This is a genomic window from Streptomyces endophyticus (genome assembly GCF_035798155.1).
GTDB lineage: Bacteria > Actinomycetota > Actinomycetes > Streptomycetales > Streptomycetaceae > Streptomyces > Streptomyces endophyticus.
The window spans coordinates 1-50,754 of sequence record NZ_JAOZYC010000174.1 but is presented as its reverse complement, the minus strand read 5'-3'; the positions used below and the strand labels follow the sequence as shown (position 1 = coordinate 50,754).

Here is a 50,754-nt window from a genome sequence, read left to right as displayed (position 1 = left end):
CACGGCACCGGACTCTCCGTGTCGCTGTCGACGACCGGCGCCGTGTAGAGCCCGTGCACCTTGCTCGCCGCGGCGACGTACGTCGTGACCAGCCAGGGCGGCGACGACGGGGGCGGCGGCGCGGCGGGCCCGGTCGCCGAGGGCACCAAGTCGGCGGCCACACCGTCGGCTTCGGAGTCCGGCGGTAGCGCACCGACACGCAGCGCGGATGACACCCCGAGCGCTTCCGCGAGCGACACCCCCTCCCCCGCCTGTGCGCACATCGAGGGCGGCAAGTCCAACTGCCGCGTGTGGCGCTCCGCCACCTCGTACGACTCCGCACACCGCCCCGTCGGCACGGTCCACCCCGGCACCAACTACTTCTACTGCCAGGTCGAGCGCACGCAGCGGGAGACGTACGGGAAGTGGACGAACGTGTGGTGGGCGAAGACCGATGACGACAGCGGAAACGCCGGTGTGTTCGTCAGCGATGTCTATCTGACCGGCGGGAAGAACGATCAGCCCGTGCCGGGTCTGGCGGTGTGTTGAGGGTTCGGCGGACTCCGCTGCGCGCCTCTGCGCAGCGGAGTCCGCGCTCCTCTATCGGGCATCCCCATTGGTCATAGAATCGCCGTGTGACGAACGACGATTCCGCATTCGCAGCACTGGGCGCACTGACCGATCCCGTACGCCGTCGCCTCTATCGATACGTCGCCGCTCAACCCGACGACGTAGGGCGTGACGCGGCGGCGGAGGCGGCCGGTGTCTCCCGGTCGCTGGCCGCGTTCCACTTGGACAAGCTGGTCGAGGCGGGGTTGTTGACCGCGTCGTCGCGGCGGTTGTCCGGGCGCACCGGCCCGGGCGCGGGGCGGCCGGCGAAGGTGTACCGGCGCGCCGAGGTCGAGCACGCCGTGTCCCTGCCGCCCCGGTCCTACGGCTCCGTCGGCCACCTGCTCGCCTCGACCGTGGAGAACGCTGGCCTGGACCGTGAGTTGCAGGAGGCGGCGCGGGCCGCGGGCGCGGCACATCCGGACGTGGACGACGACGACCTGGTCGACGTGCTGACCGAGCGCGGCTATCAGCCCTTCTGGGACGAGGGGACGCTGCGCCTTCGCAACTGCCCCTTCCACGCGCTGTCCGAGGAGTTCCCCGCCCTGATCTGCGGGATGAATCTCGCGCTGCTGGAGGGGATTGCGCCTGCGACGTGGTCGCCGGTCATGGATCCGCGCCCGGGAGGATGCTGCGTGGCGCTCTCTCGGAGTTCCGGCTGATCTCCCTGTCGGTTCGCCCCGCAGTTTCTAAAACAAATGAGCGTTGACTATAGAAGCGGGCTCGGCCATGCTGAGCCCATGACTGGCTTTCACCTGGCACAGGTCAACATCGGCCGCCTCGTCGCGCCGCTGACCGGACCCGAGCTCGCCGACTTCGTCGCACAGCTCCCCGAGATCAACGCGCTCGCCGACGGCAGCCCCGGATTCGTCTGGCGCATGGTCGACGACGCGGGCGAGGACGCGACCGGCTTCCGTCCCGACAGCGCCGACGACATGATCCTGATCAACTGCTCGGTCTGGGAGTCGGTCGAGGCGCTGCGGGCGTTCACGTACCACAGCGACCACCTGCGCGTGCTGAGCCGCCGCCGCGAGTGGTTCCAGCGCATGGCCGAGGCGCACCAGGCCCTGTGGTGGGTGCCGGCCGGGCATCGCCCGAGCGCCGCCGAGGCGATGGAGCGGGTCGCGCTGGTCCGTGAACACGGGCCGGGGCCCGAGGCGTTCACCTTCCGCACCCCCTACCCGGCACCGGCGGCGACCGTCGGCCGGTGACATGCCCCGCGCGGAGCCCGTTCCCTAACCCCGTCCGCCCCCGGCGCGGACGGGGTTAGGGCCCTGGTTCGCGGGATCTCAGCCCGGCACCTCCGTCAGCATCCGCCACCCCGGCGCGTAGCGTCCGTGGAGGACGAGGGACGCGGCGCCCACCGCACCGGCCGTCTCGCCGATCAGGCTCGGTTCCACCGTGACTCCGCCCAGCGCGCGGGCCACCGACGTCGTGTTGACGGCCTTGTCGATCTCCTCGCCCAACACCTGTTCCACTCCGACGAGCGCCTCGCCGCCCAGCACCACGCGGCTCACGTCGAGCAGCGCCACGGCCCCGCGCACCGCCTGCCCCATCCGGCGTCCCGCAAGGCGCACCACGTCACAGGCCGCCTCGTCCCCCGCGCCCACCGCGCGCCGCAGCAGCCTCCAGTCGGCGCGCACCGCGTCGGGGGCGCCGCTGAGTTCCATGCGCCGTGCGGCGGCGGCGCCGTGCCGGGTGAAGAGGTCCTCGACCAGGGCGGCGGGGTTGCAGTACGGGCCGAGGCAACCGTTGCTTCCGCAGTCGCAGCGGCGGCTGCCGGGCTCGGTCTGGGCGTGGCCGATCTCGCCCGCGTTCCCCGAATCACCGCGCAGGACATGGTTTCCCAGCATGACCCCCGCCCCGATCCCCGCCCCCATGTACAGGAACAGGAAGCCGTCCGCGCGTTCCTCGCCGCCGATCCAGCGTTCGCCGATCGCCGCGGCCGTCGCATCGTTGTCCATCGCGACCGGCATACCGGTGGCTTGCGCGAACATGTCAAGCAGGGGCACGCGCCGCCAGCCGTCGAAGTTCGGCGGGTCCACGACCGCGCCCGCCTCCGCGTCGATGGGGCCCGGCGCCGCGATTCCCAGGCCCAGCAGCCGACTTCGGTCGATCGCGGCGCGCTCGGGCAGCCGTAGCGCCGCACGCGCCACCCGGTCGACCACCTCGGTCGGATCGCTCGGCCGTGGCAGCGCGAAGCGGCGGCTGAGCAGCACCGATCCGGCGAGGTCCACCAGGACGATCACCGCGGCGTCCGGGTCGAGGTGCACCCCGAGTGCGTAGGCGCCGTCGGCGCGCGGGGTGAGCAGGGTGCGGCGTTTGCCACCACTGGAGGGCGCGTGTCCGGACTCGGCGATCAGACCCTCGTCGAGCAGGCGGCGCACCACATTCGACACCGTCTGATTGGTGAGCCCGGTCAGCGGGCCCAACTCGACGCGGCTCACCGGCCCTTTGGTGCGGATGGCGGCCAGGACGACCGCCTGGTTGTAGCCGCCGACCCTGGGCAGGTTGGTGCCGCTGCGCGCCATGGTGTTCCCTCCTTCGGGCAAGCCCGTCGCGGCGGTCTCACCAACTCGTGTCCAGCGCACCGGGTTTCGGCGTCGAGATTATGCAGCAACCGTTGACTTAGTCCATCCATTGGATTTAGGTAATCGCAACGCATCACGCACCAGGCATCACGCACCACGCGCAACACGCCCGCACTGTCGGTGGCTTCCGCATCGCCACTCGACCGGTGTACCGCAACACCTCTGGCACCGCCTGCAGTTGAGCGCCCGCCGCTGGGCGCAGAGCCGCCATCTCCTGGAGGAACCCCTTGCGCAAGAAACTCTTCGCCGCCCTCGCGGTCACCATCGCGACAACGTTGTCCGCAACCGCTTGTGGTGGATCCGGATCCTCCGCCGGCGGCGACTCGATCAAGGTCGTCTACTGGCAGCACCTGGACCAGAACGACCACAAGCAGCAGAAGTTCCTCGCCTCGATGAAGACGGCGTTCGAGAAGGCCCACCCGGGCAAGAAGGTCCAGATCGTTCCGGTCACGGCCTCAGAGAACGACTACTACACGAAGATCCAGCTGATGATGCGCTCGCCCTCGACCGCGCCCGACCTGGTCTACGAGGACACCGCGCTGATCAACTCCGACATCGCCAGCGGCTACCTCAAGCCGCTCGACGACTACGTGTCCAAGTGGTCGGACTGGGGCAAGTTCGCGAAGGCCGCCAAGGCCGCCGTCTCCTCCCCCACCGACGGCAAGACGTACGCCGTCCCGGACGACACCGACACGCGCGGCCTCTGGTACAACCAGAAGCTGCTGAAGAAGGCGGGCATCAAGACGCCCTGGCAGCCGAAGAGTTGGCAGGACCTCCTCGACACCGCGCGCACGCTGAAGAAGAAGCTGCCGGGTGTCATCCCGATGAACCTCTACACCGGCCAGGCCGGCGGCGAGCAGTCCACCATGCAGGGCATGGAGATGCTGCTGTACGGGACCGCCGGCGCCGGTGACTCCCTGTACGACGCCAAGAAGAAGAAGTGGATCGTCGGCTCGCAGGGCTTCAAGGACGCGCTGAAGTTCGTGCACACCGTCTACGACGAGGACCTGGGCCTCGACAAGTCCACCGCGCTCGGCCCCAACGCGGGCACCGAGGTCGGCACGAAGCTGCTCCCGAAGAGCAAGCTCGCCATCAACATCGACGGCTCGTGGATGGCCAACAACTGGCTGAAGACCGGACCGAGCCCGTGGCCCGACTGGTCGAAGACGATGAAGTCCGCCGCGATGCCCACCCAGAACGGCCAGGCGCCCGGCAAGGTCAGCATGTCGGGCGGCTGGGCCTGGTCGATCCCGTCGAAGGCCAAGAACCCCGATCTGGCCTGGCAGTTCACCAAGGCGATCAAGAACAGGGAAAACTCGGTGAAGTGGAACATCATCGAGTCCACCACCGCCGTGCGCACGGACGTGGCCGCCGACCCGAAGTACCTGGGCGCCACACCGACCAACAAGTTCTTCACCGACCTCGTGAAGTACACCCACTTCCGCCCGGCGCTGCCGAAGTACCCGCAGGTCTCCAATGCCATCACCAAGGCCATGGAGTCCGTGACCACCGGGCAGGCCTCGGTGGGCGAGGCCGCCAAGACCTATGACCAGGACGTGGCCACGGCCGTCGGCCCGGACGCCACCGCCAAGGGCGCCCGATGAAGACCGCCGTCGCCACTGCCGGTTCCACCGCCTCCGGTGGGCGCGCGGCCGGGCGCACCGCCGCTGGTCGCTCACTGCTGCGCGGCATGCCACTGCTGCCGTCGGTCGTCCTGCTGGCCGTGTTCCTGGCCGGACCGATCCTGTACTGCGTCTACGACGCGTTCACCGACGCCCAGTTGACCGGCGCCGCCGAGACGAACTTCGTCGGCCTGGACAACTTCACGCGGGCGCTGAACGACCCGGACTTCCTCAACGCCCTGTGGCTGACCCTGGTGTTCGTCGTCGGCTCCGCCGTCATCGGGCAGAACACCCTCGGCCTGAGCCTCGCGGTGCTGGCCGAGAAGGCCACCAAGCCGCTGCGCACGCTCACCAACGGTGTCGTGATCGCCGCCTGGGTGCTGCCCGAGGTGGTCGCCGGGTACCTGATGTACGCGTTCTTCTACAAGCAGGGCTCGCTCAACGACGTCCTCGGCTTCCTGGGCCTGCCGCAGCAGAACTGGCTGTACACCCTGCCGATCCTCGCGGTGTGCCTCGCCAATGTGTGGCGCGGCACCGCCTTCTCGATGATGGTGTACTCCGCCGCGCTCAACGAGGTGCCGCGCGAGCTGGTGGAGGCCGCCGAGATGGACGGCGCGAGTGTGTGGCACCGGCTGTGGCACGTGACGCTGCCGGTGATCCGCCGCACCATCATGACCAACCTGATGCTGATCACCCTGCAGACGCTCTCCGTCTTCGGGCTGATCTACGCCATGACGCGCGGCGGTCCTGGCAACAAGAGCCAGACCCTGCCGGTGTTCATGTACCAGCAGGCCTTCCAGAACAGCATGATCGGCTACGGCACGGCGATCGCGCTGGTGCTGCTGGTCGTGGGCGCGCTGTTCTCCGTCGTGTATCTGAAGCTGCTCAAGGTGGAGGAGGACTGATGGCCACCACCGACCTGCTGCCCGCCGCCGACACCGGCCGCGCCGACGGCGGCGCCCGCCCCGTTCCCGCGACGGGCACGGCACGCCGCCGGATCCGTCCCGGACGCATCGCCGTCAATGTCGTCCTGCTGGTGATCAGCCTGCTGTTCGTGCTGCCGCTGGTGTGGATGGTGTTCGCGGCGTTCAGCTCGACGGCCAGCTTCGAGCTGAGCGTGCCCACGCCGCCGACGCTGGACAACTTCCACGCGATCCTGAACGCCGAGACGACGTACCGGCCGCTGCTCAACGGGCTGCTGCTGTGCGGCGGGGCGACCCTGCTGTGCGTGGTCGCGTCGATCCTGGCCGCGTATCCGCTCTCGCGCTACCGCTCCCGGCTGCGCCGCCCGTTCCTGTACACCGTGCTGTTCACCACCGGGCTGCCCATCACCGCCGTGATGATCCCCGTGTACAGCATGTTCGTGCAGGTCGAGCTGATCGACTCGATGTTCGCGACGATGCTGTTCCTCGCGGCGTCGGCGCTGCCGATCGGGATCTGGCTGATGAAGAACTTCATGGACGGGGTGCCCATCGTCCTGGAGGAGGCCGCGCGGATCGACGGCGCGAACGCCATGCAGTCGCTGGGCCGCGTGGTGCTGCCGCTGATGTGGCCGGGTGTCACCGTCGTCACCGTGTTCACCTTCATCAGCATGTGGGGCAACTTCTTCGTGCCGTTCGTGCTGCTCCTGTCACCGGAGAAGCTGCCGGCGTCGGTGAGTGTGTTCACGTTCCTCAGCGCCCATGACCAGACGCAGTACGGGCAACTGGCCGCGTTCTCCCTGGTGTACACGCTGCCCGTGGTGATGCTGTACCTGCTGCTGACCCGCAAGCTGGGCGGCGGCTTCGCCCTCGGCGGTGCCCTCAAGGGCTGAGTCCGCACCCCGCCCCCGGGAGGGGCCAACCCCCCTCCCGTGCAGTCCTGTTCCACGCTCTTCGAAAGGTGTTCTGTGCACTCCGACCGCGACATCGTCCAGCACCGCCTGCGGCGCGTCCTCGACGAACGCATCCGGCCCGCCGTCCACGCCACCTCCGTCCCCCTGGAGATCGGCATCTGGCAGGTGCCGGGCGAGCCCGTCCCGGTGGCCGAGGGTCTCGCCGCCGAGTACCGGCCCACCGAGGTGGGTGCGTCCTGGGGTCCCGCCTGGACCACCAACTGGTTCAAGGTCAGCGGCCGCGTCCCCGAGGAGTGGGCAGGCCGGCGCGTGGAGGCCGTCGTCGACCTCGGCTTCGGCACCACCGAGCCGGGCTTCTCCGCCGAGGGACTGGCGTACCGGCCCGACGGCACGGCCGTGAAGGCGCTCAACCCGCGCAACACCTGGCTGCCGGTGGCCGAACAGGCCGTCGGGGGCGAGGAGTTCGTCTGCTACGTCGAGGCCGCCGCGAACCCGCTCGTCATGCACTCGGGGCCCGAGGACCGCACCTTCGCGATCACACCGCTCGGCGGTCGCGCCCTATGGCTGGACGAGGAGGGTGCCTCGGGCGGTGAGCCGATCTACCGACTGCGCCGCATCGACCTGGCCGTCTTCGACGCGGAGGTCTACGACCTCGTCCACGACATGGAGGTCCTCGACCAGCTGATGCGGGAGCTGCCCGAGCAGGCGCCGCGCCGCTGGCAGATCCTGCGGGCGCTGTCCTCGGCGCTGGATGCCGTGGACCTTCAGGACATCGGCGGCACCGCGGCCGCCGCCCGCGCGATCCTCGCCCCGGCCCTGGCCTCGTCGGCCGCGGACGGCGAGCACCGCATCTCGGCGATCGGGCACGCCCACATCGACACGGCCTGGCTGTGGCCGCTGCGCGAGACCGTGCGCAAGGTCGCGCGCACCGTCTCCAATGTCACCCAACTGATGGACGAATACCCGGAGTTCCGCTTCGTGATGTCCCAGGCGCAGCAGCTTGCCTGGCTCAAGGAGCACCGTCCCGAGGTGTACGAGCGGGCCCAGGAGAAGGCGAAGACGGGCCAGTTCGTGCCGACGGGCAGCCTGTGGGTGGAGCCGGACACCAACATCACCGGTGGTGAGGCGCTGGCCCGTCAGTTCATCCACGGCAAGCGGTTCTATCTCGACGAGTTCGGTGTCGAGACCGAGGACATGTGGCTGCCGGACACGTTCGGCTACAACGCGGCGATGCCGCAGCTGATGAAGCTGGCCGGGGTGCGCTGGTTCCTCACGCAGAAGATCTCGTGGAACACCACGAACAAGTTCCCCCACCACACGTTCTGGTGGGAGGGCATCGACGGCACCCGCATCTTCAGCCACTTCCCGCCCATCGACACGTACAACAGTGACCTGTCCGGCGCCGAGGTCGCGCACAGTGTGCGCAACTTCCAGGACAAGGGCGCGGCCAACCGCTCGCTCGCCCCGTTCGGGTACGGCGACGGCGGTGGCGGCCCCACCCGGGAGATGCTGGCGCGGGCCGAGCGGCTTGCGGACCTGGAGGGTTCGGCGCGGGTCGAGATCGAGAAGCCGGGCGACTTCTTCGCCAAGGCCCTTGAGGACTACCCGGACGCGCCGGTGTGGGTGGGCGAGCTGTACCTGGAGTTCCACCGCGGCACGCTGACCAGTCAGATCGCGACCAAGCAGGGGAACCGGCGCAGCGAACACCTGTTGCGCGAGGCCGAGTTGTGGGCGGCGACCGCGGCGCTGCGCACGGGGGCGGCCTACCCGTACGAGGCGATCGACCGGCTGTGGAAGACGGTGCTGCTGCACCAGTTCCACGACATCCTGCCGGGTACGTCGATCGCCTGGGTGCACCGGGAGGCGGAGGAGACGTACCGTCAGGTGGCGGCCGAGCTGGGCGAGTTGATCGCCTCGGCGCAGGCCGCGCTGGCGGGACCGGCATCCGACGACGGCTCGCGGGTCGTCTTCAACGCCGCTCCGCACGCCCGCGCGGGCGCTGCCGCTCTGGGCACGACGGTGCGCCGCGAGCCGGCGGCGGTCACGGTCGAGGCGCGGCCGCTGGACGGCGGATTCGTCCTGGACAACGGCCTGGTCCGCATCGTGATCGACGAGCGAGGCCTGGTCACCTCCGCGTACGACATCGAGGGCGGGCGCGAGGCGCTGCCGCCGGGCGCGGTGGCCAACCTGCTCCAGCTGCACCAGGACTTCCCGAACCAGTGGGACGCCTGGGACCTGGACGCCTTCTACCGCAACACCGTCACGGACCTGACGGCGGCGGAGTCGGTGACCGTCGTGGACGGTGGTGTGCGCGTCGTGCGCGCCTTCGGTGACTCGCGTATCGAGCAGACCCTCGCGCTGGCACCGGGGAGCCGCCGCCTGGACGTGGACACGGTCCTCGACTGGCACGAGACGGAGAAGCTGCTCAAGGCGGCGTTCCCGCTGGACGTGCGGGCCGGGCACTCCACGGCGCAGGTGCCGTTCGGGCACGTCGAGCGGCCCACGCACACCAACACCAGCTGGGACGCGGCCAAGTTCGAGGTGTGCGCGCACCGCTTCCTGCATGTCGGTGAGCGGGGCTGGGGCGCGGCGCTGGTCAACGACTCGACGTACGGGCACGACGTCACGCGTGATGTACGCGAGGACGGTGGCACCACCACGACGGTCCGGCTGTCCCTGGCCCGCGCGCCGCGCTTCCCCGACCCGGACACCGACCAGGGCACGCACCGGCTGCGCTACGCCCTGCTGATCGGCGCGGACGTCGACGACGCGATCCGTGAGGGCTACCACCTCAATCTGCCCGAGCGCACGGTGTCCGGCTCGGCGGAGGTGGCACCGCTGGTGGCCGTCGACAACCCCGCCGTGGTGGTCGAGGCGGTCAAGCTCGCCGACGACCGCTCGGGCGACGTCGTGGTCCGCCTGTACGAGTCCCAGGGCGCCCGCGCCACCGCCCTCCTCTCCCCCGGCTTCCGTCTCGCCTCTGCGACGGCCACGGACCTGCTGGAGCGCCCGCGCGCGGCCGACGAGCCCGCGTGCGAGGTCACGGACGACGGGGTGCGGCTGCGGCTCCGGCCGTTCCAGATCCTGACGGTGCGGTTGGCGGCCGTAGGGGGCTGAGTACGCGGAATGTGAGGATGGGCCCCGCGAACTGCCCGCGGGGCCCATCCTCATCCGCGCGTGCGATTTCAGACGGCAACTTCCGCGTCATCCACTGGATGGTCAGCGGGAGTTGGAGGTACTCCGTCACGACCGCAAACGGAGCACGGGCCGATTGCTCCAACTACTTTGCGCCCAGCTCTTTCTAACGGTGTAAACGCTGTGTTGTTATGTCGATCTCACCGAGCCCCTCCAGGGAGACAACGATGTCAAAGGTGCCCGAGGAGCGACCCCTTCACAACGTGCAGGGCGGCTCCGTTCCCCGCCCCGAGTACCCTCGCCCCAGCTTCGTCCGCGAGGACTGGCTCAACCTCAACGGCACCTGGCAGTTCGCCTTCGATCCGGGCGACAGTGGCCTCGAACGCGGCCTGGTGCAATGCGAGTTGCCCGATCGGATCACGGTCCCGTTCTGCCCGGAGTCGCAGCTGTCCGGCATCGGCGACACGGACTTCCACCATGCCGTCTGGTACCGGCGCACCGTGCGGATCCCCGAGGAGTGGCAGGGCCGGCGTCCCATGCTGCACTTCGGCGCCGTGGACCACGACGCGACAGTGTGGGTCAACGGACGGGAAGTCGCCCGGCACAGCGGCGGGTTCACCTCTTTCAGCGCTGAAATCGGCGACGTGGTGCGACCGGGCGACGACGCGGTCATCGTCGTACGAGCGCGGGACTCGAAGGAGGGTCCGCAGGCCCGTGGCAAGCAGTCCGACCAGTACGCCAACTACAGCTGTCTCTACACCCGCACCACCGGCATCTGGCAGACCGTCTGGCTCGAACCCGTCGCCGCCACTCATCTGCGGCGCCCGCGCATCACCCCGGATCTCGCGGCCGGCTGCTTCCACCTCGAAGTACCGCTGGCCGGCGGCCGCGCCCATCACCAGGTGCGCGCCCGGCTCACCGACGCGCAGGGCACGGTGGCCGAGGCCGTCGTGCCCGCGCACCTCGATCTCGCTCCCCGGCTGGTGCTGACGGTGCCGACCGAACGCCGCCGCCCCTGGTCGCCGCACGACCCGCACCTGTACGAGATCCATCTGGAGGTCGTGGACGGCTCCGGGGCAGTCGTCGACAGCGCCCGCTGTTCGGCGGGGCTGCGTTCGGTGTCCATCGACGGCAAGCGCGTCCTCCTCAACGGCGAGCCTGTCTTCCAGCGCCTCGTCCTCGATCAGGGCTGGTACCCGGACGGTCTGCTGACCGCCCCGGACGACGCCGCCCTCGTGCGCGACATCGAGCTGGCGCAGGCCGCCGGGTTCAACGGCGCCCGACTGCACCAGAAGGTCTTCGAAGAGCGCTTCCTGTACCACGCCGATCGCCTCGGCTATCTGGTGTGGGGCGAGTTCGCCGACTGGGGTGCGAGCGTCGGGCCTCTGAGCGGCGACAACCAGCAGCAGACCGTCGGCTTCGTCGCCCAGTGGCTGGAGGCACTGGACCGCGACTACTCCCACCCTTCAATCATCGGCTGGTGTGCCCTCAACGAAACCCGGCAGGAGCTCCACGACCGCACCAGCACCCTCGACGTCGCGACCCGTGCGATGTTCCTCGCCGCCAAGGCCGCCGACACCTCGCGCCCGGTCCTCGACACCTCCGGCTACTCCCACCGCGTCCCGGAGACGGACATCTACGACTCGCACTGCTACGAGCAGGACCCCGCCAGGTTCAGGGAGTTGATGGCCGGCCTCGACAAGAACATCCCCTTCGTGAACCCTCACGACGTGCCCGGCGCCCCCGAGCACTCGGTGCCGTACGCCGGACAGCCCTATTTCTGCAGCGAGTTCGGCGGCATCTGGTGGAACGCCGAGGAGGCCGAAGCCGGCGGCGCCGACCGCGACGAGTCGTGGGGTTACGGCGAGCGCCCCCGCGACGAGGAGGAGTTCCACACTCGCTTCGCGGCGCTGGCCGGAGTGCTTCTCGACGACCCGGACATGTTCGGCTACTGCTACACGCAGCTCACGGACGTGTTCCAGGAGCAGAACGGCATCTACCGCTTCGACCGTTCCGTCAAGCTCGACGTCGAGCGGGTACGTCGTGCACAGCAGCGCCCCGCCGCCTACGAGACCGTCACGGAAGGGGAGGCGTGATGGCACTGCCTCGCAGAGACCTGCTGCGCGGCGCCGGATTCGCCGGCGCGGCCGCCGCGCTCGCCCCGGTGCTCAGCGCCTGCGGCTCGATCGCCACCGCGTCCTCCGGTGCCATCCAGTACTGGAACCCGTTCACGGGCGGCGACGGCGGACTCATGAAGCAGATGGTCGACCACGTCGAGCGGGCCACCCCGGACCTGAAGGTCACCACGACCGTGCTGGAGTGGGGCACCTCCTACTACACCAAGCTCGCGATGGCTTCGGCCGGCGGACGCGCCCCGGACGTGGCAGTCATGCACGTGTCGCGGCTCGCGGGCTACGCACCCGGCGGGCTTCTCGATCCATGGGACATGGACCTGCTACGGGAGTTCGGGGTGAGCGGCGACACCCTCAACCCGGATGTCTTCCGGCGTGGGCAGTACCAGGGCGAGCAGTACGCACTGCCGCTCGACACCCACCCGTTCATCGTCTTCTACGACACCGAACTGATGGACAAGGCCGGTCTGGTCGACAGCGACGGCACCCTGCTGCCGTTCGGCGGACCCGACGGCTATCTGGAGGCAGCCAGAAAGCTCCGGTCGGTCAACAAGAAGAACGGCGGGCTCGGCCCGACCTACGGCCACGTCAACGATCTCGCTCAGAACTGGCGCATGTTCTGGGGGCTGTTCAAGCAGATGGGGGCGGAGTTCGACCTGTCCGGCACGAAGCCCCGCGTCGACCGGGACGCCGCCGTGAAGGTCGTCCACTTCATGCAGCAACTGGTCGCTCCGCAGTGCCGCACCATGGACCCGGCCACGTCGGTGGGTTCCTTCGCCTCCCGCAAGGCGCCGCTGATCTTCACCGGCGAGTGGGACTCCGCCGCCTTCAGCCAGATCAAGGGGCTCGAACTGGGTGCCGCGCCGTTCCCGCAGATCTTCGACAAGCCGGCGGGCTGGGCCGACAGCCACATGTTCGTGCTGCCGCACCAGAAGAACCCGGACCCGGAACATCGGCGCGCCACGCACCGGCTGGTCGCCCAACTGCTCAAGGCCGGCCAGACCTGGGCCCAGGCCGGGCACATTCCGGCTTACCTCCCGGTGGTCAACTCCCCCAAGTACCGCCGGATGGAGCCCCAGTCCCAGTACGCGGCCGCGGCGAAGACCCCGGCCCTCGACCCGCCCGCGTGGTTCATGGGCGCCGGGGCCGATGTGCAGATCCAGCTGTGCCAGGCGATGCAGACCGCCCTGGTGGGCGCCGCCTCCCCGGCCACCGCCGTCGACAAGATGATCTCGGCCCTGAACTTCTACGTCTCCAAGCCGAAGCCCGCCTGATCCGCACGAGAGGACCCATTGTCATGAGTACATGGCAGAACCGCGGGGGCAGGCAGGCTCGCCTCTCCCTGGAGGGCCGCGTCTCCGGACCACTCTTCGTGGCCCCGTTCCTGCTGGTCTTCGGTCTCTTCCTGGTGGTCCCTTTGGTGTGGGGCCTGTGGATGAGCTTCACCAACTCCAGCCTCACGGGCCGAGGTGACTCATCGTTCGTCGGCTTCGCCAACTACGGCGAGGCTCTCACCGATCCCAAGATGTGGGAGACGATCGGCCACACCGTACTGTTCACGGCACTGTCGACGGTCCCGCTGGTCCTTTTCGCACTGGTCATGGCGCTACTGGTGCACATCGGGCTGCCCGGCCAGTGGCTGTGGCGGCTTTCCTTCTTCGCGCCGTACCTGCTCACCAGCGCCGTGGTCTGGCAGGTCGGGCTGCTGATCTTCCAGACGGACTCCGGCATGCTCAACACCATGCTCAAGGCCGTCGGCCTGGACGGGATCGGCTGGCTGGTGGAGGAGAAGTGGGCGATGTGGTCGGTCGCCCTCATCACCGTGTGGTGGACCGTCGGCTTCAACTTCCTGCTCTATCTGGCCGCTCTGCAGTCCGTGCCGGACGAGCTGTACGAGGCGGCCGCGATCGACGGCGCAGGCGCCTGGCGCCGCATGTGGGCGATCACGCTGCCCCAACTGCGGCGCACCACCGTGCTGATCACAGTGCTGCAGGTCCTCGCCTCGCTGAAGGTGTTCGATCAGATCTACATGCTCACCAAGGGCGGCCCCGACGGCTCCACCCGCCCGATCCTCGAGTACATCTTCGACTCCGGATTCACCGGTTACCGGCTCGGCTACGCCGCCGCCATGTCGTACATCTTCTTCGCTCTGCTGCTCATCCTCTCCATCGGCCAGCTGAAGTTCTTCTCGCGCAGGGAGGCGTGACGATGACTGCCGACACCCTGACCCGACCGAAGACGCGGCGCACCGGCCCGGTCGAGACCCGCTCCCGCAGACGGCACAGCACCAAGCCGCAGCAGGTACTCGGTTCCGGCGTCGGTGCCAAGGTGGGAGCAGCGATCGCCCTCGCCGTGATGGCCTTGCTGTGGCTCGCGCCGATCGCCTGGGTTCTGGTGATCTCCTTCAAGACGGAGCCGGACGCGGCGGCGCCCGGCGACGGCTGGATACCGGCGCACGGCTTCACCGGCGCCGCCTACGGCAAGATCTTCGCCCAGGGCAAGCTTCCGGTCTGGGCCCTGAACAGCCTGTTCGTCGCGGCGGCGGTCACCGCATTGACGGTGGCCGTGTCCGCGCTCGCCGCCTATGGGTTCTCGCGCACACTGTTCCGGGGCCGCAAGCTGCTGTTCGCGGCGACGATCGCCTCGATCATGGTGCCGCCGCAGATCCTGATCGTGCCGCTGTTCCGCGAGATGCTCTCGCTGAACCTCGTGGACACGTACGCGGGCATGATCCTTCCGCAGGTCGTGGCGCCGCCGATGGTGTACATCCTCAAGAAGTTCTTCGACGCCGTTCCGCGCGAATTGGAGGAGGCGGCTCGGCTCGACGGCGCGAGCAACGCACGGGTGTTCCTGAGCGTGGTGCTGCCGTTGTCACGACCGATCCTCTCGGCTGTGGCGATCTTCGTGTTCATCGGCGCGTGGAACAACTTCCTGTGGCCGTTCCTCAGTACCAGCGACCAGTCACTGATGACGCTACCGGTGGGACTGGCAACGGTGAAGGACTCCTACAACCTGCAGTACGCCCAGCTCGCGGCGTCCGGCCTGCTGGCATCGATCCCGCTGATCCTGATCTTCATGATCTTCCAACGGCAGATGGTCCGGTCCGTGGCGACGACGGGGCTCGGCGGACAGTGACAGATCCCTTCGTGCGGCCTCCCCACCTGACAACCACATGACGAACGACGGTCGTACAACCACCAGGAGGACCACTCCACATGTACCAAAACCAGCAGGCGCACGGCCGCCGCGGCATGCTCAAGGCCTCGGCGACCGTGGTCGGCGCGGCGCTCACCGGATCGCTCGCCGCGACGGGCACTGCCGCCGCGGACGCGCCCGAACGGTTTCCGCGTGGGCCCGCGACGTTCCCCATGGGGCCGTTCACCAAGAGTGAGGCGAATCCGATTCTGCGGCCGGAGCCGTCGCACGAGTGGGAGTCGGCGTATCTGTACAACCCCTGCGCCCTGGTGGTGGGTGGCAGGATCGCGTTGCTGTACCGGGCGCAGAACAAGGCGAAGAGGTCCAGCATCGGGCTCGGAGCGACGACGGCGTCACGTTCCGGCGCAGGGCCGAGCCGGTGCTCACGCCGAGCGAGCCGTACGAGCTGCCCGGCGGGTGTGAGGATCCGCGGGTGGTGCACGTCGGTGACACCTTCTACATGACGTACACCGGCTACGACGGGACGAGCGCGCTGCTGTGCCTGGCGACGTCGAAGGACCTGGTGCACTGGGAGAAGCACGGGCCGCTGTTCCCCGAGTTGCACGACCCGATCCATGGTGACAAGCCGTGGAACAAGTCAGGGGCCATCCTCAGTACGCCCATCGACGGCACGTACTGGATGTACTTCGGTGAGTCCCATGTGTTCTGGGCCCGGTCGAAGGATCTGATCCACTGGGAGACCGTCGGGAACGACGATCCGGTGGCGAAGCCCGTGCACCCCTGGGAGGGGTCCCTGATCGAGCCCGGTCCGCCGCCGCTGCGCACTGACGACGGACACATCCTGCTCGTCTACAACGCCCGCTCGGACGGCAAGGGCGGGTACACCAAGGGCCAGTACTCCACCGGGCAGCTCCTCATCGACCCGGCGGACCCGACCAAGGCGGTGGCCCGCCTCGAGCGGCCGTTCCTCGTGCCGACCTCGGCCGACGAACAGGACGGCCAGGTCAATCACGTGGTTTTCACCGAGGGCTTGGTGCGGTTCCGCGACGCCTGGTTCCTGTACTACGGCATGGCGGATTCGGTGCTCGGAGTCGCGGTGTGGCGGCCCGGGCCCGCGGGCTGAGCGTGTCGCACTCTTCACGCGGCCTCGCGGCCGGCCTGTCTGGTCGACTTCGTTTCCCGGCTGCTCTGCTCGTCACCGTGGACGAGGCGGAGATGACGCAATCGATGATGTCCCGACCCAGTGCGGGACACTCCGTCCATGCGGTCCTCTATGCGGTCCATGCCGAGCAGGAGCAGTGCCATGGTCGGCAGGAGCAAAAGAGCCACGATCAGCATCGGTGGCTTCCTTTCCTCGACTTCTCACTTTTCGCCTGCCCCGTGCATGAACGCGCATGAGCGTGATGATGTGATGATTCCGTAACGCTATGGATTGCCGCTGATATTGCCATCTGGGCGATTTTCGGGGACGGGTGGACCGACCTCCGGCCCGCGCACCGCGTGTTGGTGTGCGGGCCGGAGGCCGGTCAGGGTCGGTCAGTGCGTCGTGCCGAGTTCCGCGTCCTCCATTCGGGACTCCTCGCGCGCCTCCTCGATGTTCTCCAGCACGCGCTCGCGCGGGAGCCGCACACGTAGCGCCAGCAGGTAGACGAGTGCGGTCAGTGCGAGGTTGGCGACGAAGCCCCAGCCGAGGCCGATCCAGCCGAGGCCGCCGTCGTAGTCGCCGATCCAGCTGATCACGGCGAGGCCGACGAGCCACGGCAGCACCCAGCTCGCGCCCGCCCTCCAGTCCAGCCGCGGGGCGCGCCCCTTGTCGATCACCTGGAGGACCGCGAGGACGACGAAGCCGATGCAGATGGTGAGGAACAGCTTGTAGTTGGTGTTCCAGCCCGCCCAGTACACGATCAGGTTCGCCGAGTAGAGGCCGAGGAACGGGATGATGTCACCGCCGGGGATCCTGTACGGCCTTTCGTGCTCCGGGATCTGACGGCGCATCACGGCGAGGACGAGCGGCCCGGACCCGAAGGACAGGACGGTGGCCGAGGTGATGAAGCCGACCAGTTCCTGCCAGCTCGGGAAGGGCAGGAAGACGATCAGCCCGAGGACGAAGGTCACGGCCAGGCTGACCAGCGGCGCCCCCTTGGGCGTGGTCCTGGCCAGCCCTGCGGGCGCGTTGCGGTTGCGGGCCATGGCGTAGGAGATGCGGGCCGTGACGGTGGTGTAGATGAGGCCGGTGTCGGCCGGCGAGATCACCGCGTCCACGTAGAGGATGTAGGCCAGCCAACCCAGGCCGATGGCGCTGGAGATGGCGGCGAGCGGGCCGAAGTCGTTGGCGAAGGCCAGGTTGAGCCAGCCGTGCGAGTGCTGGAGGTCGCTCTCGGGGACCGCGCCGAGGAAGGCGACTTCGAGGAGTACGTAGATCAGGCCGGTGAGCAGGACGGAGCCGATGACGGCGAACGGGACGTTGCGCCGCGGATTGTCGGTCTCGCCCGCGAGTTCCACGCCTTGGCGAAAGCCCAGAAAGGAGAAGGTGATGCCTGCGGTGGAGATGGCCGTGAAGATGCCTTTCGCTCCGCCGGGGGCGAAGCCTCCGTACTCGGCGGCTCCGAGGTTGTGCGCGTGGAATGCGGTCACGAAGAACGCCACCACCACCAGGGCGATGGCCAGCAGTTTCCACCAGACGAGGACATTGTTGACGCGGGCGAACCAGCGGATTCCGTAGTAGTTCAGCAGCACGAAGAACGCCATGGCGACGACCGCGACGGCATAGCCGAGTGTGGTCAGGGTGTAGGCGCCGTTCGCCTCGTGGAAATCGGTGAAGTGCGCCCACTTCGTGGCGTATTGCAGGGCGCCCTCGACCTCGATGGGGGCCACCGTCGCGGCGGCGATCCAGGTGATCCAGCCCATGGTGTAGCTGGCGAAGGAGCCGAAGGAGAGGTGCGGGAAGCGCACCACTCCCCCGGACACCGGGAACATGGTTCCCAGTTCGGCGAAGCACAGCCCGATGAGGAGAATCATCACGGCGGCTATCGCCCACGAGAATATGGAAGCGGGCCCGGCGATCTTCGCCGCGTTCAACGCGCCGAAGAGCCAGCCGGACCCGATGATGGATCCCACGCCCGCGAAAAGCAGGCTGATGCGACCCATGTCTCTGCGTAGCGCTGTTCGTTGCTCCGAGGACTTCCCCGAAGACTCAGTCAGCGTGGCCATCACCACATCCGTCCCTGATCTGCGGCCCACTCTTTCGAGGTCGCTCGCTTGATCTGCTACTGGGCGGCCGTCTGCCCTGCCGGTCGAGATCCATGCAGCATGAATCTAGATTTGCCAAATGATGGGCAGGGCAAGGGTGTTGATTGATGTGGTGATGGCCGGGCGTCAGCTGTCCTTGGTGGCGGTCACGTCCTTGCTCACAGTCGCGGGGGTGTCCTGCTGCGTCGGTACCGAGCCCGGCTCCTCGCCGTTCAGCACCCGCTTCGCGGTGACCCGGTCGAGGGCCCCCTCCCAGCGTGACACCGCGAACACCGCGACACAGTTGCCGAGGAGGTTGGTGGCCACCCGCATCGAGTCCATGATCCGGTCGACGCCGAGCAGCAGCGCCACCGCGGCGGCCGGGATGACGCCGAGGGCGGAGGCGGTCGCGGACAGCGCGAGGAACGCCGAACCGGGCACGCCCGCCATGCCCTTGCTCGTGAGCATCAACACCAGGACGACGGTGACCTGTTGACCGAGGCTCAGGTCGACACCGATGGCCTGGGCGATGAAGAGGGTGCCGATGGAGAGGTAGATGGAGGCGCCGTCGAGGTTGAAGGAGTACCCCGTGGGCAGGACGAGGCCGACCGCGTCGTCCCGGCAGCCCGCCGCGCGCAGCTTCTGCATCATCCGCGGCATCACGGTCTCACTGGAGCCGGTGCCGAGAGCGAGCAGCAGTTCCTCGCGGGTGTAGCGGACGAACTTCCACAGGCTCAGCCCGGTGACCGCCTTGAGGGCGAGGCCGAGCAGCACGAGGAAGGCCAGGGCGACGCCGTAGCAGACGGCGATCAGCTTCCCGTACGTCGACATCGCGCCCACGCCGTATTCGCCGACGAGGTGGGCGGTGGCTCCGAAGACCGCGAGCGGGGCGAGCTTCATGATGTAGCCGACGATGGTGAACACGACGTCCTGAGCCTGCTCGATGAACGGCAGGATCTGTGGGACCTTGCTCTGGCCGAGGTGCAGCAGCGCGGCGCCCACGAGGCAGGCCAGGACGAGGACTTGGAGCAGGGAGTTCTCGGCGAAGGCGCCGACGGCGCTGTCCGGCAGGGACTCCAGGACGAACTGGGCGGTGGAGGGGAGATGCCCGCCGCCGGTCTGCTCGTCGACCGCGCCCTTGTCGAGGGTGGCCGGGTCGACGTTCATGCCGGCGCCGGGTGCCAGTATGTTGCCGGCGAGCAGCCCGATGACGAGGGCGACGGTGGTGGCGACCTCGAACCAGATCAGCGCCTTCACGCCGATCCGGCCGAAGGCCTTCAGGTCGCCGGCCTTGGTGATGCCCGCGACGACGACGCAGAACACCAGGGGGGCGATCATCGACTTGATGAGCCGGACGAAGCCGTCCCCGAGGGGCTGCAGGGCCGATCCGGCCTCCGGCCACAGGCTTCCCACGAGGACGCCGAGCAGCAGGGCGAGCAGTACTTGAGCGAAGAGACTGGTGCGCAGGAGACGGCCTGCGCGGCGTGCGATGTTTCCGTTGGCGTGCGCCATGGGGCACTCCTACATGGGCGGACATTCTGCATAGCGGAAGATCAATTCCGCGATGCATCACTATCGTTGACGCCCAACCGGCACGGAAGACCCCGGATCGTTCCAGTTGTAGATCTTGGAGATTGCTCCCGAACCCACGTGCGAATGGCCTGCTCAAGCGCCGCTCAAGCGCCGCTCAACTGGCCTTTCGCAGGCTGATGTACGGCTCGAACGCGTCCAGGAGCAGTTCCCGCATCCGCGCCGCGTCCATGTCGCCCGTTCCCGCGAGTGCCTGGATCGCCAGGCCGTCGACGAGTCCCGTGAAGCGGGCGGCCAGCGCCTCCGCGTCGACGCCCTCGGCCATGCCCTCACGCTGACAGGTGCGCACCAGGTCCAGGACGACGCCGCGCCAGCGGGCGTGGACACCGCGCTGACCGTCCCGCAGGCTCGGATCGAGGATCGCCTCGTTCCACGACTGCACCCACACCGACCACTCGTCGGCGTCCTCCTCCGTGGTCGTCAGCTGCACCTCGATCAGGCGGCGCAGCTTCTCGACGGTGCTGTGGGCGGTCTCGAACTCGGCTTCCAGGCGGGCGTGGAAGCGGTCCGCGTAGAAGACGAGCGCGGCACGAAGGGCGTCGTCCTTCGTCGGGAAGTGGTAGTGCACCGTGCCGGTGCTGGTGCCGCAGGCCTCGGCGATGTCCGCGACGCGCACCTTGTGGAAGCCGCGACGGGCGATGAGCCGGGCCGTGGCCTCCAGGATCTGCGTGCGGCGCAGTTCGGCGTCCACGGCGTCGGCGCGCCTGCGGGTGCCCTGCTCGCCGTTCGCGCCGTCCCGCGGCGCGGGTGGCCGGCCGACACCGGTCTGCAGATAGCGCTGCGACACCCTGCCGACCTGGGCGATGGCCGCGATCTCGACGTCCCGCAGCCGCCGGTTGCCGCGCAGCGCCTTGGAGAGGGCGGTGGGGTCCATGCCGACACGGTCGGCGAACTCCCGCTGGCTCATGGGTGCGGAGAGGACGACCTCGCGGGCCCGCTCGACGAGCGTCGCCCCGCCCTCACTGTCGGGGCCCATACGGTGTCAGCCCGCCTGCGCCGAGAGTGCCGTGATGACTTCGTCGGCCGCCCGGTACCCCGAGGAGAGGGCGCCGTCGATGTAGCCGTTCCACACACTGGCCGTCTCCGTACCGGCCCAGTGCAGCGTCCCGGTGGGTGTTCGCCAGCCGTGGCGTGCGTAGCCGGTCCAGCCGCCGGGGGTGGCGTAGGCCTCGTATCCGCCGCGTGCGTACGGGTCCTGGGACCAGTTCTTCTCGGTGTAGTCGCGGGGGCGGGCCGCTCCGTCGCCGACGACACGGGCGAGGCTCGCGAGGGCGGCCGCGCGGCGGTCGGCGTCGTCGAGGCGGCTCCAGTCGGTGAGCCGGTCGCCGTAGACGAAGCCGACGAGCACACCGTGCGCGGCGTCCGCGGGCGAGTTGTCGAAGACGACGCCGAGCGGCCCGTCGTCGTAGAGGGTGGCGATGCCGGACAGGCCCGCCGCGCGCCAGAACGGGGTGTCGTACACCGCGTGGACCTTGGCGACGCGCCCCATCGGGCTGTGCGAGAGCCAGCCCTCCCTGCTGACCGGCAGGGCCGGGGCGAAGGAGAGGGCGCGCACCGCGGTGGGCGGGAGCGCGACGACCGCCCGCCGGGCCACGTACACGGTGTCGGCGGTGTGCACGCGTACGCCGTCGGCGTCGTGCTCGATGCGGTGGGCCGCGGCGTCGAGGCGGATCCGCTCGCCGAGCAGTGCGGCGACCGCTCGGGCGGGTCCCGCGGCGCCGGTGACGAAGCGGCTGTCCTGGGCGCAGCCGCCGGTCTCCATGAGTTGCTCCCAGCCGCCCGCCGCGGCGACGTAGAAGAGCACGTGGAACAGGGAGATCTCGTACGGCTCCGCGCACCACACGCCCTGGACGGCGAGGGCGAGTCGGCGCAGTGCGTCCGGGTCGTCGGTGTGCGCGCGGAAGTAGGACTGCGCGGTCTGCGCGTCCCACTCGACGAAGCCGGGGGTGTGCCACGGTTCGGTGGTGTCCACGGTGCGGGCGAGTGTGTCCAGGGTTTCGGTGATGTGTGTGTACGCGGTGATGCCGGGCCCGTCGGCGGGCGCCGCCCCGAGGTAGGGAACGGCGGCGCCGTCGTGCCACACCTCGATGTGCTTGCCGCTCTCCCAGGTCGGGAAGGTGCCGCAGCCGAAGCGGGTGGCGAGGGCGTGCAGCCGGATCTGGGTGGGGCCGATCCACTGGCCTCCGTGGTCGAGGCGCACACCACTGTCACGGGACTCGGTGAGGACGCGGCCGCCGACCCGGTCCGCCGCGTCAAGGAGCGTGAAGTCGACGCCGTGGTCGTGGAGTTGGAGCGCCGCGGCGAGACCCGCGTAGCCGCCGCCGACGATGACGACCTCGGTCTCGACCAGGTCCTTTTCGGTTCGTTCCCACATGACGGGAGAGCATGTCGCAACACTGATCACTCAGTCAATGTTGCGATGCGTGCACTCCGGGCTAGATGCGCGTACTCCGGGCTATACGGCCACCTCCGCCGCTCCCTGGGGTGCCTGCGGTGGCGATGCGTCCTCCGGGTAGATCATCCGGTCCGGGATCCGGTGCGGTTCGCGGCGGGCCAGGACCCAGTACAGCGCCCCCGGCAGTGTCAGTCCCACGATCCACGAGATGTCCGCGCCGCCCAGCGGGGCGACGAAGGGGCCGGTGAACAGGTCCGTTGCCATGAACGGGAGTTGGACCACCAGCCCCACTCCGTACGACACCAGGGCCGGGGCCCGCCAGGAGCCGTAGCGGCCGTCGGGGTCGTTGAGGGCCGGGATGTCGTAGCGCTCCTTCGCGATCAGGTAGTAGTCCGCGAGGTTCACCGCGCTCCACGGGGTGAAGAAGGCCAGCACGATGAGCAGGAACGTCGAGAACGTGTTGAGGAAGTCGCCGCGCCCCGCGAGGGCGACGGCGGCGCCCGCCACGATGATCGCGGCGATGTAGCCGACCCGCCCGCGCGGCGAGAGCCGGTGGGGCACCGCGCCCCGCCGCCGCATCCCGGTCACACTCGTCACGGTCGACATGAACGCGCCGTACGTGTTGAGCACCGTGACGGTGAGCTTGCCGAGCGCGATGACGAAGTAGAGCACCGCCGCCATCAATCCGGCCCCGCCGAGCGACACCACGTACGTCACCTCGTGGCCGATGAACGCCTCCCCCGCGGCCGCCGCGGCGAGGGCTCCGAAGGCCATCGACCACTGCGCCCCGAGCGCGGTCCCGGCCAGCGTCCAGCCGAACGTCGCGCGGGCCGAGGTCGAACGCGGCAGATAGCGCGAGTAGTCGGCGACGTACGGGCCGAACGACAGCTGCCAGGACGCCGAGAGCGAGACGGCGAGCAGGAACGCGGGCAGGGCGAAGCTGTGGTCGGAGAGGACCGCGCCGATGTCGTCGTGCTGGAGGAGGCGGATGCCGAGGTACACGAACGCGACCCCGCACACCACTCCGGCGAGCCGGCCCAGGAAGTGGATGAGGCGGTAGCCGATGGCGGCCGCCACCGCGGTGACCGCCGTGAAGATGAGAATGCCCGCGACGGGTCCCAGGTGGGTCAGTTCGCCGACCGCCTCGCCCGCGAGGACGGTGCCGCTCGCGGTGCAGCCGATGAACATGAACACCGCGAGGACGAGGGGCACCACCGCGCCGCGGACCCCGAACTGGGCCCGCGAGGAGATCATTTGCGGGAGGCCGAGCCGGGGGCCCTGCGCCGAGTGCAGGGCCATCACCGAGCCGCCGAGCAGGTTTCCGACGAGGAGTCCGATGACCGCCCAGAAGGCGGTCGCGCCGAGCACCACCGCGAGGGCGCCGGTGACCACGGCCGTGATCTGGAGGTTCGCGCCCACCCACAGGGTGAACTGGCTGAACGCGGTGCCGTGGCGTTCCTCGTCCGGCACCACGTCGATCGACCGCGACTCGACGAGGCCGCCCGTTGGTTGCTCATCCGCTATCGGCATCGCGTCACCGGCCTTCGTGTGCCGTGAGCACCGCGGCGATGGCGGCGACGAGCCCGCGCAGTTCGTCGTCGGTGGTGATGAACGGCGGGCTGATCTGGACGGTGTTGCCGCGCAGCGGGCGGGTGACGAAGCCGTGCTCGACGAGTTCGTCGGTGACCGCCTCCGCGTTGATGTCGTCGACGAGGGCGACACCGCCGAGCAGTCCCGCGACCCGTGTCTCGACGACGGACTCCCGTGTGCCGAGGACCCGCAGCTCGTCGGCGAGGACCTGTTCGAGGTCGGCCACTCGGGCCACCAGCTTCTCTTCGTCGAGGATGTCGAGGTTGCGCAGGGCCACGGCGCAGGCGGTGGCGTGCCCGGAGTAGGTGGCGCCGTGCCGGAACATGGGGGTGTCGTCCGCGTCCCGGTAGAACGGCTGCCAGATGTGCGGCGCGACGAGGACGCCGCCGAGCGGGGCGTAGCCGGAGGTGACGCCCTTGGCGAAGGTGATCAGGTCGGGTGTGAGCCCGTAGCGTTCGGTGGCGAACATGTGGCCCGTGCGCCCGAACCCGGTGATCACCTCGTCGATGATCAGCAGGATGTCGTTCTCCCGGCAGATGCGTTGCAGGCCTTCGAGGTAGCCGGGGGCCGGCACGATGACACCGCCGGTGCCCTGGACGGGTTCGGCGACGAGGGCCGCGATGTGCTCCGGGCCGATCTCCCGCACGGTGCGTTCGACGGCCTCGATGTCGTCGGTGGACACGCGCGCGGTCTCCGGGACGAGTGACTCGGTGCCGTAGCCGGTCCGGTTGAAGTCGAGGCCGGCGATGCTCGTGCCGTAGGCGTGCAGCCCGTGGTAGGCGAACTCGCGGCTGAGGATCATGGTCTTGTCCTCGCGGCCCTCGCGCTGCCAGTGCCTGCGGGCGAGCTTGCAGGCGACGTCGATGGCGTCGCTGCCGCCGCTGTTGAGGATGACCTTGGGGTCCTCGATGGGTGACATCGCGGCGAGGCGTTCGCCGAGGGCTACTGCGCGGTCGTTCAGGTAGCGGCCGAAGACGTGGTACGTCTCCAGGCGTCGCATCTGGTCGTGGGCGGCGTCGGCGAGTTCGGGGCGCGCGTGTCCGACGTTGGCGTGCCACAGTCCTGCGGTGCCGTCGAAGAGGCGGCGGCCGTCCGTGGTGTACAGGTAGCTGCCGTCGGCGCGTTCGATGGTCAGCTGGCGTCCGAGGACGGACGGGAGGTGGGCCTGCGCGCTCCACAGGGCGGGGCCTGACAGGACGGGCGGGTTCTCCTGGGCCATGGGGCTCTCCGTAAAAGGTGGGGGGTCAGTGTGTGGTGGCGCGGCGCCGGGACCGTACGAGTACGTAGGTGGCGAGGATCGCAGCCAGGCTCAGGATGCTCAGGTACAGCTGCGAGCGCGCGTCCGGGACCAGGAGCATGGAGCTCAGTACGATGATGATGGCCGCGAGGGTGGCCCAACTCAGGTACGGGTAGCCCCACATGCGCAGCTTGATCCGCTCCGGGGCCTCGCGCTCCAGCTGCCGCCGCATGCGCAGTTGCGAGCCCGCGATGATCGCGTAGACGAACAGGCCGACGGCGCCCGCCGAGTTGATGATGAAGTTGAAGATGGTGTCCGGGGCGACATAGCTCATGGCGACGGCCACGTATCCGACGGATGTGCAGGCCAGGATGGCCTTCCAGGGGGTGCCCTTGCGGCTCCGGTGGGCGACCCAGCGGGGTGCCCACTTGTTGCTCTGGAGGGCGAAGAGCATGCGCGAGGCCGTGTAGAGGCCGGAGTTGAGCACGGACAGCACCGAGGTGAGCACCACGACGTTGATGATGGTGGTCGCGGCGGGCACGCCCATCTTGCCGAAGGCGGCCGCGTACGGGCTGGTCTCGGTCGGGATCAGGTCCCACGGCGTCATCATCACCAACAGGGTGACCGACCCGACGTAGAAGATGATGACGCGCCACACCGTGGAGGACGTCGCCTTCACGACGGACTTCACCGGGTCATCGGATTCGGCGGCGGCGATGGTGACGATCTCGGTGCCGACGTAGGAGAAGATCACGAGGACGACGCCGTGCAGGATGGCCGAGAGGCCGTTGGGGGCGAATCCGTCGAGGGCGACGTTGCCCACCGACAGCTTCGCGTCCGGCCACAGCCCGAGCGTGAAGAGCGTGCCGGCGACGAGGAACACGACGATGGTGACGACCTTGATGGAGGCCAGCCAGAACTCGGTCTCGCCGAACGAGCGGGTCGACACCAGGTTCGTGGCCGTCAGCAGTGTCATCAGGACCAGGGAGAGGAGCCACTGCGGTACGCCGGGTATCCAGAGCATCAGCAGTTTGGCGCCCGCGACCGCCTCGAAGGCGACGACGCCGACCCAGAAGTACCAGTACAGCCAGCCGATGGTGTAGCCGGCCCAGCCACCCAGAGATGTCCGGGCGTACTCCATGAACGAGCCGAGGGTCGGCGAGGCGGTCGCCATCTCGCCCAGCATCCGCATGACGAGGATGACCAGGAGGCCGCCGAGGGCGTAGGACAGGATGCTGGCCGGTCCCACGGTGTGGATGACGGCGCCGCTGCCGACGAAGAGGCTGGCGCCGACGATGCCGCCGAGGGCGATCATCCGCACGTGGCGCTGTCTGAGGGTGCGGGGTGCGTCGGAGGGCGGCTGCTCCGGGGCCGTCCCGTCACCCGGGTCGATCCGGTCGTGTCCGTGAGTTGTCCGCACTGTTGAGGGCCCTCCTGCAACATCGGTTCAGTGGGTCACGCAGGCGACGGGCCGTGATCGGCCGAGGCAGTGCGCAACTGTAGAACAGTTCTACTGTCCGGCACCAGAGGTCGAGGGATCGCTACGATGACGCCATGACGACGGCACTTGAAGGGCTGGTGGCCCAGCGAACCACGACCGCACAGCAGATCGCTGACGGTCTGTCGGAGCGGATCCTCGCCGGCGCCTTCCGGCCGGGCGAGCGACTGCGCGAGAGCGCCATCGCCGCCGAACTCGGCATCGCCCGCAACACGGTGCGCGAGGCCGTCCGGCTCCTTGAGCACGGCGGCCTGATCCGCTTCCAGGCCAACCGCGGGGCCGTGGTCATCTCTCCCACTCCGCACAGTGTCGACGAGCTCTACACGGCGCGCGAGCACTTGGAGGCGGCGGCCCTCGCGGCGCCCCTCGGCGCGGCCCAACTCGCCTCCGTGGAGGCGGCGTACGACAACCTCGTCACGGTCACCGCCTCACTGCGGCGCGCCGACATCGTGGCCGCGGACCTGCTCTTCCACGGGGCGATCGTGGCGACGCTGGGCAATGCGCGCCTCGACGCGTTCTACGCAGGTCTCACCCGTGAACTGCGCTTCTACCTCATGGCGTTGTCCGCCCACGAGCGCGAGAACGAGAACCCGCGCAGGCTGCTCGGCGAGCACGAACCGCTGATGGACGCGATCCGCGCGGGCGACGCGGAGCGCGCGCAGCGGGAGGCGCGGCATCACATCGCGTCCAACGCGGCGCGGGTGCAGGAGATTCTGGCGGCGTCCTTCGAGGGGTGAACGGCGGTGCGGGGTACGGGGGTTCAGGGCTCCAGCGGCTCCCGTTCGCCCCCGCTCGACTCCCGCACCTCCAGCCAGTGCGGCGCCACATGCACCTCGAACGGTGGGGGGTCCTCCGCGCGGACGCGGTCGACGAGGCACTTCACCGCCAGTGAGGCGATCGCTGCCTTGTCGGGGACCACCGAGGTCAGCGACGGGGTGCCGTAGCGGGCCTCCTCCGAGCCGTCGACGCCGGCCAGGGCCACGTCGCCGGGGATGGTCAGGTCCGCTTCGTGGAGGGCGCGGCGGGCGCCGACGGCCAGGAGGTCGCTGAAGCAGAAGACCGCGTCGGGGCGTTGGCCCTTGGGGAGTTGGGCCAGGGCGCGCATCGCCCGGAGGCCGTTGCCGCGGTCGAAGTCCTTGATCTGGGGCGCGAGGCGGGGGTCGTAGGTCAGGCCCGCGTCGTGCAGCGCCTGCTGGAAGCCCTCCAGGCGTTGGCGGCTGGTCGCGGAGCCCGCCTTGTCGACGCCGATCGCGGCGATGCGGGTGCGGCCGAGGCCCGCCAGGTGTGCGGTGGCCTCGCGGGCGGCCGCCACGTTGTCGATGAGGACGTGGTCCGCCACCACGCGGTCGCCTTCGTAGCTGCGCTCGCCGAGGAGGACGAGAGGGAACTGGTCGGTGACGAGCGCGAGTTCGTCCGGCGAGACGTGCAGCGGGGAGAGGATCACGCCGTCCAGGAGGGACGCCCCGACGCCCGTCGCGAGACGCAGTTCCTCCTTGGTGTCACCGAGGGTCTCCTCGATGAGGACGGTGAAACCGAGCGCCGCAGCCTCCGTGCGCACGTGGTGGGCGAGTTCCGCGAAGTAGGGGGTGGCCAGGTCGGGGACGGCGAGGGCGATCAGGCCGCTGCGCCCGGTCCGCAGCCGGCGGGCCGAGGGGTTCGGCCGGTACCCCAGCTCCTGCACGGCGCGCATCACGCGGGTCCGCGTGGCTTCCGAGACCCGTGGCGCGTCTCGTACAACGTTGGAAACCGTTTTGATCGACACCCCCGCCCGCTCGGCGACGTCCTTGAGCGTCACTGCTGCCACTGCCCGGCTCCCCTCACGTTGCTTTCTCTGATTATGCATGTGGCGCCTGCCATTCACAGCCCTGGTCCCGGTCCGCTTTCATTTTCGCCAGAGGGTTGACCTCGGCGACACCCACTGGTTACAACGTTGGAATCCGTCGCCGTCGGGGCGCGCCGCAGCGCCTGCGAGCCACCCACGGTGCCCCACACGCCTGCCTCACGAGAGGTCTCCCATGCCCGAGCCCCGAAGCGGCCCGCGCCCCCACCTCAGCCGCCGGGCCGTCCTGACCACCGCGGCCGCCGGGGTCGGTGCCGCGCTGACCGGCACGCTGTCCGGCTGTTCCACCGCGAGCGGCGGCACGTCGCGCGGTGTCACCCTCAGGTTCTCCTGGTGGGGCAATGACGACCGTGCCGCGCGCACCGAGAAGGCGGTGCGCCTCTTCGAGAAGGAGCACCCCGGCGTCACCGTCCGCACGTCGAACGGCGAATTCGGCGCGTACCTCCAGAAGTTGGCGACACAGGCCGCGGGCGGCGGCATTCCCGACGTGGTGCAGCTCGACTACCGGCAGGTGTCCCAGTACGCCGGCGGTGACGCGCTGCTGTCCCTGGACGACGCGATCAAGCGCGGGACCGTCGACACGTCCGACATGGACCACAGTTTCCTGCGCACCGGCACGTACAAGGGTGGCCAGTACGCCCTGCCGATGGGCCGCGGCATCACCGGATTCGCCTACGACTCGAAGATCTTCGAGCGGGCCGGGATCGGCACACCCCCCTCCGACTGGACCTGGCAGGAGTGGGCGGAGGCCAACAGGAAGGTCACCGCGCTCGGCCTCAAGTCCCCCGACGGGCGCCCGCTGCGCGGCGCCAACGACGGCGGCGGCAACGAGGACATCTTCGAGGACTGGCTCCGCAGCCGCGGCGGGAAGCTCTACAGGAGCCAGACCGAACTCGCCTACACCGAGGACGACCTCGCCGAGTTCTGGACGCTCTACGACGGCCTGCGCAAGGACGGTGCCGTCGCCGAGCCCCGCGACTCCGTGCAGGCCACGAACACCGAGATGTCCCCGATGGGCCGCCATCTCGCCGCCTCCGACTTCACGTGGGACGCGCCCTTCCCGGGCTATGTCGACCTGCTCGGCGACCAGGTGCACTACGCGCCCGTGCCCACGACCGACGGCAGGCAGGGCGCGTACTTCAAGCCGAGCATGCTGGTCGGCATCGGCGCGCACTCCGAACACCCCAAGGAGGCGGCCCAGTTGGTCGACTTCCTGCTCAACGACAGTCGGGCGGGCGACATCCTCGGGTTCTCCCGGTCCACCCCGCCCAACCGGACGATCGCCACGCGCGTCGGCAAGACGCTCAAGGGTCCCGAGCTGGAGATCTTTCGGTACGCGCAGACGATGGAGAAGTACGGCCTCGACGCTCCGCCGACCGCCCCGCCGCCCGCCGACCTGGCGATCCAGCCCACCTTCACCCGCGTGTACCAGCGCGTGATGTACGACAGGGCGACTCCCCGCCAGGCGGCGCGCGAACTCATCGACGAGGCCAACAAGGAGCTGAGGTCATGAGCGCACTCACCACCAAGGCGCCCGCACCCACGGACCAGGGCCCCCAGCAGCCGGCACCCGGCAAGGGGCGCCGTCCCACGCGCGAAAAGCAGTGGCCCGCCTACGTGTTCCTCTCGCCGTGGATGATCGGCGCGGTCGTGCTGACGCTCGTGCCGATGGCGGTGTCGCTGTATCTGTCGTTCACGGACTACAACCTGTTCGACCCGCCGAAGTGGATCGGCCTGCGCAACTACACCGACATGCTCACCGACGACCCCCGCTACTGGCGCTCGGTCGGCACCACGATGCTGTACGTCGTCGTGGCCGTGCCGCTGAAGCTGGGTTTCGCCCTCGGTGTGGCCATGCTGCTGAAGAACCTCGGCCGGGGCCGGGCCTTCTACCGCTCCGCGTTCTACGCGCCGTCGCTGCTCGGGGCGAGCATGTCCATCGCGCTGGTGTGGCGTGCGCTGTTCAACGACGGCGGGACCGTCTCCCGCGTCCTCGACACCATCGGCATCCACACGGGCGGCTGGGTCGGCAACGCCGATCTTTCGGTGTACGTCATCGTCCTGCTGACGGTGTGGCAGTTCGGCGCGCCGATGGTGATCTTCCTGGCGGGGCTGCAGCAGATCTCGCCCGACCTGTACGAGGCCGCAGCGCTCGACGGGGCGGGCCGCTGGCGGCAGTTCATCTCGGTGACCGTGCCGATGCTGTCCCCGGTCGTCTTCTTCAACCTGGTCCTCGAAGTCATCAACTCCTTCCAGGTGTTCACCCCCGCGTTCGCCGTCAGCGGCGGCGAGGGCGGTCCCGCCGACTCCACGCTGTTCTACACGCTGTACCTGTACGAGCGCGGCTTCACGGCCTCGCACATGGGCTACGCCTCGGCGATGGCCTGGCTGCTGCTGATCGCGATCGGCGTGGTCACCCTGATCCTCTTCCGGACGTCCCGGTCCTGGGTCTTCTACGCGGACGAGGAGGGCCGATGAACATCGCCGCGAAACGGTGGGTGCCGCACACGATCGCCGCCGTGGGACTGCTGGTGCTGCTGTACCCGCTGGCCTGGCTGCTCGCCACGTCGCTGAAGCCGGCCGACGAGGTCATCGCCAGCCTCGACCTGTGGCCCAGCCACCTGGAGTGGGGCAACTACACGACCGCCATGGAAGGTGTGTCGGGCATCTCGGTTCCCCAGCTGCTCTCCAACACCCTGCTGATCGCCGGGGGTTCGGTCCTCGGAAACGTGCTGTCCTGCTCGCTGGCCGCGTACGCCTTCGCCCGGCTGCGGTTCCGGATGAGCAGGCCGATGTTCGGCTTCATGGTGGCGACGCTGATGCTGCCGCACCACGTCGTGCTGATCCCGCAGTACATCATCTTCAACAAGCTCGGCCTCGTGGACACGTTCTGGCCGCTGATCCTGCCGAAGTTCCTGGCCACCGAGGCGTTCTTCGTGTTCCTCATCGTGCAGTTCATGCGGGGGCTGCCGCGGGAACTGGAGGAGTCGGCGCGGATCGACGGCTGCGGCCCGTTCCGCACCTACTGGTCGATCACGCTGCCGCTCAGCCGTCCGGCGCTGATCACCACGGCCATCTTCACGTTCATCTGGACGTGGAACGACTTCTTCACGCAGATGATCTATCTGTTCTCGCCGGAGAAGTCGACCATCACCCTCGCCCTGCGCAGCTTCGTCGACCAGGGCAGCACCTCCGCGTACGGGCCGATGTTCGCCATGTCGGTGATCTCCGTGCTGCCGATCGTGCTGTTCTTCTTCGTCTTCCAGCGCTATCTCGTCCAGGGCATGGCCACCTCCGGGCTGAAGGGCTGACCCGCCATGACCCACGCACCCGTCGCACCGCGCGACTCGGGACAGCAACGCCGGGAGCCCGGTGAGGTGTTCGGCGGCGGCTTCGCGCTCTTCGCGGACATGCTGCTCGTCGGCCTGCTGACCAGCGTCGCCTGCCTGCCCGTCGTCACGGCGCCCGCCGCCTTCTCGGCGGCGTCGGCGACGCTGCGGGGCACGGCGCACAGCGGCGTCCAGATCAGTGTCCGCGGCTACGTCGGTGAGCTGCGCGCACGCCTCGGCCCGCGCACGCTGCTCGCCGGCCTCGTCCCGCCGCTCCTCGCCCTGCTTCTGCTGCTCGACAGCCGGCTGGTCGGCACCGACCTGCCGGGAGCGAAGCTCTTGGCGCCCGCCCTACTGCTGCTCGCCCTGGGCGCCGCGGTCGTGGGGCTGCGGGCCACGGCACTTGAGGAGCCGCACCGGCTGTCCGCGCGCGAGGGTCTCGTCCGCTCGCTCGCCGATCCGCGCGGCAGCCTGCTCCTCGCGGGCGCCGTGGTCCTGGCCGTGCTCCTCGCGTGGGCGATGCCGATGCTCGTCCCGCTGCTGCCCGGCCCGCTGGCGTTCGCCGCCACGGCCGTCGACCTCCGCTCCCCCACGGGCCGACCCGCGCCCTGACACCCCGGCCCGTCCCCTGAACAGCGCACCACACCACCGGAGTTCTCCTTGTCTCACACCCACCTCGACGTCGCAGGACACCCCCGGCCGCAGCTCGTCCGGGACCCGGACTGGCACGACCTCAGCGGTCCGTGGCGGTTCGCCCACGACGACGCGGACCGCGGACGCACCGAGCGCTGGATGGATCCGGACGTCACCGCGCCGTTCACCGGCGTCGTGACCGTGCCCTACCCGCCCGAGTCCGAGGCGTCCGGGGTGCACGACGCCGACTTCCACCCCGTGCTCTGGTACCGCCGCACGATCGATGTGCCCCGTCCCGCCGCGGGCCGCCGCCTGCTGCTGCACTTCGGCGCGGTCGACCACCGCGCGGAGGTCTGGGTGGACGGCCGCCTGGTCGGCCGGCACGAGGGCGGGCACACCGGCTTCTCCTGCGATGTCACGGACGTGCTCGACCACGACGGCGAGCACGACGGCGCGCACGTCGTCGTGGTGCGCGCGGAGGACCAGCCGCTCGACGTCACGCAACCGCGCGGCAAGCAGGACTGGCACCGCGACCCGCACGTCATCTGGTACCACCGCACCTCGGGGATCTGGCAGCCCGTGTGGCTGGAGGAGGTCCCGGAGCTGCACGTGACGACGCTGCACTGGACACCCGACGTCGCGAACGCCCGCGTACGGTGCCGGGTACGCCTCAGCCGGTGGCCCGCGTCGCCCGTCCATGTGTCGGTGCGTCTGACTCTCGGCGAGCGTGTCCTCGCCGATCAGCGGAGCCTCGCCGACGGTCAGGAGGCGACGTTCGACATCGCGGTGCCCGCGCTGCGCAACGGACAGGACCTGGACGGTGTGCTGTGGAGCCCGGAGCGGCCGCGCCTCGTGGACGCGACGGTCGAGGTGGCGGACGCGGCGGGTGGCGGAGCGGATGGCGCGGCGGGCGGCGGAGCGGGCGTCGCGGCCGTCGCGGCCGTCGACCATGTCTCGTCCTACCTCGGCCTTCGTGACATCGGCTGGGACGACGGGCTCTTCCTCCTCAATCACAAGCCGTACTTCCTGCGGCTCGCGCTGCAGCAGGGCTACTGGCCGGGCTCGCACCTCGCGGCGTCGGCGGACGAGCTGCGCCGGGAGGCCGAACTCGCCAAGGAGATCGGCCTCAACGGTCTTCGCATCCACCAGAAGATCGAGGATCCGCGCTTCCTGTACTGGGCGGACCGGCTCGGCCTCGTGCTGTGGGGCGAGATGCCGTCGGCGTACGCGTTCGGCACGACCACCGTCGAGCGGGTGGTCGCCGAGTGGACGGAGGCTCTCTCGCGCGACCTGAGTCACCCCTCGATCGTCGCCTGGATCCCCCTCAACGAGTCCTGGTCCGTGCCCAATCCGGCGCTCGTGCCCGAGCAGCGCCACTTCATGGACGCCCTGTACCACCTGACCAAGGCCCTCGACCCCTCGCGCCCGGCCGTCTCCAACGACGGCTGGGAGATCTCCACCGGTGACATGTGGGGCGTGCACGACTACACGCAGCGCGCCGATGTGCTGCGCGAACGCTACGGCCACCCGGCCCTGCGCCGCGGCGAGTTCACCGAGCGGTGGCCCGGCGCCCGGCGCCTCACCCTGGACGGGGTGCGCCACGAGGGGCAGCCGATCGTGCTCAGCGAGTTCGGCGGCGCCACCTTCGAACCGGCCGAGGGCGCCGAGTGGTTCGGCTACGACACCGTCGCCACCGACAAGGACTTCGCCGAGCGGCTGTCCTCCCTGGTGGGGGCCGCCGTCGACTCGGGGCTCGCCGGCTTCTGCTACACCCAGTTCACCGACACCGAGCAGGAGGTCAACGGCCTGCTCACGGCGGACCGCGAACCGAAGCTCCCCGTGCCCGAACTCCGCGCGATCCTCACCCGGACCCGCGACTGACCCCGGTGACGGCCGGTGTGTGCCCGCGGACGACGCATCGTCCTCGGTCACACACCGGCCATCGTGCCCTCCCCGCCCGACCGTTGACGCCCGCAGGTCAGAGATCGAATACTGAGCCCCTTCCACCTGACAACGTTGTCTCGTGTTCCGCGAAAGAGGTCCTGCTCATGCCGCACCACCTCCCGCAGCTCCATCGCCGCAGGTTCCTCCAGGCCGTCGGCCTGACGGGTGCCATGGCCGCACTGCCCGCCCTCACCGGGACCAACCAGGCACGGGCGGCGGGCCGTTCGTCCGCTCCCCCGGACGACATCGCCGCCACCTACCACCGGGTCCTGCTCGACCACACCCGCTGGTCCGAGACCCAGTGGGACGCCGCGCTCGGCCACTACACGGCCAAGGACTTCGGATTCGCCGTCGTCCTCGGCAACGCGGTCCTGCTGACGCAGGGCACGTACGACGCCGACCGGGCCGGCATCGACCGGGACACCCTCAAGGCGCGCACCCTCGCCACCATCCGGCACTTCGCCGCGTCGAACCGGCTCACGGGCGGCACCGAATGGGGTCGCAAGCTGTTCTTCGACACCACTTTCCAGTCGTACTTCATACTCGCGACGCGCCTCCTGTGGGACGAGCTCGACGACGCGACGCGCGACCGCGTCGACACCATCACACGCGAACAGGCCGCGTACACCACGTCGTTGGGAACGGGCGACGACCCCGACTCGGGTGACTGGACACCGAACGGCCTCAAGGGCGGCCACGTCGGTGACACCAAGCTGGAGGAGATGGGTCTGTACGCGCAGACCCTCGCGCCCGCTCTGGCCTGGGCCCCCGACGACCCGCGCCACTCCGACTGGGAGTCCGGCTACGGCACGTGGTCGCGCAACGAGGCCGGGCTGCCGCCCGCCGACCTGGCCAACCCGGCGCTCGTGGACGGCGTGCGTGTCTCGCGCAACACCGCACGGAACCTGTACGACACGTTCATCGTCGAGAACCACGGATCCTTCGGCCCGCACTATCAGGAGGAGTTGTGGCGCACCTCGGGGCGGAACGCCGCGCACTTCCTGACGGCCGGGCGACCGCTGCCCGAGGTACTGGCGAAACAGCCGAACGCCCAGCCGCTGTGGCGCACGCTCCTTGGTGTCATGAGCGACGCCGGTGAGCCGTTGATGCCGATGGTGAACGACCGCGAGCACCTGTACGGCCGGGATGTCATCCCGCTCGCGTTCTTCGCACAGGTGGTCGGTGACCGTGCGGCGGCGCGCGCCGAACAGGCCCTGGCCGAGCGGCTCGAGGCGTACCAGAAGTATCCGCCGGAGCACCGCCTCGCCAAGTTCTCCGGGGAGCCGAAGTACGAGCCGGAGGCCCGCGCCGAGCTGGCCATCAGCTATCTGCTGCATGTGTGGGCGGCAGAAGAGGGCCGCGATCCGGTCCGCCCGTACTCGCAAGAGGAGCTGTTCGCCCACGCGTCCGGTGTCACGGACTTCGGCGCCGGCCCCGGCCTCGTCTCGCACCAGACACCGCACGCGTGGGCGGGCACCGTCAGCAAGCCCGGCTTCGTCAAGTTCGCCTGGCAGCCGGGGCACGACGACTGGCTGTTCAAGCTGAGCGGCGCGACCCCGATGTTCCTGCCCTCCGCCAAGGGCAAGGTCACCCACCGCGCGGTGCGGCTCTACGAGTCCCTGCGCGACGGCTTCGACGGCAGCGCGAGCGTCCTCCAACTGGACGGTGGCTACGCGGGGTTCGCGACGCTACCGACGGGCTCCGTCGTCTACGCCACGAGCGGTACCGGCGCCGGCGAGGGCCACCTGGAGATCCACAACCTCACGATGCCGGGCATGGCGGGGCTCGACGGGTCCCGCACGTACCGCTTCGAGGAGGGCAGCGCCTCCGTGCGGGCCCAGGACGGGTCGGGGTCCGCGGCGCGCGTCGACAAGGTCAATGTGTCGCGCACCTCTGTCCGGCACATCAGGATGCTCGGGGTGCGGCCCGACCCGACGTACGGGTACTCGCTGTTCGCCATGGAGGTGCGCGACGGCGCCGACGGGACGGACCTCGCGCGCGGCTCGACGGCGACCGCGTCGTCGAGCGAGACGGGCAAGGGGCCGGGACTCGCCGTCGACGGTGACCTCACGACCCGGTGGGCCGTCTCCAAGGCCGACCGTCCGCGCGCGGACAGCTGGCTCGCGGTGGACCTCGGCACACAGCACGACATCGAAGAGGTGACACTGCGCTGGGAGGCCGCCGCGGGCCGCGCCTACCGCATCCAGGGCTCGGCCGACGGCGAGGCATGGGAAGACCTCGCCACCTGGCCGGTGCCGGACGTGAGCAGCCGTGGCGGCTGGCTCGACGTCGACGGCAGGGCCGGACTCGTCGTCCGGGGTGGCAAGCATCCGCTCGCGGTGTACGGCGACACGATCGTGGCGGCCGACGGCCCGGCGGCGCCCGTCGTGGTCGAGGGCTTCGCGGGCTCGTCGGCGGACGGCTTGCGCGCGTTGGCCCGCAAGCCGTCCGCCACGACGGGCTCCGATGCGGTCCAAGTAGCGCTCACCGACGACCACTTGGCGGTCTTCAACCTGTCGGGTGCGCGGGTCACCACCACCGTCGACGTCCCGCAGTCCGGTGACCGTCGCACCGTCTTCCAGGGCGACCAGAGCGTCACCGACGACGGTGTCACCTACCGTGCGGACCTCGACGCGGCGGAGGCGGTGCTGCTCGCTCCCCGGTTCACGCTGGCTCCGCTGCCGGGCGACCGGCTGCCCGCCGGTCTGCGGGTCCGCGTGGTCGACGGCGCCACGCTTCGGCTCTCCGGCGCCTCCTGCCGGGTCCGGGTGGAGGCGCAGGGCCGCGGCGCCGTGGCCACGGTGTCCCGTGCGCGGGAGACGACGCTGCACCTCCCCGGTGCCACCGCCTTCCCGTTGGACGACCGCGCGCTCGGCCGGACCGTCTTCCCGACCAGCCCGCTGCCCGAGGGCATGTCCGACCCGGCGACGGCGGTGGACGGCGACCGCGGTACCGCGTGGCGCCCGGGTCCTGGCGGGCGTCTGGTGGTCGACCTCGGCGAAGAGGTCGCGCTCCGCAGCGTCGAGGCGGAGTGGACGGTCGGCGGGGCGCCCGCCGCCGAGGTGGAACTCAGCACCGACGGGCTCGACTACCGGGTCGCGGGCCGGCTCACCGGCAAGCGCCCGGACCGGACGCTCTCGCTCGGCTTGGCCACGGCCCGCTACGTCGCCTTCAAGGTGGCAGGCGAACGGGCCACGGATGCGCGCCTGGTCCGGTTCTCCGTGCGCTGACCTGCGTATCGCCGTACTTCGAGGGACCCGGCCGCCCACGTGCGGCCGGGTCCCTCGGCGTGCTCAAACGACGTGCGCAGCAACCCCGTTGAGCATCAGAATTCCCCGCACGACCCCTTGACCCCGCGCGGGCGGCGCCCGCACAGTGCCTGTTAATGCGCATTACCTAATACGCATTACCAACGGCGGACACCCCGAGGAGCGGCAGGCGTGGAGCAACCCAGGAAGCGGGCGAAGCCGGGGCGTGCCCCCGCTCCGGCGGGCCGGAAGTCCCGTCCCCGGCAGGCCGAGGTGGCGCGGCTCGCCGGTGTCTCGCAGGCGACCGTCTCGCTGGTCCTGAACGCCCGCCGCGACGGCAAGGGCGCGACGATCTCCGAGGAGACGCGGCAGCGGGTCCTGGACGCCGCGCGCAGTCTCGGCTACGTTCCCGACCCGGCCGCCCGCCGCCTCGCCGCCGCCCGCAACAACCTGCTCGGCGTCTTCAGCTTCACGTCGACGTTCCCGACGGATGTGCAGCACTCGTACTACCCCTTCCTGGTGGGTGTGGAGCAGGAGGCCGCCGCGCGCGGCTACGACCTGGTCCTGTTCACCGCGTCCAGCGGCGGCGGTCCGGACGCGCTCAGCCGGGTGCGGCTCGCCGACGGCTGCCTCTTCCTCGGCCGGCATGTGCCGCGCGCCGAACTGAAGCGGCTCGTCGCCGACGGCTTCCCGGTCGTGCACCTCGGGCGCAGGGAGGAGCTGGAGGGCCTCGCCTGGGTGGGTGCCGACTACGTGAGCGCGAGCCGTGAAGTGGTCGCGCATCTCGCCGACTTGGGGCATCGCCGCATCGTGCTCGTACGCGAGGACGACGACGCCCCCGCCTCCACCGACCGCCAGCAGGGCTTCCTCGACGGGCTCGACGGTGCGGGGCTCGCGGGTGGCCCCGACTCCGTGCTGCGGTGCGCCGACCCGGTGTCCGAGGTGACGGCCGAGCGGGTCAGGGAGCTGGTCGCGGAGGGTGTGACCGCGTTCGTGGCGGAGGAGACGGACACCGGGGCGGCGTGGCAGGCGCTGACCGGGGCGGTGGCGGGGGCCGGGCTCTCGTGTCCGGGGGATGTCTCCCTCGCGCTGCTCGGCAGCCCGCCGCCGGAACTGGCCGCGGGCCCGGTCCCGACCGGGTTCGACGTGCCCCGGCACGAGTTGGGCGCGGCGGCGGTACGCCTGCTGTCCGCCCAGGTGGCCGGCGAGGAGGCGGACGAGCCGTTGGTGGCCTGCGAGTTCCGGGCCGGGCTGACGGCCGGCCCGGCTCCCGTCCCCGAACCGTAGACGTACAGCAGACCCGTACAGCACATACGCACAGCGCATACGTACTGAAGGAGTCATGTGTTTCCCGAACCGGAGATCCTGATCGTCGGCGGCGGCCTCGGCGGTGTCGCCGCGGCGCTTGCCGCCTGCCGCGCGGGACGCCGTGTCGTGCTCACTGAGGAGACCGACTGGATCGGCGGCCAGTTGACCGCCCAGGCCGTGCCGCCGGACGAGCACCCGTGGGTGGAGCAGTTCGGCACGACGGCTTCGTACCGGGCGCTGCGGGAGGGCATCCGCACGTACTACCGGCAGTGGTATCCGCTGCGCGGCGAGGCGCTCGCGCTGCCCGAGTTCAATCCGGGCGCGGGCCGGGTCAGCAAGTTGTGTCACGAGCCGCGGATCGCGCTCGCCGTCCTGGAGGGCATGCTCGCGCCCCACCGGGCGAGCGGGCTGCTGACCGTTTTGACGGAGCACAAGGCGGTGTCCGCCGAGTCGGACAACGATGTCATCACCGCGGTTTCCGTGCGGGATCTGCGCACCGGCATCGTCCGCGGGTTCACCCCTCCGTATGTCATCGACGCCACCGAGACCGGCGAGCTGCTCGCCCTGGCGGATGTCGAGCACGCCAACGGGGCCGAGGCACAAGGGGAGTTCGGCGAGCCGCACGCGCCCGCCGAGGCGCAGCCGGAGAATCAGCAGGGCATCACCGTGTGCTTCGCGCTCTCGCACCACGAGGGCGAGGACCACACCATCGACCGGCCGGAGGACTACGACTTCTGGCGCTCGTACCGGCCCGACTTCTGGCCGGGCCCGTTGCTCGGCTTCGAGGCCCCCGACCCGCGCAGCCTCGAACCGGTCCCCCGCACCTTCGTGCCGAACCCGGAGCTGGACCCGCTCGCCGTGAGCGCCGACCAGAGCGCCGACGCCGGCGACAAGGAACTGTGGGGCTTCCGGCGGATCCTCGCCCGCAAGCTGCACCGGCCGGGCGCCTTCGACTCGGACATCACGCTCGTCAACTGGCCTTTGAACGACTACTGGTTGAAGCCGTACATCGGGCAGGAAGCCGAAGCGCTGCGCGAGGCGCGGCAGTTGTCGCTGTCCGTCCTGTACTGGCTGCAGACCGAGGCCCCGCGCGCCGACGGCGGCACCGGCTTTCCGGGACTGCGCCTGCGCCCGGACGTCACGGGCACCACCGACGGCCTCGCCAAGGCGCCGTACGTGCGCGAGTCCCGACGCATCAAAGCGGTGACGACGGTCGTCGAGCAGGACGTCGCCATCGACTCCCTCGGCCCGTACGGCAGGACGCGCTACCGGGACTCGGTGGGTGTCGGAAACTACCGCATCGATCTGCACCCCTCGACCGGTGGTGACAACTACATCGACGTCGGCTCGGTGCCGTTCGAGATCCCGCTGGGCGCGCTGATCCCTCGGCGTGTGCGCAATCTGCTGCCGGCCGGCAAGAACATCGGCACCACCCACATCACCAACGGCTGTTACCGGCTGCACCCGGTGGAGTGGAACATCGGCGAGGTCGCGGGCGCGCTGGCCGCGCACTGCCTGGCCGAGGATGTGTCTCCGCACCAGGTGCAGGCGGAGGACAAGCGGTTCGACGAGTTCGGGCGGCTGCTCGACCGGTCAGGCGTGCAACGCCACTGGCCCGATGTGCGCGGCTACTGACCTTCCATCCGGTACGCGAACGCACAAGGAGGTGCGTACGACATGAGCACACGAATACGCGTCGGGATCGACGTGGGCGGCACGTTCACGGACGCCGTGGCCGTCGACGCCGCGACGCTCGACCTGGTGGGCCAGGTGAAGGTGCCCACGAGCCATCATCATGAGGACGGTGTCGCGCACGGCATCGTGCAGGCGCTCGACCGGCTCCTGGCGCAGGTCGACCGCACCCCCGCCGATGTCACCTTCCTGGCACACGGCACCACGCAGGCCACGAACGCGCTCCTGGAGGGCGACGTGGCGACGGTCGGGCTCATCGGGGTCGGGACGGGCGCGGGCGCGGTGCTCACCCGGCGGCTCGCCGCGCTCGGCAAGCTGGACCTCACGCCCGGCAAGAAGCTGCCGCTGGCCTACGCGCACGTCCCGGACCCGTTCGACGCCGACGCGGTGCGGGCCGCGGTGACCCGCGTGCTGGAGGAGGGCGCCGAAGTCGTCGTCGCCACCGAGCCGTTCGGGGTCGACCGGCCCGACGGGGAGGCGGCCGTGCTCGACGCGGCGCGCTCGTCCGGCCTGCCGATGGCGGCGGCGCACGAGATCACGTCGTTGTACGGGCTGCACAAGCGGACGCGTACGGCGGTGGTGAACGCGGCGATCCTGCCGCGGATGCTGGCGACCGCGGAACTCGTCGACTCCTCGATCACCAAGGCGGGAGTGAGCGCACCGCTGATGGTGATGCGCTGCGACGGCGGTGTCATGTCGCTCGCCGAGATGCGGCGCAGGCCGCTCCTCACTGTCCTGTCGGGTCCTGCGGCCGGGGTCGCGGGCGCGCTGATGCAGGAGCGGATCAGCGAGGGTGTGTTCCTGGAGACGGGCGGCACGTCGACGGACATCAGTGTGGTGCGGCGCGGCAAGGTCGCGGTGCGGCACGCGACGATCCTCGGCAAGACGTCGTATCTGAACGCCCTTGATGTGCGCACGGTCGGGGTCGGCGGCGGGTCGATGGTGCGTCTTGGACAGGGCAAGGTGACCGGCGTCGGGCCGCGCAGTGCGCACATCGCGGGTCTGCCGTACGCGTGTTTCGCCACGCTCGACGAGCTGCGGGACGCCAAGGTCGACACGGTGGCGCCGATGGAGGGCGATCCGGACGACCATGTGGTGCTCGACGCGGCGGGCGGCCGGTTCGCGCTCACGATGACGTGTGCGGCGAACGCGCTCGGCCTGGTCCCCGAGGGTGACTTCGCGCGCTGCGACCAAGAGGTGGCACGGGCGGCTCTTGCCCCGCTGGCCGCCCGGCTCGGCACCGACGTGGCGGGGGCGGCGCGTGCCGTGCTCGACGCGGGGACCGCGCAGGTGCGGACGGTCGTGGACGCGATGGTCAAGGACTACCGGCTCGACCGTGACACCGCGGTCCTGGTCGGCGGGGGCGGCGGCGCCGCGTCCGTCACCCCGCACTTGGCGGCGACCACCGACATGGATGGCCGCATCGCCCGGCACAACGAGGTGATCAGTCCGATCGGTGTGGCCCTCGCGCTGGTGCGCGAGCAGGTCGAGCGGATCGTGCCCGGCGCCACGCAGGAGCAGATCCTCGCCGTGCGCGCCGAGGCCGAGCGGGCGGTCGTCGCGCAGGGCGCGGCGGCCGACGGCGTCGAGGTCGAGGTGACGGTCGACCCGCAGACCAGTACCGTGCGGGCCGTCGCCACCGGCGCCACCGAACTGCGCACGCAGGACCGGGCGCACCGGGCCGACGACACGGAGCGGCTGAATGCCGCCGCCACCAGCCTCAAGACCCAGCAGGCACAGGTCGACGTGCTGGCGGGCACCGACGCGTACACCGTGTACGGCACCGAGGTGCGGCGCAGGCTCCGGGCCACGCGGCGTCCTGTGCGGGTGGTGGACGCGGACGGTGTCGTGCGGCTCGGGGCGCCGGACGCGCGGGTGGAGAAGACGACCGTGGGCGCGGCCGGCGAGGCGCTCGCGGCGCTTGTGCGGGACGCCACCTCGTACGGGGACGGCGGGATGCGGGCGCCCGCGGTACGGCTGCTCATCGGCGGCCGGATCGCCGATCTGTCGGGGGTGCTGGAACCCGAGGCGCTGCTGGCCCTGGCGCGCAGCGAGTTGCGGGCGCGCGCGGCCGACGAGCCGGTGGTGGCGGTCGTGGAGTCCCGCGCATGAGTGGCGGCGCCGACCGGGATCACGACCTGGACCTGGCGGTACGACTGCTCGCCGGCACCCCGACGCACGAGGGCCGCGATCCGCTCCTGCTGCGTCAATGGGCGCTCGCCGCCGAGGAGTTCGGGGCGCGCCTGTCCCCCGACGCGATGACCGCGCGGATCGTCGAGCGCGACGGCGGCCTCACCGAAGGGCTGCTTGCCCGCTTCCGGTCGAGGCCCGCGCAGATCGAGCTGTACGTCGACACCATCGACCGCGCCGAACGGCTCGTCGACGAGCGGGGCTGGCGCGGCTGGTACCCGGAGGGCTCGGTGCGGGCGGCGGCGCTCGCCCACGAGCGGGCCCACGAACATCTCCACCACGCGCGCGTGCGGGCCGAGTTCAAGCGGGCGCTCGGCCACACGGCGCTGCGGCTCGGGCGGCGGCGCCTGTTCGCGCATGTCGCGGGCGCCGACGAGCTGGCCGCGCACGCCTACGCGCGCGTCGCCTGCGGCCTGGGCCGCAGCCCGCTGCTGCTCACGGAGGCGCTCGCCGCCGCCGTGGCACATCCCGCCAGAGCCGCACACACCGACAGAGCCGTGCGTCCCGACAGAAGCGAGAAGTGACATGGGTGTCGTCATCCTGCTCGTCATGGCGGCCGGAGTCGCCGCCATGCTGAGCCGCAAACTCCCCACCGCGTTCGCCCTCGTGCTGCTCGCCGTGGTGATCGCATTCCTCGCGGGCGCCCCGCTGACCGGCAAGAACAGCGTCCTGGACACGGTCCTCCAAGAAGGTGCCCCGGCGCTCGCCGCGACGATGATCGCGATCCTGCTGGGTTCGTGGCTCGGCAAGCTCCTGGAGGAGACCGGCATCGCGGGCACCCTGGTCCGCAAGATCGTCGAATTCGGCGGTGACCGGCCGGTGTTCGTGGCGCTCGGGGTGCTCGCCGTGTCGGCGCTCGTGGGCACGGTGACCGGGTCGGCGCCCGCCGCGATGCTCGCCGGGCTCATCGGGATCCCGGCGATGATCGCGGTGGGTGTCCCGAAGGTGACGGCCGCCGGGACGATCCTGATGGGGATCGCGGTGGGCATCCCGTTCGAGCTGCCGGTGTGGCAGTTCTTCTCCACCGCCCTCGACCTGCCGATCCCGACGGTGCGCGGCTTCATGGTGAAACTGTTCCCGTTCGCGCTCGTGGCGGCCCTGGCGTATGTGCTGATCGAGTCGCGGCGCCGCGGCGTGGAGCACACGTGGTCGCTGCGCTCGGTGCAGAACCGGCCGCGGGCCCACGAGCGCAAGCCACTCGGCGACGCCCCGTGGTACGCGCTGCTCACCCCCGTCATCCCGCTGGTGCTCGCCCTCGGTTTCGAACTGGCCATCATTCCCTCGCTGTTGGCGGGTGTGCTGTACGCGCTGGTGACGACGACGCGGCCGCGCGACATGAACCGCCGGCTGCTGCGCACCCTGTACGGCGGTTTCGAGGTGGCCGCCCCGCCGATCACGCTGTTCGTGGCGATCGGCATCCTGCTCGCCGCGGTGAATCTGCCGGGCTCGGTGGACGCGCTCGAACCGCTCGTGAAGGCGGTCAGCCCGCAGAACGCGATCCTGTTCGTGCTGGTCTTCACCGTGCTCGTGCCGCTGTGCCTGTACCGCGGGCCGCTCAACGTGTTCGGCCTCGGCGCCGGCATCGCGGGCGTCCTCATCGCCACCGGCGTCTATCCGGCCGTCGCCGTGCTCGGCATGACCACCTCGTACAACCAGGTCTTCGGCGTCGCCGACCCCACCAGCACCCAGACCGTGTGGGCCGCCCAGTACGCGGGGGTGTCGCCGCAGCAGGTGATGGTACGGACGCTGCCGTACGTGTGGGCGGTGGCGCTCGGCGGGCTGTGCGTCACGGCCGCGAGCTACCTCTGACCTGCTTCTCTGCCCCCCTTCGACACACCCCCTTCGACACAAGGAGCGCTCATGCAACGCCGTACTTTCCTGCGCGCCACCGCCGTCACGGGCTCCGCCATGGCCCTGGGCGGGCTCCCGGCCCCCTCGGCCTCGGCCGCGCCGGGCGGGTTCCCCGACTACACCTACGTCCGCACGCTGCTCTCCCCCGCCGACCTGAAGTACAACCCGACGGGCGAGATCATCTTCCCGACCGTGCGCGGTGTCTACGACAAGCTGGCCGAGCCGCTGGGCCGTTACTACCTGTACTACGCGCCGCACGACGCGCCCGGCGGCATCTGCCTCGCGTACGGGGACTCGCTGGAGGGCCCGTTCACGGAGTACCCGGACAATCCGATCGTGTCGAACGACTGGTCGCCGCACTACTCGGTCAGCCATGTCTCCTCGCCGCATGTGCTGTGGATGCCGCGGCACCGGGAGTTCTGGCTGTACTTCCACGGCGAGAACACCACGACGCGCCTCGCCCGCTCGAAGGACGGCATCCACTTCACGTACGACAAGGTGGTCCTGTCGACGTCGATGATGCCGGCGGGCACCACCGAGACCTCGTACGCCCGGGTCTTCGCGCACGAGCTGCCGGATCGCGGCGCCCACTACGTGATGCTGTTCATGCTGAACAACACGACCAACCACCGTGACATCTGCTGGGGTTGGTCGGCCGACGGCCGCGACTGGACCTTCGACCAGACCCCGCTCGTGCGGCACTCGGACGTCGGCGCGGTCAATGTGGGCGGCCCGCACCTGCTCACGCGCGGCGGCTCCGCCTTCGTCGTCTACAACAAGGACAAGGAGAGCGGCGGCGACCTCATGATCACGGAGGTCGGCGCCGGCTTCTCGCTCCGCAAGCACCTCGGCCTCTTCTACGACTCCCACGACTCGGCCCCGGAGAACGGCCGGGCGGCCGCCCCCTCGTTCGGCACGCAGAGTGGTGTGCCGTACATGGTGTACGAGGCCGGGGAGCGGCTCGCCGGGGCGATCGCGGTGGCTCGCGGCTGACCGGGGTCAGTCGCCCGTGGCGGCGGAAGCCGGGGTGTCCTGCGGGGTCACCGCCGGTGCCGCCCTCGCCCGGCGCCACGGGCCGCGGAAGAGCAGCGACGCCGGGACGAACACGGCCATGCAGCATCCGCAGACGATGAGCCAGGCGCGCCAGCCGTGGGATTCGACGACCCGGGGCACGGCGACGAGCACCACCACGCCCATCGCCTTGGTCAGAAAGGTGAACACACCCCAGGCCGTGCCCTGCAGGCGTGCGTCGACGTCCTCGGCGTTCTCCGAGAAGTTCGCCATCCACGGCCCGTAGGCGCAGCCCATCACCCCGCCGAGGAGTGCCCCGGTGATCGCGATGTGCAGATGCGAGACGTCGCCGCGCCCGACGAGGCCCGCCAGGTACGCGGTGAGCAGCACGCTGCCCACCGTCCCGCCCACGCAGAAGGGCTTGCGCAGTTGCAGCCGGTCGGAGATCCGGCCGGACAGGACGAGGGTGAAGATGTTCAGCGTCCAGAACGCCGCCATGATCTGCGAGGCCGTCGCGGCGTCCAGTTCGAAGCTCTCCGCGAGCATCGTCTGCCCGTACACGACGAGTGTCACGTACAGCACCAGCCAGGACGCGATGCCGATCACATGGGCCCAGATGGCGCGGTGCGCGAACAGGTCGAGGGCGCGGGTGGGCTTGGTGTGGTCCGCCCGGCCGAGGGTCTCCCGCTCGGACTGCACGATGCGGGCGCGCAGTTCCGGTGAGAGGTCGGCGATGTTGAAGGCGATCACCACGGAGAGCACGAGGGACACCGCTCCCATGATGACGAACTGCGAGCGCCACGAGTCGTCGAACAGCGGCAGCGTGAGGCTGGCGACCGCGGCGGCCAGGAAGCTCGCCCCGACCGGGCCCCAGGTCCAGAAGCCGAAGGCCTGGGCCCGGCCCATCCGCGGCGAGAAGTCCCGCACCAGCGGCGCGGTGCCCGCCATGGCCATGCCGTCGACGACCGACAACACGGCTCTCACGGCCAGGAGTTGGCCGGCCGAGTGGACGGTCGTCATCAGGAAGCAGCAGCCCGCGGTGAGCATCAGCAGTGGCACGATGAGCCGCACCCGGCCCACGGTGTCGGTGAGCCGTCCGCCGACCATCGACGCGATGGCCCCGGCGACGAGCGCCGTGGCGGAGACGGCGCCGTAGGTGGTCAGGGAGATGTCGAGGTCGTCGAGGAGCAGCGGCACCACGGGCGCGATCTGACCCTCGTAGGAGGCGATGAGGACCGCGAGGACCGCCATCGACAGGATCCGCATCCGCTGTCCGGCGTCCGGGTACTGGTCGAGCTCGCAGACCCGGAAGAGCCGGATGCGCGGGCGCCGCCCGGTCACTCGCCGATCCCGCCGAGTCGGACGTGCCCCTTGATGAGGTTGCGGGCGATGGTGCGTTTCTGGATCTCGTCGGTTCCCTCGAAGATGCGCAGAAGGCGCAGTTCGCGGTACCAGCGTTCGATGGGCAGTTCCTTGGTGTAGCCCATGCCGCCGTGGATCTGCAGGACACGGTCGACGACCTGGTTGGCCATCACCGCGCCGTTGAGCTTGGCGATGGAGGAGGCGTGCCGGGCGTCGAGGCCCTGCTGCGCCCTCCAGGCCGCGTACAGGGTGAGCCACTTCGCGGCCTCGATCTCCACCTGGGAGTCGGCGATGTGCCACTGGATCGCCTGGTAGTCGGCGATGGGCCGGCCCATGGAGTGCCGCTGGCGGGCGTAGTCGACGCCCATCTGGAGCATGCGTTCGGCGGAGCCGATGGCCCGTGCGGGGATGAGGTAGCGGCCCTGGCCGATCCACTCCATGGCGAGCTGGAAGCCCTTGCCGACCTCGCCGAGTACGTTGCGGCCGGGGACGCGCACCTCGTCGAAGACGAGGGAGGCGGGGCCCCACTCGCCCATGGTCTCGATCGGTTCGGACTTCCAGCCCATGTCGCGGTCGACGAGGAAGCAGGTGACACCGCCGTCGGCGCCCTTGTCCGGGTCGGTGACCGCGAAGACCATCACGAAGTCGGCTTCATTGCCTCCGGTGATGAAGGTCTTCTCGCCGGTGATCAGCCAGTCGTCGCCGTCGCGGACGGCGCGGCTGCGGATGTTGCGGGCGTCGGAGCCCGCGCCGGGTTCGGTGATGGCGAAGCAGGAGCGGCGCTCGCCTTCGATGGTGGGCAGCAGGTACTGGCGCTTCTGCTCCTCGTCGCCCGCGTAGAGGATGTTGTCGGCGCTGCCGCCGAAGCTGAAGGGGACGAAGGTCCGGCCCATCTCCATCGCGATGATCGCGGACATGACGGCGCCGAGGTTCATCCCGCCGTACTCCTCCGGGGTGTTGACACCCCAGAAGCCCGATCTGCGGGCCTTGGCGCGGAGTTCGGCGACGACTTCGGGTTCGATGCCCCGCTGACCGGCCCGTTCGCCCCGCAGTACGTCCTGCTCCAGCGGCATCACCTCCTTGGTGATGAACGCGCGCACGGTGTCCCGGATCTGACGTTCCTCGGTGGACAGCGAGAAGTCGACCATGGAAGTGCCCCCTCAATCCCGGAACGGGAAGCCCGGGAATCCTGGAACGGGAATCTAGGAATGAGTTCAAGTTGCCCGTGGCACGGCGGTGGGTCAAGAGGTCGGAACGAGTTCAACCGGTCTTCTGGCGCGGAGAATTGGCTGATTCTAAAATTGGGTTCGGTACGACAGTGGGTGCGCGAGGGGTGACGACCGGATGACACGCAAGGCGGAGCGGATCGCGGCCAAGGACAACGCCTGGCAGTGGAGCCGCACGGAGCAGACCCGTCGGACCCTGCTGGACGCGGCCCGCGAGGTCTTCTGCGAGCAGGGGTTCACCGACACGGCGATCGTCGCGGTGGTGCGCAGGGCCGGGTCGAGCGTCGGCAGCCTCTACCACCATTTCGGCGGCAAGACGGAGCTGTTCGTCGCGCTGTGGGAGGACTACGAGAACTCCCGCGAGCGCGAGGCGGCCGAGGCGGTGGCCGCGGCACGGGCGGCGGGCGAGACGGATCCGCTGGAGCTGTTCCTCGTCGGCACCCGCAGCTTCCTGGAGGGCTGTTGGCGACGCCGTGACCTGATCGAGCTGTGGATGGACGGCGACGGGCCGCCCGGTTTCGAGCTGATGCGCCGGGCGCGCGGCCGCGAGTGGATCCGGCAGAACGCGGTGCTGCTCGAAGCGGGCAGCGAACCCGTGGACCGGCTGGTGGTCGGCGTCCTCACCTCCGTCATCGGTGAGGCGGGCCGGGAGATCGGCACGTGTGCGCGCAAGCGGGACGCCGACGCGATCTGTCACGCCACGCTCGCGCTCATCCGCAGGCTCGATCCGCTGCACATCGATCCGCTCCGCACACCCCACCCCCGTCCACACTGACGTACGCACCGGCACATGCACCGATACACGCACCAATACATGCACCAATACACGCACTCAGCCATGCACTTGAAGGGAACACACGTGGCACAGACCGAGGACGAGGCGCCCTACTTCACCCGGAGCGGGGACACGTTCGTGCCCGAGTCGCACGCGCGCGGCTGGTGGACGCCCGACACGGTGCACGGCCGGCTCCTGGGCGGGCTCGCCGCGCGGACGCTGGAGCACGAACACGCCGAGGAGGGGCTGCACTTCGCCCGGCTCACCGTCGATCTGTTCCGCACCGCGCCCTTCGCCCCGGTCGGGGTCACCACCGAGCGGGTCCGTGACGGGCGGCGGATCCGCGTGGCCGACGCCGTCGTGCACGGCGGCGACGGGCGGCCCCTGGCGCGGGCCAGCGCCGTACTGCTGCGCACCGGCACACCGCCTCCGGGACACATTCCCGCGACCGGCCCGTGGGACGCGCCGCCGGCGCAGGAACTGCTGGCCCCGCACGGGCGCACCCAGTTCCTGCGGTTCGACGAGGAGCTGCGGCCCGTACGGGAGTGGAGCGGCGATCAGCGGCGGCGGTCCTGGATCCGCGACGCCCGGCCGCTGGTGGGAGGTGAGGCCCTGTCCCCGCTCGTCCGCACCGCGCTGGCCGCCGACACCGCCAGCCCCCTCGCCCACGCGAGCGACGACGGCCTGCGCTACATCAACGCCGACTACACCCTGTCCCTGAGCCGGCTCCCGCTCAGCGACGCGATCGGCCTGGAGGCGACGGCGCACACGGCCGAGGACGGCATCGCCGTCGGGCACTGCACGCTGTACGACGCGGCGGGCCCGATCGGCTACTGCGCGACGACGGCCCTCGCGAACCCCGCGCCGAAGCGCTGACCCGCTAAAGGGCCTGCACTTCTCCGTACGACAGGGTGTCGCCGGTGGGGCGCCGTCCGTCGCGGACGGCCCGTGCGGTGGCCACGGCCGCACCGAGCGCCCGGCGGTAGAGCAGCGAGCCTAGGCTGACCCGGCGGACGCCCAGCGCCGCGAGTTCGTCGAGGGTCGGCCCGGTGGGCGCGTAGAGGATGTTCAGCGGGAGCTCGAAGCGGGAGGCGAGGTCGCGGATCCGGTCGGGTTCGGCGAGACCGGGCACGAACAGCCCGTCGGCGCCCGCCTGTTGGTACGCGGTGAGGCGCTCCTCGGTGTCCGCGTGGCCGCTGCCCAGCCAGTACGTGTCGGTGCGGGCGTTCACGAACAGCTCGGGGACGGCCGCCTTGACTGCCGCGATCTTCGCGGCATGCCGGCGGGCCGGGGTGAGGCTGCCGTCGACGCGCCCGTCCTCGATGTTGATCCCGGCGGCGCCCGCGGCGCTCAACTGGCGGGCGAGGTCGGCGACTTCCTGCGGATCGTCGCTGAATCCGCCTTCCATGTCGATGGTGAACAGGAGCGCAGTGCGCCCGAGCCGGCGGGCCAGGGCGAGGGTGGCGTCGGCGGTGACGCCCGCACCGTCCGGGAGCCCGGCCGCGGCGGCGACGCCGAGGCTGGTGGTGCCGACGGCCTCGAACCCCTCGGCAGCGAGCGCCGCGGCCGAGGCGCAGTCCCAGGCGTTCGGCAACAGCAGCAGCGGCGCGTCCTGGCAGTGCAGGCGGGCGAATGGGGTGGCCGAGGGGGTGGCCGAGGGCCGCCGGTGCGCGAGGGCCCCCGCGGCCAGGGCCATGGCGTGGTCCCGGCCGGGGCAGACGCGCGGCGGCGCCCCGAAGGCGAGCGGCG

Annotated in this window: 42 protein-coding genes; 28 read left to right on the top strand and 14 right to left on the bottom strand. The window is 70.2% G+C overall.

Annotated features, from left to right (window positions below; translation table 11 throughout):
* Positions 1 to 239: hypothetical protein (locus OKJ99_RS36135; protein WP_407700831.1), on the bottom strand; the 239-nt coding region annotated here is incomplete at its 3' end.
* Between the two features lie 49 nt (positions 240 to 288).
* Here OKJ99_RS36135 and OKJ99_RS36130 point away from each other — a divergent pair.
* The 3 genes from OKJ99_RS36130 to OKJ99_RS36120 all read left to right on the top strand — a co-directional run bounded on the left by OKJ99_RS36130 (position 289) and on the right by OKJ99_RS36120 (position 1,799).
* Positions 289 to 528 (top strand): hypothetical protein, encoded by a 240-nt coding sequence (locus OKJ99_RS36130; RefSeq protein ID WP_326022533.1) that lies wholly within the window; start codon positions 289 to 291, stop codon positions 526 to 528.
* A gap of 86 nt (positions 529 to 614) precedes the next feature.
* Positions 615 to 1,250 carry a helix-turn-helix transcriptional regulator gene (locus OKJ99_RS36125; protein WP_326022532.1) on the top strand — a complete coding sequence of 212 codons (636 nt, stop codon included), beginning with the start codon at positions 615 to 617 and terminating at the stop codon, positions 1,248 to 1,250.
* Positions 1,251 to 1,328: 78 nt separating this feature from the next.
* A complete protein-coding gene (locus OKJ99_RS36120) occupies positions 1,329 to 1,799 on the top strand; it encodes a DUF3291 domain-containing protein (protein ID WP_326022531.1) in 471 nt (156 codons plus the stop codon).
* 78 nt (positions 1,800 to 1,877) lie between these two features.
* Here the strand turns inward: OKJ99_RS36120 and OKJ99_RS36115 are convergent, their stop codons facing one another.
* Positions 1,878 to 3,119 (bottom strand): ROK family transcriptional regulator, encoded by a 1,242-nt coding sequence (locus OKJ99_RS36115; RefSeq protein WP_326022530.1) that lies wholly within the window; start codon positions 3,117 to 3,119, stop codon positions 1,878 to 1,880.
* Between the two features lie 287 nt (positions 3,120 to 3,406).
* Here OKJ99_RS36115 and OKJ99_RS36110 point away from each other — a divergent pair, with 287 nt between their 5' ends.
* From OKJ99_RS36110 to OKJ99_RS36065, 10 genes are all read left to right on the top strand, one after another.
* On the top strand, positions 3,407 to 4,783 hold the full coding sequence (locus OKJ99_RS36110) for an extracellular solute-binding protein (RefSeq protein WP_326022529.1): 1,377 nt from the start codon (positions 3,407 to 3,409) through the stop codon (positions 4,781 to 4,783).
* Positions 4,780 to 5,706, top strand: a complete 927-nt coding sequence (locus tag OKJ99_RS36105; protein WP_407700830.1) for a carbohydrate ABC transporter permease — start codon at positions 4,780 to 4,782, stop codon at positions 5,704 to 5,706. Before OKJ99_RS36110 ends, OKJ99_RS36105 begins: the two co-directional genes overlap by 4 nt.
* Complete coding sequence (locus tag OKJ99_RS36100; protein WP_326022527.1) at positions 5,706 to 6,614, top strand: carbohydrate ABC transporter permease; 909 nt, start codon at positions 5,706 to 5,708, stop codon at positions 6,612 to 6,614. The genes OKJ99_RS36105 and OKJ99_RS36100 overlap by 1 nt, the downstream gene beginning before the upstream one ends.
* Before the next feature lie 75 nt (positions 6,615 to 6,689).
* On the top strand, positions 6,690 to 9,752 hold the full coding sequence (locus OKJ99_RS36095) for an alpha-mannosidase (RefSeq protein ID WP_326022526.1): 3,063 nt from the start codon (positions 6,690 to 6,692) through the stop codon (positions 9,750 to 9,752).
* A gap of 245 nt (positions 9,753 to 9,997) precedes the next feature.
* A complete protein-coding gene (locus tag OKJ99_RS36090) occupies positions 9,998 to 11,866 on the top strand; it encodes a glycoside hydrolase family 2 protein (RefSeq protein ID WP_326022525.1) in 1,869 nt (622 codons plus the stop codon).
* Entirely contained in the window at positions 11,866 to 13,176 is a 1,311-nt protein-coding gene (locus OKJ99_RS36085; RefSeq protein WP_326022524.1) for an extracellular solute-binding protein, read from the top strand. The genes OKJ99_RS36090 and OKJ99_RS36085 overlap by 1 nt, the downstream gene beginning before the upstream one ends.
* Positions 13,177 to 13,199: 23 nt before the next feature.
* Positions 13,200 to 14,108 (top strand): carbohydrate ABC transporter permease, encoded by a 909-nt coding sequence (locus OKJ99_RS36080; protein WP_326022522.1) that lies wholly within the window; start codon positions 13,200 to 13,202, stop codon positions 14,106 to 14,108.
* 2 nt (positions 14,109 to 14,110) lie between these two features.
* Positions 14,111 to 15,037, top strand: a complete 927-nt coding sequence (locus OKJ99_RS36075) for a carbohydrate ABC transporter permease (protein WP_407700829.1) — start codon at positions 14,111 to 14,113, stop codon at positions 15,035 to 15,037.
* Positions 15,038 to 15,117: 80 nt separating this feature from the next.
* On the top strand, positions 15,118 to 15,561 hold the full coding sequence (locus tag OKJ99_RS36070; RefSeq protein ID WP_326022519.1) for a hypothetical protein: 444 nt from the start codon (positions 15,118 to 15,120) through the stop codon (positions 15,559 to 15,561).
* Entirely contained in the window at positions 15,477 to 16,181 is a 705-nt protein-coding gene (locus OKJ99_RS36065; protein WP_326022518.1) for a glycoside hydrolase family 130 protein, read from the top strand. The genes OKJ99_RS36070 and OKJ99_RS36065 overlap by 85 nt, the downstream gene beginning before the upstream one ends.
* Before the next feature lie 14 nt (positions 16,182 to 16,195).
* Here the strand turns inward: OKJ99_RS36065 and OKJ99_RS36060 are convergent, their stop codons facing one another.
* The 8 genes from OKJ99_RS36060 to OKJ99_RS36025 form a co-directional block, all read right to left on the bottom strand.
* A complete protein-coding gene (locus OKJ99_RS36060) occupies positions 16,196 to 16,396 on the bottom strand; it encodes a hypothetical protein (RefSeq protein WP_326022517.1) in 201 nt (66 codons plus the stop codon).
* Positions 16,397 to 16,594: 198 nt separating this feature from the next.
* Positions 16,595 to 18,205, bottom strand: a complete 1,611-nt coding sequence (locus OKJ99_RS36055; protein ID WP_326022516.1) for an APC family permease — start codon at positions 18,203 to 18,205, stop codon at positions 16,595 to 16,597.
* 228 nt (positions 18,206 to 18,433) lie between these two features.
* Positions 18,434 to 19,798 carry a cation:dicarboxylate symporter family transporter gene (locus OKJ99_RS36050; RefSeq protein WP_326022515.1) on the bottom strand — a complete coding sequence of 455 codons (1,365 nt, stop codon included), beginning with the start codon at positions 19,796 to 19,798 and terminating at the stop codon, positions 18,434 to 18,436.
* A gap of 175 nt (positions 19,799 to 19,973) precedes the next feature.
* Entirely contained in the window at positions 19,974 to 20,852 is an 879-nt protein-coding gene (locus tag OKJ99_RS36045) for a TetR/AcrR family transcriptional regulator (protein ID WP_326022514.1), read from the bottom strand.
* A gap of 6 nt (positions 20,853 to 20,858) precedes the next feature.
* The gene (locus tag OKJ99_RS36040; protein ID WP_326022513.1) at positions 20,859 to 22,250 is read right to left on the bottom strand and encodes a flavin monoamine oxidase family protein; all 1,392 of its coding nucleotides are present in this window, start codon (positions 22,248 to 22,250) and stop codon (positions 20,859 to 20,861) included.
* Between the two features lie 81 nt (positions 22,251 to 22,331).
* Positions 22,332 to 23,801, bottom strand: coding sequence for a purine-cytosine permease family protein (locus OKJ99_RS36035; RefSeq protein ID WP_326022512.1), 1,470 nt, complete (start codon positions 23,799 to 23,801; stop codon positions 22,332 to 22,334).
* Positions 23,802 to 23,805: 4 nt separating this feature from the next.
* Positions 23,806 to 25,080, bottom strand: coding sequence for an aminotransferase family protein (locus tag OKJ99_RS36030; RefSeq protein ID WP_326022511.1), 1,275 nt, complete (start codon positions 25,078 to 25,080; stop codon positions 23,806 to 23,808).
* A 25-nt stretch (positions 25,081 to 25,105) separates the two neighbouring features.
* Positions 25,106 to 26,518, bottom strand: a complete 1,413-nt coding sequence (locus OKJ99_RS36025) for an amino acid permease (RefSeq protein WP_326022510.1) — start codon at positions 26,516 to 26,518, stop codon at positions 25,106 to 25,108.
* Between the two features lie 134 nt (positions 26,519 to 26,652).
* Between OKJ99_RS36025 and OKJ99_RS36020 the strand changes: the two genes are divergently transcribed.
* Complete coding sequence (locus tag OKJ99_RS36020; RefSeq protein ID WP_326022509.1) at positions 26,653 to 27,333, top strand: GntR family transcriptional regulator; 681 nt, start codon at positions 26,653 to 26,655, stop codon at positions 27,331 to 27,333.
* Positions 27,334 to 27,356: 23 nt separating this feature from the next.
* Here the strand turns inward: OKJ99_RS36020 and OKJ99_RS36015 are convergent, their stop codons facing one another.
* A complete protein-coding gene (locus OKJ99_RS36015) occupies positions 27,357 to 28,400 on the bottom strand; it encodes a LacI family DNA-binding transcriptional regulator (protein ID WP_326022508.1) in 1,044 nt (347 codons plus the stop codon).
* Between the two features lie 211 nt (positions 28,401 to 28,611).
* Between OKJ99_RS36015 and OKJ99_RS36010 the strand changes: the two genes are divergently transcribed.
* From OKJ99_RS36010 to OKJ99_RS35955, 12 genes are all read left to right on the top strand, one after another.
* Positions 28,612 to 29,949, top strand: coding sequence for an ABC transporter substrate-binding protein (locus OKJ99_RS36010; protein ID WP_326022507.1), 1,338 nt, complete (start codon positions 28,612 to 28,614; stop codon positions 29,947 to 29,949).
* Positions 29,946 to 30,914, top strand: coding sequence for a carbohydrate ABC transporter permease (locus OKJ99_RS36005; protein WP_326022506.1), 969 nt, complete (start codon positions 29,946 to 29,948; stop codon positions 30,912 to 30,914). The genes OKJ99_RS36010 and OKJ99_RS36005 overlap by 4 nt, the downstream gene beginning before the upstream one ends.
* Positions 30,911 to 31,747 (top strand): carbohydrate ABC transporter permease, encoded by an 837-nt coding sequence (locus OKJ99_RS36000; RefSeq protein ID WP_326022505.1) that lies wholly within the window; start codon positions 30,911 to 30,913, stop codon positions 31,745 to 31,747. Before OKJ99_RS36005 ends, OKJ99_RS36000 begins: the two co-directional genes overlap by 4 nt.
* A gap of 6 nt (positions 31,748 to 31,753) precedes the next feature.
* On the top strand, positions 31,754 to 32,377 hold the full coding sequence (locus OKJ99_RS35995; RefSeq protein ID WP_326022504.1) for a hypothetical protein: 624 nt from the start codon (positions 31,754 to 31,756) through the stop codon (positions 32,375 to 32,377).
* Between the two features lie 48 nt (positions 32,378 to 32,425).
* A complete protein-coding gene (locus OKJ99_RS35990; RefSeq protein ID WP_326022502.1) occupies positions 32,426 to 34,279 on the top strand; it encodes a glycoside hydrolase family 2 protein in 1,854 nt (617 codons plus the stop codon).
* 167 nt (positions 34,280 to 34,446) lie between these two features.
* Positions 34,447 to 37,572: a discoidin domain-containing protein gene (locus OKJ99_RS35985; RefSeq protein WP_326022501.1), complete on the top strand. Its 3,126-nt coding sequence runs from the start codon at positions 34,447 to 34,449 to the stop codon at positions 37,570 to 37,572.
* A 210-nt stretch (positions 37,573 to 37,782) separates the two neighbouring features.
* Positions 37,783 to 38,877 (top strand): LacI family DNA-binding transcriptional regulator, encoded by a 1,095-nt coding sequence (locus OKJ99_RS35980; protein ID WP_326022500.1) that lies wholly within the window; start codon positions 37,783 to 37,785, stop codon positions 38,875 to 38,877.
* Between the two features lie 57 nt (positions 38,878 to 38,934).
* Positions 38,935 to 40,533 carry an FAD-dependent oxidoreductase gene (locus OKJ99_RS35975; RefSeq protein ID WP_326022499.1) on the top strand — a complete coding sequence of 533 codons (1,599 nt, stop codon included), beginning with the start codon at positions 38,935 to 38,937 and terminating at the stop codon, positions 40,531 to 40,533.
* A 42-nt stretch (positions 40,534 to 40,575) separates the two neighbouring features.
* Positions 40,576 to 42,702: a hydantoinase/oxoprolinase family protein gene (locus tag OKJ99_RS35970; RefSeq protein ID WP_326022498.1), complete on the top strand. Its 2,127-nt coding sequence runs from the start codon at positions 40,576 to 40,578 to the stop codon at positions 42,700 to 42,702.
* Complete coding sequence (locus tag OKJ99_RS35965; RefSeq protein WP_326022497.1) at positions 42,699 to 43,304, top strand: hypothetical protein; 606 nt, start codon at positions 42,699 to 42,701, stop codon at positions 43,302 to 43,304. Before OKJ99_RS35970 ends, OKJ99_RS35965 begins: the two co-directional genes overlap by 4 nt.
* A gap of 1 nt (position 43,305) precedes the next feature.
* Positions 43,306 to 44,589, top strand: a complete 1,284-nt coding sequence (locus OKJ99_RS35960) for a TRAP transporter large permease (RefSeq protein ID WP_326022496.1) — start codon at positions 43,306 to 43,308, stop codon at positions 44,587 to 44,589.
* Positions 44,590 to 44,640: 51 nt separating this feature from the next.
* Positions 44,641 to 45,624, top strand: coding sequence for a twin-arginine translocation signal domain-containing protein (locus OKJ99_RS35955; RefSeq protein ID WP_326022495.1), 984 nt, complete (start codon positions 44,641 to 44,643; stop codon positions 45,622 to 45,624).
* Positions 45,625 to 45,630: 6 nt separating this feature from the next.
* Here OKJ99_RS35955 and OKJ99_RS35950 read toward each other — a convergent pair whose 3' ends face one another.
* Complete coding sequence (locus OKJ99_RS35950) at positions 45,631 to 46,983, bottom strand: MFS transporter (protein WP_326022494.1); 1,353 nt, start codon at positions 46,981 to 46,983, stop codon at positions 45,631 to 45,633.
* Entirely contained in the window at positions 46,980 to 48,152 is a 1,173-nt protein-coding gene (locus OKJ99_RS35945; protein ID WP_326022493.1) for an acyl-CoA dehydrogenase family protein, read from the bottom strand. The genes OKJ99_RS35950 and OKJ99_RS35945 overlap by 4 nt, the downstream gene beginning before the upstream one ends.
* A 196-nt stretch (positions 48,153 to 48,348) precedes the next feature.
* Here OKJ99_RS35945 and OKJ99_RS35940 point away from each other — a divergent pair, with 196 nt between their 5' ends.
* Positions 48,349 to 49,005, top strand: coding sequence for a TetR/AcrR family transcriptional regulator (locus OKJ99_RS35940; protein WP_326022492.1), 657 nt, complete (start codon positions 48,349 to 48,351; stop codon positions 49,003 to 49,005).
* Positions 49,006 to 49,089: 84 nt separating this feature from the next.
* Positions 49,090 to 49,881, top strand: coding sequence for a thioesterase family protein (locus tag OKJ99_RS35935; protein ID WP_326022491.1), 792 nt, complete (start codon positions 49,090 to 49,092; stop codon positions 49,879 to 49,881).
* A gap of 4 nt (positions 49,882 to 49,885) precedes the next feature.
* Here OKJ99_RS35935 and OKJ99_RS35930 read toward each other — a convergent pair.
* Positions 49,886 to 50,754 (bottom strand): isocitrate lyase/PEP mutase family protein (locus tag OKJ99_RS35930; RefSeq protein ID WP_326022490.1); only part of this gene is annotated, 869 nt, incomplete at its 5' end.

What these genes read in the sequence shown, in the direction of transcription:
- OKJ99_RS36120 (WP_326022531.1), top strand. Translation starts at nt 1,329, where the DNA reads ATGACTGGCTTTCACCTGGCACAGGTCAACATCGGCCGCCTCGTCGCG.
- OKJ99_RS36115 (WP_326022530.1), bottom strand. Translation starts at nt 3,119, where the DNA reads ATGGCGCGCAGCGGCACCAACCTGCCCAGGGTCGGCGGCTACAACCAG.
- OKJ99_RS36105 (WP_407700830.1), top strand. Translation starts at nt 4,780, where the DNA reads ATGAAGACCGCCGTCGCCACTGCCGGTTCCACCGCCTCCGGTGGGCGC.
- OKJ99_RS36100 (WP_326022527.1), top strand. Translation starts at nt 5,706, where the DNA reads ATGGCCACCACCGACCTGCTGCCCGCCGCCGACACCGGCCGCGCCGAC.
- OKJ99_RS36090 (WP_326022525.1), top strand. Translation starts at nt 9,998, where the DNA reads ATGTCAAAGGTGCCCGAGGAGCGACCCCTTCACAACGTGCAGGGCGGC.
- OKJ99_RS36085 (WP_326022524.1), top strand. Translation starts at nt 11,866, where the DNA reads ATGGCACTGCCTCGCAGAGACCTGCTGCGCGGCGCCGGATTCGCCGGC.
- OKJ99_RS36080 (WP_326022522.1), top strand. Translation starts at nt 13,200, where the DNA reads ATGAGTACATGGCAGAACCGCGGGGGCAGGCAGGCTCGCCTCTCCCTG.
- OKJ99_RS36075 (WP_407700829.1), top strand. Translation starts at nt 14,111, where the DNA reads ATGACTGCCGACACCCTGACCCGACCGAAGACGCGGCGCACCGGCCCG.
- OKJ99_RS36070 (WP_326022519.1), top strand. Translation starts at nt 15,118, where the DNA reads ATGTACCAAAACCAGCAGGCGCACGGCCGCCGCGGCATGCTCAAGGCC.
- OKJ99_RS36060 (WP_326022517.1), bottom strand. Translation starts at nt 16,396, where the DNA reads ATGCTGATCGTGGCTCTTTTGCTCCTGCCGACCATGGCACTGCTCCTG.
- OKJ99_RS36055 (WP_326022516.1), bottom strand. Translation starts at nt 18,205, where the DNA reads ATGGGTCGCATCAGCCTGCTTTTCGCGGGCGTGGGATCCATCATCGGG.
- OKJ99_RS36050 (WP_326022515.1), bottom strand. Translation starts at nt 19,798, where the DNA reads ATGGCGCACGCCAACGGAAACATCGCACGCCGCGCAGGCCGTCTCCTG.
- OKJ99_RS36045 (WP_326022514.1), bottom strand. Translation starts at nt 20,852, where the DNA reads ATGGGCCCCGACAGTGAGGGCGGGGCGACGCTCGTCGAGCGGGCCCGC.
- OKJ99_RS36040 (WP_326022513.1), bottom strand. Translation starts at nt 22,250, where the DNA reads ATGTGGGAACGAACCGAAAAGGACCTGGTCGAGACCGAGGTCGTCATC.
- OKJ99_RS36035 (WP_326022512.1), bottom strand. Translation starts at nt 23,801, where the DNA reads ATGCCGATAGCGGATGAGCAACCAACGGGCGGCCTCGTCGAGTCGCGG.
- OKJ99_RS36030 (WP_326022511.1), bottom strand. Translation starts at nt 25,080, where the DNA reads ATGGCCCAGGAGAACCCGCCCGTCCTGTCAGGCCCCGCCCTGTGGAGC.
- OKJ99_RS36020 (WP_326022509.1), top strand. Translation starts at nt 26,653, where the DNA reads ATGACGACGGCACTTGAAGGGCTGGTGGCCCAGCGAACCACGACCGCA.
- OKJ99_RS36010 (WP_326022507.1), top strand. Translation starts at nt 28,612, where the DNA reads ATGCCCGAGCCCCGAAGCGGCCCGCGCCCCCACCTCAGCCGCCGGGCC.
- OKJ99_RS36005 (WP_326022506.1), top strand. Translation starts at nt 29,946, where the DNA reads ATGAGCGCACTCACCACCAAGGCGCCCGCACCCACGGACCAGGGCCCC.
- OKJ99_RS36000 (WP_326022505.1), top strand. Translation starts at nt 30,911, where the DNA reads ATGAACATCGCCGCGAAACGGTGGGTGCCGCACACGATCGCCGCCGTG.
- OKJ99_RS35995 (WP_326022504.1), top strand. Translation starts at nt 31,754, where the DNA reads ATGACCCACGCACCCGTCGCACCGCGCGACTCGGGACAGCAACGCCGG.
- OKJ99_RS35985 (WP_326022501.1), top strand. Translation starts at nt 34,447, where the DNA reads ATGCCGCACCACCTCCCGCAGCTCCATCGCCGCAGGTTCCTCCAGGCC.
- OKJ99_RS35970 (WP_326022498.1), top strand. Translation starts at nt 40,576, where the DNA reads ATGAGCACACGAATACGCGTCGGGATCGACGTGGGCGGCACGTTCACG.
- OKJ99_RS35965 (WP_326022497.1), top strand. Translation starts at nt 42,699, where the DNA reads ATGAGTGGCGGCGCCGACCGGGATCACGACCTGGACCTGGCGGTACGA.
- OKJ99_RS35960 (WP_326022496.1), top strand. Translation starts at nt 43,306, where the DNA reads ATGGGTGTCGTCATCCTGCTCGTCATGGCGGCCGGAGTCGCCGCCATG.
- OKJ99_RS35955 (WP_326022495.1), top strand. Translation starts at nt 44,641, where the DNA reads ATGCAACGCCGTACTTTCCTGCGCGCCACCGCCGTCACGGGCTCCGCC.
- OKJ99_RS35945 (WP_326022493.1), bottom strand. Translation starts at nt 48,152, where the DNA reads ATGGTCGACTTCTCGCTGTCCACCGAGGAACGTCAGATCCGGGACACC.
- OKJ99_RS35940 (WP_326022492.1), top strand. Translation starts at nt 48,349, where the DNA reads ATGACACGCAAGGCGGAGCGGATCGCGGCCAAGGACAACGCCTGGCAG.